The 57,671-nt window shown below is 38.5% G+C and carries 47 protein-coding genes, 2 tRNA genes, 2 other RNA genes and 1 riboswitch (1 of these 52 running past the window's edge); of the genes, 42 read left to right on the forward strand and 9 right to left on the reverse strand.

Translation table 11 applies throughout. From position 1 onward, the window contains the following. Window positions 1-257: 257 nt before the first annotated feature. The 3 genes from ACE198_RS13740 to ACE198_RS13750 all read left to right on the forward strand — a co-directional run bounded on the left by ACE198_RS13740 (window position 258) and on the right by ACE198_RS13750 (window position 4,038). The gene (locus tag ACE198_RS13740) at window positions 258-584 is read left to right on the forward strand and encodes a phosphoribosyl-ATP pyrophosphohydrolase (RefSeq protein WP_375375926.1); all 327 of its coding nucleotides are present in this window, start codon (window positions 258-260) and stop codon (window positions 582-584) included. Beyond that, window positions 577-2,997 carry a DEAD/DEAH box helicase family protein gene (locus tag ACE198_RS13745; RefSeq protein WP_375375927.1) on the forward strand — a complete coding sequence of 807 codons (2,421 nt, stop codon included), beginning with the start codon at window positions 577-579 and terminating at the stop codon, window positions 2,995-2,997. The genes ACE198_RS13740 and ACE198_RS13745 overlap by 8 nt, the downstream gene beginning before the upstream one ends. A gap of 600 nt (window positions 2,998-3,597) precedes the next feature. After that, entirely contained in the window at window positions 3,598-4,038 is a 441-nt protein-coding gene (locus ACE198_RS13750; RefSeq protein ID WP_375375928.1) for a hypothetical protein, read from the forward strand. A 352-nt stretch (window positions 4,039-4,390) separates the two neighbouring features. On the opposite strand, the gene mcrC is transcribed toward ACE198_RS13750, so the two are convergent. Then, complete coding sequence (mcrC, locus tag ACE198_RS13755; RefSeq protein WP_375375929.1) at window positions 4,391-5,419, reverse strand: 5-methylcytosine-specific restriction endonuclease system specificity protein McrC; 1,029 nt, start codon at window positions 5,417-5,419, stop codon at window positions 4,391-4,393. Then, the gene (locus tag ACE198_RS13760; protein WP_375375930.1) at window positions 5,412-7,898 is read right to left on the reverse strand and encodes an AAA family ATPase; all 2,487 of its coding nucleotides are present in this window, start codon (window positions 7,896-7,898) and stop codon (window positions 5,412-5,414) included. The genes mcrC and ACE198_RS13760 overlap by 8 nt, the downstream gene beginning before the upstream one ends. Before the next feature lie 247 nt (window positions 7,899-8,145). Between ACE198_RS13760 and ACE198_RS13765 the strand changes: the two genes are divergently transcribed. The 12 genes from ACE198_RS13765 (at window position 8,146) to ACE198_RS13820 (ending at window position 15,393) form a co-directional block, all read left to right on the forward strand. Further along, window positions 8,146-8,592, forward strand: a complete 447-nt coding sequence (locus tag ACE198_RS13765) for a hypothetical protein (protein WP_375375931.1) — start codon at window positions 8,146-8,148, stop codon at window positions 8,590-8,592. Window positions 8,593-8,654: 62 nt separating this feature from the next. Further along, window positions 8,655-8,951 carry a 3'-5' exonuclease gene (locus ACE198_RS13770; RefSeq protein WP_375375932.1) on the forward strand — a complete coding sequence of 99 codons (297 nt, stop codon included), beginning with the start codon at window positions 8,655-8,657 and terminating at the stop codon, window positions 8,949-8,951. Window positions 8,952-9,303: 352 nt separating this feature from the next. Beyond that, window positions 9,304-10,665 carry an amino acid permease gene (locus ACE198_RS13775; protein ID WP_375375933.1) on the forward strand — a complete coding sequence of 454 codons (1,362 nt, stop codon included), beginning with the start codon at window positions 9,304-9,306 and terminating at the stop codon, window positions 10,663-10,665. A gap of 70 nt (window positions 10,666-10,735) precedes the next feature. After that, window positions 10,736-10,873, forward strand: coding sequence for a hypothetical protein (locus ACE198_RS13780; protein WP_251460066.1), 138 nt, complete (start codon window positions 10,736-10,738; stop codon window positions 10,871-10,873). A gap of 223 nt (window positions 10,874-11,096) precedes the next feature. Next, entirely contained in the window at window positions 11,097-11,975 is an 879-nt protein-coding gene (locus ACE198_RS13785) for an aldose 1-epimerase family protein (RefSeq protein WP_375375934.1), read from the forward strand. Between the two features lie 121 nt (window positions 11,976-12,096). Then, the gene (locus ACE198_RS13790; RefSeq protein ID WP_375375935.1) at window positions 12,097-12,285 is read left to right on the forward strand and encodes a hypothetical protein; all 189 of its coding nucleotides are present in this window, start codon (window positions 12,097-12,099) and stop codon (window positions 12,283-12,285) included. Window positions 12,286-12,335: 50 nt separating this feature from the next. Then, a tRNA-Ser gene (locus ACE198_RS13795) sits at window positions 12,336-12,426 on the forward strand. Between the two features lie 9 nt (window positions 12,427-12,435). Then, window positions 12,436-12,797, forward strand: a transfer-messenger RNA (tmRNA) gene (gene ssrA, locus ACE198_RS13800). Between the two features lie 17 nt (window positions 12,798-12,814). Beyond that, window positions 12,815-12,886: transfer RNA gene (locus ACE198_RS13805), tRNA-Asn, on the forward strand. After that, window positions 12,886-12,969: signal recognition particle sRNA small type (ffs, locus tag ACE198_RS13810), an RNA gene on the forward strand. Before ACE198_RS13805 ends, ffs begins: the two co-directional genes overlap by 1 nt. A gap of 388 nt (window positions 12,970-13,357) precedes the next feature. Then, window positions 13,358-14,119 carry an SDR family oxidoreductase gene (locus ACE198_RS13815; RefSeq protein ID WP_375375936.1) on the forward strand — a complete coding sequence of 254 codons (762 nt, stop codon included), beginning with the start codon at window positions 13,358-13,360 and terminating at the stop codon, window positions 14,117-14,119. Window positions 14,120-14,532: 413 nt separating this feature from the next. Beyond that, a complete protein-coding gene (locus ACE198_RS13820) occupies window positions 14,533-15,393 on the forward strand; it encodes an EamA family transporter (RefSeq protein WP_375375937.1) in 861 nt (286 codons plus the stop codon). Window positions 15,394-15,522: 129 nt separating this feature from the next. Here the strand turns inward: ACE198_RS13820 and ACE198_RS13825 are convergent, their stop codons facing one another. Further along, a complete protein-coding gene (locus ACE198_RS13825; RefSeq protein ID WP_375375938.1) occupies window positions 15,523-15,951 on the reverse strand; it encodes a hypothetical protein in 429 nt (142 codons plus the stop codon). 538 nt (window positions 15,952-16,489) lie between these two features. On the opposite strand from ACE198_RS13825, the gene ACE198_RS13830 reads away from it, so the two are divergent. From ACE198_RS13830 to ppsA, 12 genes are all read left to right on the forward strand, one after another. Continuing rightward, entirely contained in the window at window positions 16,490-17,695 is a 1,206-nt protein-coding gene (locus ACE198_RS13830; protein ID WP_375375939.1) for an ROK family transcriptional regulator, read from the forward strand. Between the two features lie 172 nt (window positions 17,696-17,867). Then, window positions 17,868-19,133 (forward strand): ABC transporter substrate-binding protein, encoded by a 1,266-nt coding sequence (locus tag ACE198_RS13835; RefSeq protein ID WP_375375940.1) that lies wholly within the window; start codon window positions 17,868-17,870, stop codon window positions 19,131-19,133. Between the two features lie 71 nt (window positions 19,134-19,204). Continuing rightward, the gene (locus ACE198_RS13840; RefSeq protein ID WP_375375941.1) at window positions 19,205-20,152 is read left to right on the forward strand and encodes a carbohydrate ABC transporter permease; all 948 of its coding nucleotides are present in this window, start codon (window positions 19,205-19,207) and stop codon (window positions 20,150-20,152) included. Window positions 20,153-20,223: 71 nt separating this feature from the next. Next, complete coding sequence (locus ACE198_RS13845) at window positions 20,224-20,985, forward strand: carbohydrate ABC transporter permease (protein WP_375376029.1); 762 nt, start codon at window positions 20,224-20,226, stop codon at window positions 20,983-20,985. Window positions 20,986-21,017: 32 nt separating this feature from the next. Next, a complete protein-coding gene (locus tag ACE198_RS13850) occupies window positions 21,018-21,995 on the forward strand; it encodes an ROK family protein (RefSeq protein WP_375375942.1) in 978 nt (325 codons plus the stop codon). A gap of 38 nt (window positions 21,996-22,033) precedes the next feature. Then, window positions 22,034-23,059, forward strand: coding sequence for a Gfo/Idh/MocA family protein (locus ACE198_RS13855; RefSeq protein WP_375375943.1), 1,026 nt, complete (start codon window positions 22,034-22,036; stop codon window positions 23,057-23,059). After that, the gene (locus ACE198_RS13860) at window positions 23,056-24,027 is read left to right on the forward strand and encodes a Gfo/Idh/MocA family protein (protein ID WP_375375944.1); all 972 of its coding nucleotides are present in this window, start codon (window positions 23,056-23,058) and stop codon (window positions 24,025-24,027) included. Before ACE198_RS13855 ends, ACE198_RS13860 begins: the two co-directional genes overlap by 4 nt. Before the next feature lie 34 nt (window positions 24,028-24,061). Then, window positions 24,062-24,904, forward strand: a complete 843-nt coding sequence (locus tag ACE198_RS13865) for a sugar phosphate isomerase/epimerase family protein (protein ID WP_375375945.1) — start codon at window positions 24,062-24,064, stop codon at window positions 24,902-24,904. Between the two features lie 8 nt (window positions 24,905-24,912). Beyond that, entirely contained in the window at window positions 24,913-25,902 is a 990-nt protein-coding gene (locus tag ACE198_RS13870) for a Gfo/Idh/MocA family protein (protein WP_375376030.1), read from the forward strand. Between the two features lie 898 nt (window positions 25,903-26,800). Beyond that, window positions 26,801-28,021: an aminopeptidase gene (locus tag ACE198_RS13875; RefSeq protein ID WP_375375946.1), complete on the forward strand. Its 1,221-nt coding sequence runs from the start codon at window positions 26,801-26,803 to the stop codon at window positions 28,019-28,021. Window positions 28,022-28,326: 305 nt separating this feature from the next. After that, window positions 28,327-29,262: a DNA/RNA non-specific endonuclease gene (locus ACE198_RS13880; RefSeq protein ID WP_375375947.1), complete on the forward strand. Its 936-nt coding sequence runs from the start codon at window positions 28,327-28,329 to the stop codon at window positions 29,260-29,262. A gap of 676 nt (window positions 29,263-29,938) precedes the next feature. Further along, window positions 29,939-32,539, forward strand: coding sequence for a phosphoenolpyruvate synthase (ppsA, locus tag ACE198_RS13885; protein ID WP_375375948.1), 2,601 nt, complete (start codon window positions 29,939-29,941; stop codon window positions 32,537-32,539). Window positions 32,540-32,718: 179 nt separating this feature from the next. Here the strand turns inward: ppsA and hpaB are convergent, their stop codons facing one another. After that, on the reverse strand, window positions 32,719-34,164 hold the full coding sequence (gene hpaB / locus ACE198_RS13890; RefSeq protein WP_375375949.1) for a 4-hydroxyphenylacetate 3-monooxygenase, oxygenase component: 1,446 nt from the start codon (window positions 34,162-34,164) through the stop codon (window positions 32,719-32,721). A gap of 254 nt (window positions 34,165-34,418) precedes the next feature. Further along, on the reverse strand, window positions 34,419-34,964 hold the full coding sequence (locus tag ACE198_RS13895; RefSeq protein WP_375375950.1) for a hypothetical protein: 546 nt from the start codon (window positions 34,962-34,964) through the stop codon (window positions 34,419-34,421). Window positions 34,965-35,382: 418 nt separating this feature from the next. Here ACE198_RS13895 and ACE198_RS13900 point away from each other — a divergent pair, with 418 nt between their 5' ends. The 4 genes from ACE198_RS13900 (at window position 35,383) to ACE198_RS13915 (ending at window position 38,887) form a co-directional block, all read left to right on the forward strand. Beyond that, window positions 35,383-35,757, forward strand: a complete 375-nt coding sequence (locus ACE198_RS13900; RefSeq protein ID WP_375375951.1) for a FixH family protein — start codon at window positions 35,383-35,385, stop codon at window positions 35,755-35,757. Window positions 35,758-36,008: 251 nt separating this feature from the next. Next, the gene (locus ACE198_RS13905) at window positions 36,009-36,278 is read left to right on the forward strand and encodes a CD3324 family protein (protein WP_375375952.1); all 270 of its coding nucleotides are present in this window, start codon (window positions 36,009-36,011) and stop codon (window positions 36,276-36,278) included. A gap of 99 nt (window positions 36,279-36,377) precedes the next feature. Further along, window positions 36,378-37,040, forward strand: a complete 663-nt coding sequence (locus ACE198_RS13910; RefSeq protein WP_375375953.1) for a FusB/FusC family EF-G-binding protein — start codon at window positions 36,378-36,380, stop codon at window positions 37,038-37,040. Window positions 37,041-37,645: 605 nt separating this feature from the next. Beyond that, on the forward strand, window positions 37,646-38,887 hold the full coding sequence (locus tag ACE198_RS13915; RefSeq protein WP_375375954.1) for a Bcr/CflA family multidrug efflux MFS transporter: 1,242 nt from the start codon (window positions 37,646-37,648) through the stop codon (window positions 38,885-38,887). Window positions 38,888-39,007: 120 nt separating this feature from the next. Here the strand turns inward: ACE198_RS13915 and ACE198_RS13920 are convergent, their stop codons facing one another. After that, window positions 39,008-39,181 carry a hypothetical protein gene (locus ACE198_RS13920; protein ID WP_251460032.1) on the reverse strand — a complete coding sequence of 58 codons (174 nt, stop codon included), beginning with the start codon at window positions 39,179-39,181 and terminating at the stop codon, window positions 39,008-39,010. A 216-nt stretch (window positions 39,182-39,397) separates the two neighbouring features. Then, window positions 39,398-39,542: riboswitch (cyclic di-AMP (ydaO/yuaA leader) on the forward strand. A gap of 160 nt (window positions 39,543-39,702) precedes the next feature. Here ACE198_RS13920 and ACE198_RS13925 point away from each other — a divergent pair. Then, window positions 39,703-41,529 (forward strand): APC family permease, encoded by a 1,827-nt coding sequence (locus ACE198_RS13925; RefSeq protein ID WP_375375955.1) that lies wholly within the window; start codon window positions 39,703-39,705, stop codon window positions 41,527-41,529. 550 nt (window positions 41,530-42,079) lie between these two features. After that, entirely contained in the window at window positions 42,080-43,138 is a 1,059-nt protein-coding gene (locus ACE198_RS13930) for a DUF3231 family protein (protein WP_375375956.1), read from the forward strand. Between the two features lie 120 nt (window positions 43,139-43,258). On the opposite strand, the gene ACE198_RS13935 is transcribed toward ACE198_RS13930, so the two are convergent. Continuing rightward, window positions 43,259-44,128, reverse strand: a complete 870-nt coding sequence (locus ACE198_RS13935; protein ID WP_375375957.1) for a nuclease-related domain-containing protein — start codon at window positions 44,126-44,128, stop codon at window positions 43,259-43,261. A 35-nt stretch (window positions 44,129-44,163) separates the two neighbouring features. Next, entirely contained in the window at window positions 44,164-44,607 is a 444-nt protein-coding gene (locus tag ACE198_RS13940; protein ID WP_375375958.1) for a hypothetical protein, read from the reverse strand. A gap of 361 nt (window positions 44,608-44,968) precedes the next feature. Here ACE198_RS13940 and ACE198_RS13945 point away from each other — a divergent pair, with 361 nt between their 5' ends. The 7 genes from ACE198_RS13945 (at window position 44,969) to ACE198_RS13975 (ending at window position 54,241) form a co-directional block, all read left to right on the forward strand. Next, window positions 44,969-45,883, forward strand: a complete 915-nt coding sequence (locus ACE198_RS13945; protein ID WP_375375959.1) for a proline dehydrogenase family protein — start codon at window positions 44,969-44,971, stop codon at window positions 45,881-45,883. Window positions 45,884-45,913: 30 nt separating this feature from the next. Then, window positions 45,914-47,482 carry an L-glutamate gamma-semialdehyde dehydrogenase gene (gene pruA, locus ACE198_RS13950; RefSeq protein ID WP_375375960.1) on the forward strand — a complete coding sequence of 523 codons (1,569 nt, stop codon included), beginning with the start codon at window positions 45,914-45,916 and terminating at the stop codon, window positions 47,480-47,482. 105 nt (window positions 47,483-47,587) lie between these two features. Continuing rightward, the gene (gene putP / locus ACE198_RS13955) at window positions 47,588-49,066 is read left to right on the forward strand and encodes a sodium/proline symporter PutP (RefSeq protein WP_375375961.1); all 1,479 of its coding nucleotides are present in this window, start codon (window positions 47,588-47,590) and stop codon (window positions 49,064-49,066) included. A 228-nt stretch (window positions 49,067-49,294) separates the two neighbouring features. After that, window positions 49,295-50,986: a sigma-54 interaction domain-containing protein gene (locus ACE198_RS13960; protein WP_375375962.1), complete on the forward strand. Its 1,692-nt coding sequence runs from the start codon at window positions 49,295-49,297 to the stop codon at window positions 50,984-50,986. Between the two features lie 23 nt (window positions 50,987-51,009). Next, complete coding sequence (locus ACE198_RS13965) at window positions 51,010-52,038, forward strand: hypothetical protein (protein WP_375375963.1); 1,029 nt, start codon at window positions 51,010-51,012, stop codon at window positions 52,036-52,038. A 200-nt stretch (window positions 52,039-52,238) separates the two neighbouring features. Beyond that, window positions 52,239-52,964: a YwaF family protein gene (locus tag ACE198_RS13970; protein WP_375375964.1), complete on the forward strand. Its 726-nt coding sequence runs from the start codon at window positions 52,239-52,241 to the stop codon at window positions 52,962-52,964. A 158-nt stretch (window positions 52,965-53,122) separates the two neighbouring features. Then, window positions 53,123-54,241, forward strand: a complete 1,119-nt coding sequence (locus ACE198_RS13975) for a mechanosensitive ion channel family protein (RefSeq protein ID WP_375375965.1) — start codon at window positions 53,123-53,125, stop codon at window positions 54,239-54,241. Between the two features lie 109 nt (window positions 54,242-54,350). On the opposite strand, the gene ACE198_RS13980 is transcribed toward ACE198_RS13975, so the two are convergent. Continuing rightward, window positions 54,351-55,559, reverse strand: a complete 1,209-nt coding sequence (locus ACE198_RS13980; RefSeq protein WP_375375966.1) for a hypothetical protein — start codon at window positions 55,557-55,559, stop codon at window positions 54,351-54,353. Window positions 55,560-55,804: 245 nt separating this feature from the next. On the opposite strand from ACE198_RS13980, the gene ACE198_RS13985 reads away from it, so the two are divergent. Together ACE198_RS13985 and ACE198_RS13990 are read left to right on the forward strand one after the other, a co-directional pair. Continuing rightward, on the forward strand, window positions 55,805-57,466 hold the full coding sequence (locus ACE198_RS13985) for a LytS/YhcK type 5TM receptor domain-containing protein (RefSeq protein ID WP_375375967.1): 1,662 nt from the start codon (window positions 55,805-55,807) through the stop codon (window positions 57,464-57,466). Beyond that, window positions 57,463-57,671 carry the 5' portion of a LytR/AlgR family response regulator transcription factor gene (locus tag ACE198_RS13990; RefSeq protein WP_375375968.1) on the forward strand. Its footprint extends 571 nt past the window's final position, so 209 of the gene's 780 nt are visible here — the first part of the coding sequence; it begins with the start codon at window positions 57,463-57,465; its stop codon lies off the right edge, out of view. Before ACE198_RS13985 ends, ACE198_RS13990 begins: the two co-directional genes overlap by 4 nt.

Here is a 57,671-nt window from a genome sequence, read left to right on the forward strand (position 1 = left end):
ATGCGTTTGACAATTGCCTCTTTTTGTTCCTGCGAATATCTTACTCTATTTTTCCCTGTCATATCGATCAACCTCCGTGTTATTTACTTAACTATAACACTAAAGTATCTTACGACAACTATCCTAATAGAGAGGGCTATAGAAATAGGTTCTTTTTGTTATGATTAAACGAAACGTGAACATAAAAAGGTCAGGGTAGTACACTCTGCTCTTAAATCAGTTATAATTTTATTATATAAATGAAGGAGGTAATTAATATGCCTATCTATAACAAATTAGTCCGAGACCGCATCCCGGAGGTAATCGAAAGTACTGGGAAGCAATTTTCGACAAGAATCCTAAATAATGACGAATACATAAAAGAATTGAAAAAGAAGAGCTTTGAAGAACTAAATGAATACATAAATACAGTGAATGATAATGATGCCATCGAGGAGCTTGCCGACCTGCTAGAAATCATTCATGCTTTGGCAGAATGCCACGGAACATCTATTGAAGAAGTTGAGAGAGTACGTCAAAATAAAGCACAAAAAAGAGGGGGCTTTAAGGAGAAAATATTCCTAATTGAGGTTGAAGATGAGTAAGATACAATTATTTACGAAGGAACTCGGAGTACAGCTGATAAATAATATCGAAGATGCAATAACTATATGTGTACTATCTTCCTTTGTGATGAAATCCGGGGTTTATTTTTTGAAAAATGCCTTAAAGAAAGCCGCTCAGAATGGTGCAGATATAAAAATTTTTACCGGTGATTATCTATACATAACGCAGCCGGAAGCACTAGAAGAACTTCTTTCGATAGATGAACGAATTAAGGTACGAATTTGGAAGAGTAATGGGGGATCTTTTCATCCCAAGGCCTATTTATTCCAAACGAATGAACATGACGTTTTGTATATCGGCTCATCTAATCTATCACGATCGGCCTTATATCAGGGTATTGAATGGAATGTTGGAGTTAGTGATGCAAAAGATATCTTTGATGAAGCTCAAGCGGAGTTTTTAAAATTATATTATGCAGAACAAACTGTTCCCCTAAATAAAGAAACGCTTGTGGAATATAGATCAAGATATGATGAGTATCATCGGAAAAATCCTAATCTGGCTAAAAAGTGGAGTGAACTGGAAGAACTGGAACTGATGCTTCCCAATAAAAAGGAGGAGCCAGAACCAACTGCGACAATCATGGAACCTGCTGCTGATTATGGAGAAATTCAACCCAGGTTTGCTCAAATCGAGGCATTGGAAGAATTAAAAAAGACATTAGAAGAAGAGTACAATAAGGCTTTGGTAGTTATGGCGACAGGATTGGGAAAGACTTATCTGGCTGGATTTTTTTCAAAAAATTTTAATAAAGTACTCTTTATAGCCCATAGAGAAGAAATACTTAATCAGGCTAGAGATTCTTTTAAAAAAATCATGCCTGAAAAACGATATGGAATGTATAATGGCAAACTGAAAGAGAGTAATGCAGATGCTATTTTTGCCTCGATATATACATTAAGTATGAAGTCTCATCTTGAACAGTTTAGCCCAGGTGAATTTGATCTTATTATAATAGATGAATTTCATCATGCTGCAGCGGATTCTTATCAAAGGGCGTTAGATTATTTTCAGCCAAAGTTTTTATTAGGGATTACCGCAACTCCTGATCGCAATGACAATAAAGATGTTTATGCCATCTGTGACGGAAACGTTGCATTTAGACTTGATTTCCTAGAAGCAATTGAACGGAAGTGGCTGGCCCCATTTAAATATTTTGGCGTTTATGATGATACCGATTACACCCAAATCACCTGGCTAGGTAATCGTTATGATGAAGAAGAGTTGCTACAAGTCCAATTAAAAGAAGAAATGGCACTTAAAATTCTCCGTGCCTGGGAGGACAAAAAGCAGACTCGAACATTGGCTTTCTGTTCATCGATTCGACAAGCTAACTTCCTATCGAATTATTTTAATCAACATGGCTACCACACCGTTAGTCTTCATTCACAACAAGTTCAAATTGGTAGAAGCCAGGCAATCTCCCAGCTTGATAGAGGGGAAATCGATGTCATTTTTACCGTTGACCTGTTTAATGAAGGTGTCGATATTCCATCTGTGGATACATTACTGTTTGTTCGACCCACAGAATCGTTAACCGTCTTTACACAGCAAATTGGAAGGGGACTTCGGTTACATTCCAGTAAAGAAGCATGTGTCATTGTGGACCTAATCGGTAATTATCGGAACGCGGATATAAAGTTAAGTTTATTTGATACAACTCCTAGTGATGGGAAGTCTCGAAAGATCCAACCGATGATCCCACAATTCTGTGAACTCGATCTAGATTTAGATGTCATTAACCTTCTACAAGAAATGTCACGAAAGCGGCAGCCAAGAAAAGAGAAACTTTTTAATGATTATTTGACACTAAAAAAAGAAATTGGTAAAAGGCCAACTTATCTGGAATTGCATTTAAGTGGGGCTTCAGAATCTAAACAATATCGAATAGAATTTGATTCCTATTGTGGTTTTTTAAACTGGGCTGATGAGCTGTCTGTTCGAGAAAAGCAAGTGTTTACCCGTTATGAAAATTGGTTGATGGATGTTGAAAGAACGGATATGAGAAAAAGTTATAAAATGATTGTTCTTCTTGCCATGCTGCAACGAGGACCCTCCAATTGGAATAAATCGATCACGCCAGAGGAAGTTGCTCCTTTCTTCCACCATTATCTTATGGAAAAAGAGTATCGAAAGAAACTGGACTTTTCTGATAAATCTTCTAAAAGGCTTTGGGAGTATAATGAACAAAGAGTATGTCGGTTAATTGCCACCATGCCAATGACCATGTGGAAAAGTGAATTAACTTCATTCGAGAATAATATCTTTAAGTTTACGTTCGACATTGCCAAAGAAGATGAAGAAATTCTCTTTAAATGGACAAAAGAGATATGCGAATACCGACTACATTATCATTTTGAAAGAAAGGCAAACAGCCCTCTAGTTCATTAGGTCCTAGGGGGATTTTTTGCTCAATTTGGTTAAGTTTTGATATATATCAATTTGTTTTTTTATATCATCTTGGATCTTCCTTGTATAAAGGTACACTTCAAACAGTAACTCTATGTCCTCTATCAGTAGTTTGCTTAGAGTAACTAAGATTCAGTATTTTGTCACCTTTCCCCGTACTTTGTTCATTGGTTTAATGATAGATTAATAGTGTTTCATAATTAACTAAAAGTAAAAGTCAAAATAAATGGAAAGGAAGTAAAAAAATGAGATAGAAAATACATATTTGTGTTATTCACTTTGGATTTATAGAATGGACAGTAGATTTTGTCTATTTAATTTTTTCAATTTGAACGACTTCCCACTTAGTTCAAAAATCATCTTAAATATCTTCAAATTTCTACCATATTTTATCTCACAAGATTTCCCTTCTTCATACTTCTTTATATAAATACTTTATTTTTACTTTAAATTCCATACTTTTTTAGAAATCCATATATCAATACAAGGAAGGCCTGCTAATGGTTTCAAAATTGTGCAGCTATTTGACCCCATTGCTAGCATTGATACGGGGTTAATCCAATATAATATGGAGGTTTTGTCATGGAGGAAACACTGAATAACATTCTTTTAGAATTACAGGATTTAAAAAATGGGCAGCAAGAATTAATAGAAGTCCAGAAGGAACTAATAAGTCGTACAGAAAGTTTAGAAAAGGGGCAAAAAAAATTAATTACCTGTTCAAAAAATTTAAAGAAAAGTCACGAAGAATCAATTACAGGGCAGCACCAGTTAAAGATTCAAATAGAAAATTTTGAACAAGTTAAAGATTTATTATCTTTGGGGCAAAATGAAATAAAAGAATTAATTAAACAAACTACTGTTTATATGGCTGGTAAGATGTCATTTTCGGAAAAGATTATCATGGAGATTGAATTATTAAATGAAAGAGAACGGCAAGAGGTTCTAAATAAAATCAACGGAAAAACTTTTATAAGAACGAACCAGACATGGGCGGAAAATTGGGATGATGATGATTATTAAAGAACTAGAAAGGTAGAGGAATTGAATAAAGCTATCGAAGATTTAAACGATTTCTTCTTTTTGGGACAAATTGCGAAACTGCAATAAATTAAAAAGAGAGGTAGTTAATCAAAGCTTGGTGAAAGAAAAACAATGGCAATGAACCCCTAAATCCAATCGCGGTGATTCAGGGATAAGTTGTATTAATTCCTCTTATTTTACTTTAAAAAATATAATCTTGAGATTACTGCTCGGCTAGATTTTTGCACCAGATTAGCCACCACCATTAGAATAACTGTTATTAAAGGACCGGACATGTTGTTGCATGCCCGGTTTTTATATTATTCAAAACCCTAAATTTATTATGTGTATCTTATAATAGCGCTGCAACCGCACGTAGTTGTCCCACAATTCCCCCCCAATCTGCACCTAAGTCAAGCGTTTTCACACTAAATCGGTTTCCACCAATTGAATAATCATGATCCGGCGTGAGCTCCTCATCGGTTTTTGCATATAAAAGGACTCCACTTACATGTCCGCTCCCTGTTCTATCCTTGTTTTTTACATAAGTAAAAATTTGATACAAGTTAGCTGAAATAATCGATTTGCTATTAAACAAAGTGTTGGTTTGCATGGTCCGGCCATAATATTTGGCATCAATGATCAGTGTTTTGGTTCCATAGGAAAGTGTGATATCTGTTTTCATATTCGGTAGAAATTCGGTGATATCACCGTCCACATTCCATTTAATGTAGGAAGACCCGACAGTAAAATGAGGGTACTCTTTTTTGAAATAACCAAGTAAAAATTTCTCATATAAGCGGTGCATGAATTGGTCATCCAGGAATTCTTTCATCTTATATTCACCTGTCTCCGTCGTCATTAAAAGCCCTTTGATGATTAATTGGCAGATATTGATGAGAAGTTTGTAGGTAGCATTATTTCGGTGATAGATCAATGCATTCCAGTTGATGGCGAACGGATTAAGAGTTTCTATGTTCCTAAAATACAAGCTCAGCTTTTTCAATTCCTTACTGTTGGCTACTGTAACATCACCTGATTTAATAAGTAGTACCATGGTGGTTTTTACTATTTGATTCAAAGGTGTATTTTCTGAGAATTGATCGAAATGGCAAACCATTCGCCGCGTCATTAACGTGTTTTGACGAACAGAGTTTGATATATCTATTTTGCCTTTTAAGTTACCCGTTGCTTCTGTGTAGACGAGATAATCCTTTTGTAAACCACGTTTCAATTGATTTGAAACACCGCGTACTAGAATGGCCGCCATCAAATCATGAAGGTTTTCAAATTCTTCTGTTTGGATATTTTTGAAGCTGGCTTCGTTAAGTGACTGATAGGCATAAGACAGCATATAGTATATATTTTTTACCTTAATCATAAATGGCTCCACGCAGCCTGCTGCTCCAGTGTTCGATCTTTGTCGGTTCGTCAAACCAGTATTCTTTAATCAAAGGGATCAGTTCATATTCGATCACATCGGATAACCATCCATCATCAATGATTTCATTCGTTGGTGATAGATAACTATGACCAATTTGAAAGCCACTTCCAAGGGAAGTATCCTCTGCGATATCTTCATTTAATTTCACTACCGTATCAATTAAGCGATCAAACTTTTCACTTGCTATGTTTGCTTGATATTCTTGGAAACCATCGCTTCTAAATGCAGGTTCAACTTCATAAAAGGCAAACCGGCGGCGAAGGGCATAATCAATCATTGCTAAACTGCGGTCAGCTGTGTTCATCATTCCAATAATATGAACATTGTCTGGTACGGAAAATTGTTCATCTGAATAAAGCAAGCGGACTTCCTTACCTCGTTTATCTGATTCAATTAGCATTAATAATTCGCCAAATATCTTACTTAAGTTGCCTCGGTTAATCTCATCGATGATGAAAAAATAGGGCCGATCATCTGGCTCAGCTTCTTTACAAAACTCATAAAACGGGCCTTTAGAAATGGAAAAGCCTTTTTCGGTAGGGCGGTAACCCATGATAAAATCTTCATAACTGTAACTTTGATGAAATTGGATCATCATAACTCGACTGATATCTTTTTCACCCATAATGGAGTAGGCCAAGCGCTCTGCAGCAAAGGTCTTTCCAACACCTGGGGCACCTAACATAATAAGATTCTTCTTTTTAAGAAGAAGATTTTTTAAGGTCAGATACTTATCATCGCTCATATACACATCAGACAAGAAGTTCTCTGCCGTATAGCTCTCATAGTATACTGTGTCAGTTTCTGGATCTTCCGAATCAGAATCTGAAATGAACATATCTTCTAGTTTCTTGTAATAATCCGTATAGGGTGTAATATCTGTGAGAGTTTTTAAAACAATTTGTCCTTCGTGCTCCCATTCTCCTTTATGTGTCCAGTGTACAGTCCGTATATGTTTATATTCATTTCTTGAATCATCAAACATATAGTCTGACGTGACAACCCCTCGGCCAATGATTTTCTTCAGCCCTTTTTTCACAATAATTACGTCATCTTCTTTTAGTTCATTCGCAAATTGCCATGTAGCATGTCCAGCATTTTTATAGGAATATTCTTCACCATAAATCTCTTTCATTTTGCTCTTCATTGATTCTTTTGTAGGGTATTGTTTTAAGTCACCGAGATTGTCCCAGCCAATTCCCATGATTCCTTTATCGTAGAATTCTTCCCACAGGCGGGAACCTTCGCCTGGGGCATAGATCCAATACCGCTTTTTATCTTTTGGTCCTGCTGGAGTTGGGGCAGGGGTGGCCGGAACCTTTTGATAATCTCCTGTTATCATAATCTCAATCACTTCATCTTCTTCTTTGCTGACTCGAAAATTAGTTGCACCAGGATACGTTAATATCTCCATTCGTTTTGTCCGTTCATCAGCAAGTAACGTAGTTCTTTCTACAATCGTGTCGGTGAGCTTTCTTAGGATTTCAATATCAACACCTAAATAGGGTTCTTTGTTTAGGTCATCAGAACAATTATACGGATCGTTTGGTTCAGGCTGTTTCATCTCAGGATCACAAAGAATGGTACCGGAAGCTACAATGCCGCCTTCAGGTCCGGAAAGCCAAATGTAGACTTTGTCTCCTTTTTTAATTTGTTTATAATTTTGATTGACAGCCCAAGTAATTGTATTAAGGTCATGAACAGCACCAATCACATCATAATATTTGGGGTTTCCCTGAAAAACCCAACAGGATGGCTCAGCTAATTCCTTTAGAAATCTAGAATACAGTGACAATGCATTCGAATACGCTTTATTGCCAGCAGCTAGGTCTACTTCATGAAAATTGGGTGCGGAAGTAATCCTTTTGTATGCCTCTTCAAATGCAGCTACTGATGTAATATGGAATAAATCAGTTTCGGTTAAAGGGTTGATGTTTAATTTTGCCGTAGCATTTTTAAGAGAATTCGTATAAGCGGTAATGGTATTGGATTTATACAGTTCTCCATTGGATTTTTTCTGGCGGCGCATCCAATTTTGGAAAGCAGCTTTTAAATAGGTATTTCTAGCCGTTTTGCCACTCCATTCTTTTGCAAGTGTTGGATGCCTTTCATCTAAAAAGGCCTTGAAATGCTTCATTGACTGCAAATATCCACTAGCGCGTTCTTGGGCACGTTCCGATTTGTTTTGTGATTTAAGATAATCCCTTATGATTTCTTTTGCTTTGTTTAGAGATTTCTCATCCAAAAAGATAGACCAGAAATCGATCCCTATATTATTATTATTATAGGCAAAGAATGCATCAGAAAAGTGAACAGCAATGGTGTTATCATTCCAATTTGGATGATTCCCTGCTAAATAGGTATGGAACTCCTTCCGTAGTTTTTCTACTTCTTGTTTTGAAATGGCCTTTACCAATTTATCCACCTGCAATTATTTTATATTTTACAAAAACGCTGGCATTTCCCAGTCTAACGATATAGAGGTTATTCCAATTTTACCAAATAATCTCATGTAAAAGGAAATCAGCGGGCGGGGACTGGAGACAAAACTACTTACATTTTATTTGATGTAAAAGAATATATCTACCAAGGATGCCTTTATTTTTGTATAAAGTAAGTAGAATATAATAATATTATGTTAACAATTGAAAAGAGGCAGTAGTGTGGCAAAAAAGAAGCATAATGCAAACCATACACCTAGAAGGAAGCGTTATAGTCGAAGAGACCGCCTTCAGAATGCGAAAAAATGGATGGACCAATATAATGGAAAATATCTTGCAAAAGGATATAGCAATTGGTTTGGAGTAGATCTGTTATGTGCGATAACGGAGCTTGAAATGTTGGGGCACAAATTTAAACAGTCTTATAAAGACCAGGTTAAAAATTCTCTCGAGGAGAGACAAAAGCAAAAGGTAAAAAGGAAGCAAGTAAAAGAACAGGATGAGGATTTTGGCGACGATATGTTTTATTTTGTCGCTGGATATACCGAAAACGGAGTACAGTATGGTTTAACTAGAGAAGAAATAAATGAAGTTGCACAAATTCCTATTATACTTAATTCCTCAAAATGTAGAATTCCAATTAGAATAGATGATGATTTACCATTTTAATACTGCACTCTAATTCACTAGGTGAATTAGAACTCCCTAACTACTGGATTACCGAGAATGATGTGTCAAAGAGATCGTTTCAAAAAGAAGATGGCAAAGTTAAAATTAGTACCATTGATAGCAGTAAGGGGCTCGACTTCCAAGCCGTGTTTATTGTCAATGTGGATTCCATGCCATTTCCTTTAGAAGAGGATAAGGAACGAGAGGTTTCTTTATTCTATATTGGAATGACAAGGGCGAAGCAATATCTTTGTTTGTCGTATTCAGATGAATCCGAATTTACACACTATCTTGATCGGATTTTGCAAGAGAGAAACCAGAGGAAAAGCGATTTAGTGGAGATTAAATTAGGTATCTAAGTTAAATAGAATTATTATGATCCTTTAATAGGAAAGATAAAAGCGAGTTGGTTATAAAATCCCAACTCGCTTTTTTAAATTGCCCCTGCCAAGGAACTTTATTTTACCATAAATAATAGTTAAGTGTTTAGTTTATTTAATAAGGTACCTATCCCTTATATAAAGCATCTTATTGCCACGACCTTTCAAAATCTCCTCCTTTTTTATTTTTTAGGAAAGAAGGTGTTAGCAGATAATTTATTCATCTTTTCAGATTTTTTCTAGCATTATCTTCGTTTTTAATGTACATTTTATAAATGTACTTTTTCTTATCTTTTATACGAACAAATAGTTTTCATTGGAGGAATTTAGGTTGGGTAATAATCATCAAAGTGAGAATCTGCAACGGGGTTTAGATAACAGGCATATCCAGTTAATTGCACTTGGAGGTGCCATTGGAGTCGGGCTGTTCTATGGCTCAAGTGCAGCCATTCAAATGGCTGGACCTGCCATCATGGTCTCCTATTTAATAGGAGGCTTGGTTATTTTTATCATTATGAGAGCTCTAGGTGAAATGGCAGTTGATCTACCAGTTTCGGGTTCTTTTAGTTCCTACGCCAATCGATATATAGGGCCGTTTGCAGGTTACCTTAGCGGCTGGACGTATTGGTTTATGTGGCTTGTCGCTGGAATGGCGGAAATAACCGTAGTTGGTGTTTATGTGAATTACTGGTTTCCAGATATTCCACAATGGCTTACAGCACTCGCTGTGCTTGTCGTGATTACCATGGTAAACCTTGCGAATGTAAAGGCATTTGGTGAGTTTGAATTCTGGTTTGCACTGATTAAAGTTGTAGCCATTATCGGAATGATTCTCGTTGGAGTAGGAATCATCTTTTTTGGAATTGGCAACGGAGGTCAGCCCGTTGGTTTGGCCCATCTTTGGACTCATGGTGGATTCATGCCAAATGGAGTTAAAGGAATATTAATGTCCTTGGTTTTTGTGACGTTTTCATTTGGTGGAGTGGAATTGGTTGGAATTACAGCAGGAGAGGCAAAAAATCCTCAAAAATCAATCCCGTCAGCCATTAACAGTGTTGTCTGGCGGATCTTAATTTTTTATGTGGGTGCATTGGGAATTATGATGACTCTCTATCCTTGGAATGAAGTAGGCATGAAGGGCAGTCCATTTGTATTAATTTTTGATAAAGTTGGAATTCCTGGAGCCGCCCATATTATTAACTTTGTGGTCTTAACAGCCGCATTATCTGCTTTTAATAGTGGGTTATTCAGTTCCGGAAGAATGCTGCACAATTTATCCCTGCAAAATAACGGTCCGAAATATTTTGGAAAACTTAATAAGAATGGCAGCCCGGTCCGTGGAATACTATTCACGTCATCACTGTTATTATTGGCCGTACTACTGAATTACATTGTTCCCGAAAAAGTGTTTATGTACATATCTGCGGTTGCCACAGTAGCGGTTATTACCAGCTGGGCGGTTATCCTGATTACACAATTGAAGTTTAGGCAATCCAAAACAAAAAAAGAAATTGAAAAATTAGCATTTAAACTTCCCTTATATCCGATTTCATCCTATTTAGCACTGACGTTTTTAGCACTTGTCATTGTCTTAATGGCTTTTATTGAGGAAATGCGCATTGCTTTAGTTGTAGCACCTATCTGGTTTACGATTCTTTATTTCGGATATAAAATGATTAAAAAATTCGACTGACCTATTCTTTTGAAAAAGAATAGATTGGATAAACCAGAGTGGGGCAAACTAGATTTGAAAGGGTGAAGTTATGGAAAAGAATAAAAAAGGATCGGAGAAATTAAGTTATGAGTCCGATGGAAAAATGGGTAAAAACAATAATAAGGTAAAAGGTAACCAAAAAGATCAGGCTGATGATTTCTTTAATACCACACAAAACAGTGAATGAAAAATAAAACCTACTTACAATCTGCGTAAGTAGGTTTTTAATAGGATTTTCCAACAGATGAAAAGGGAATTATAAATTTCATTCCATACTTGCTACATAAACAAAAATCGTTATATTATTTTATAAAATTGGATTAGGCCATTATTTGAGCATTGTCCAACGTATTAAGAAGAGTAACTTTACAACAAGATACATCTTAAGGATGAGAATTGAGGGAAATATAATGCTTGTCATTGAAAATGATTGGTTAAAGGTAAGTATAGTAAGAAATGGTGCAGAAGTACGAGAAGTGAAGCATAAGAAAAACGGGCTAGACTATATGTGGACAGGGGATAATGCCTACTGGGGTCGAGTCTCTCCGGTCCTATTTCCGATTGTAGGACGGTTAAAAGGGGATCAGTATCAACTGGATGGTCATACCTATAAGATGTCACAGCATGGCTTTTTGCGTGACGTTGAATTTGATGTAGAAGAGCAGACAGATACAACCATTTCTTTTGTATTTGAGTCTGCAGGACGCTTCAGTCATGCTTATCCTTATGAATTTAAAGCGATTATTCGTTATGTGCTAAAAGAGGACTCCCTCATGGTTCAGTGGGAAATCGTGAATGAAAACAAGGAAGATATGTATTTTTCCATTGGTGCTCATCCTGCATTTAGGATTCCGCTTGTAGAAAATGAGACCATTGAGGATTACCGTTTAAATTTTACTCCTGCAGCAAATAACAATGTTATGGAATACGAGCTAAAGGATTCTCTGATCCACGAGAGAGGAGATGCAAGTGATATTTCAACGATGCAGCTCACGCCCTCCTTATTTGCCCATGATGCTCTCGTCTACAGCAATATTGATCAAATTACATTGGAGTCTAAAAAATCAGGTCATGGAATCGAAGTATGGTTCGAAAAATTCCCGTTTGTTGGAATTTGGTCGAAATATATGGATACTACCGGTACGATCGCGCCATTTGTTTGCATAGAGCCTTGGTACGGAATTGCTGATACGTATCATGCTTCTGGGAACATGAAGGAAAAGCTGGGTGTGAATAAGCTTGAAGCAGGAGCAACATTCCTGGATGAATATAAAATGAAGTTTAAATAACAGTCGATAGGAGATTGTCTATTGGTTGCTAAGTATTAAATGATAAAGTTAGGCTTCCATCCAATCCTATTTAGGTGAACGCTCATAGACTACTTTGACTATAAGTGAAAGGAGGATATTAATGTACTACATTATTTTGCATCACTACCATCCTTGGTATCAATCCATAGTAGTTCCATTCATTCCTCCACCACCTGTCCCGCCAGTAGCTGTTACCTACCGAAAGATGTTAAATGGGTTTTTGCATTCGAAAAATACAGGACTTTTGAACTACCAAAATTTACAGCTATCTTCCAAATGGAATCGATGATATATTTGTCTTGTAAGTTCTTAACGGAACTGACGCGAAACTTTTATTACAGAGAAGTACTCAAGCGGCTGAAGAGGCGCCCCTGCTAAGGGTGTAGGTCGGGTAACCGGCGCGAGGGTTCAAATCCCTTCTTCTCTGCCATTATATTATGGGGATGTCTTGGTATCGACAGGGATTGTTTGAGCTTATATGGCGAGTCGAGGGATTCGGCCTCGTAAAAACGATAAAGCCTATAACTGGCAAACAAAACAACAACTTCGCTTTCGCTGCCTAATAACAGTCGATCGCGGTTCCTCCCTCCATCGTCCATGTGGTAGGGTAAGGGACTCATTCTAAGTGGACTACGCCGGATTCCACCGTCTGAGGATGAAGGAAGAGACGAACCAGACTAGCTGCTTCCATGCCTGTCAGTAGGCTAACGAAGTAAGTGAAATCAATTCTACTGACTACACTCGTAGAAGTATAAGTGCCAAGATCTTTGCACACGGGTTCAACTCCCGTCATTTCCACTAAAAAACAACCTTTTTATACCGCAGTAGGTAAGTGGCAGTCCTTTCGGCAATTAACCGATCGGTCGTAGGTTCAAGTCCTACCTGCGGAGTTTAGTCCAACAAAGACACTAGGAAACTGGTCAGGGCGGGAACGCAGCAGCCATAACTAGTGAAATTGTGTGGGCTATTACATAATCCTAAAGTGCTTAAAACGCTAAACTCCATTTTAATATGGTGTTTAGCGTTTTTTTTCTAACAATTTGTTATAAGAAAGTTGTTAAACCTCTATCCGACTATATAAATATTTGTACCCGGGTGGAGGAGCAGGTTGGTCAGCTGCTGCTGGTATAGAGTTTAGAGAGAAAGAATTTACAGAGAATTTCTTGATTGCAAGAGTATCTCACAAATAAGAGACATGCTTATTTTTGTTTAGGACAAAATATATTTATCACATGCGTAAGTGGAAAATAATGTAGCAGTAGTAAAAAAGCGTTGGTTGAAAAACCTAATTTTGAGAGACGTTTTGAATAAAGGTATAAATTGATAAGGAATTGCTAAATGTTATACGAAAGAGGGATAGGATGAAACTTTTGGGAAATACAGTACTGATTACTGGCGGGGCAGCAGGAATAGGGTTGGCTTTTGCAGAGAGATTCATAAAAGCAGGCAATAAGGTCATTGTTTGCGGCAGACGTGAAACAAAGCTCCAGGAAGCAAAGGATAAATATCCTGAACTGATCACACGCGTTTGTGATGTCACCAAAGAATCTGATCGGATTGCTTTGTTCAACTGGGTAACGAGCGAGCACTCCGATGTGAATGTGCTTGTTAACAATGCGGGCATTCAGCAGCGTTACCATGTTCTTAAAACGAACGTAATAGAAGATTGGAGTTATTACAGTCAAGAAATAGCCTCCAACATCGAGGCGCCATTTCATTTTTGCATGCTATTTGCCCCGTATTTCGCTAAAAAAGACTATGGAGCTATCTTGAATATATCATCTGGATTAGCCTTTACCCCAATGGCGATCGCCCCGATTTATTCAGCTACGAAAGCGGCGGTTCTTTCATTTACAATGAGTTTACGGCATCAGCTGGAAGATACGGCCATTGAGGTGGTCGAAGTTGCGCCGCCGGCAGTGAATACCGATTTAGGCGGGGTTGGCCTGCATACCTTTGGCACCCCTGTCGATGAATTTGCCGATGCAATATTTAAAGGCCTCGAAGCAGGAAAATCAGAAATTGGTTACGCCCGTTCAGAAAAAGCGATGAGGATGTCCCGAGATGAAATTGATGAGACAGTAAAAGGGATGTACACCATTATGAAAGACACAATTCTATAATAACTAAAGGAGCTATCTATATGGGTAGCTCTTTATTGTTTAATTAAACTCTGAATACATCTGATTGATAAGAACGACGGTGCAGTCACTATTGGTTATTGCCTATATGTTAGATTTATTTTAATTATAATAATATATATCGAAAAAAATAATCGATATATCAATTGCTTTGTATCTCTATATCGCGGAAAGAGGTTTGATCTCCATTGATGAACAGCCAGATCTTAATTGGCCGTGTAAAGTAATAGAACAAAATGAATAAGAAATTAGTTACCAATAATTATAATGGTATCATTTTCCTCATTTGTTTCTATACAATTTGAACCGAAAGTTATATCTGCTATGATCAACCTTATAATGCAGCTTTTGCTTAAAAAATCGTAAATAAAACCGAGCGAAAAGAAGGGGAGAATATGAGTGTAATTCTAGCACTGTTAGCAGCTTTATTTGCTTCATTAACTAGCATTTTAGCTAAAATGGGAATGGGAAATGTAAATTCCAACCTAGCAACAGCAATAAGAACCGTCATTGTATTAATAATGGCTTATATCGTTGTTCTAATTACGGGGCAGCTTCACACACTCTCGCTGATTTCTAATAAAGCACTGACATTTATTTTACTATCAGGAGTTTCGACTGGTTTATCATGGTTGTTTTTCTTTAAAGCACTTGCATTAGGGGACGTTTCCAAGGTTGTTCCTATCGATAAATCAAGTGTGGTATTAACCATCCTATTATCTATTATAGTCTTAGGAGAGGAAGCTGTCCCCAATATTATTGCAGGGGGAGCCCTTATTGCTATTGGTACTTTTGCTTTAATTGGAAAAAATGAAGAGAAGAACCGATTTACTGGTTCAAATACTTACATAATCTATGCTATTTTTGGTGCAATATTTGCAGCATTAACAACCATTTTAGCGAAAATAGGGATAGAAGATGTCGATTCCAATGTTGCTACCTTTTTGAGAACAATCGTTATTTTCATATTTGCTTGGGTGATTGTGTTTTTTCAAGGAAAACATAAGGACATGAAACAAATTTCAAAGAAAAGTTATCTCTTTTTAATTTTATCAGGTGTAGCGACAGGATTATCCTGGTTATGTTATTTCGCTGCTCTATCCATTGGTAAAGTGTCTGTAGTTGCACCAATTGATAAATTTAGTGTTGTAATTACCATGATCTTGGGTTTTGTTATATTAAAAGAAAAAGCAACGAAGAATACAATTATAGGTGGACTTATCATTACAATAGGAACTGTTTTTCTGATTTTATAAATCTCCATCATGATCGATTGCAAACTCCTTCGCTTTATGAAGGGTGGAAGCTATTTTTGCGAAGAGAGTATGAATAAAAAAAGTAATGGAGCTCTGACCCCCATTACTTTTTTCATGTTTTACACTTGTTTAATAACTTTTTAATAGCTCTTTATCTAATTCACGAACTTTATCATAGGAAGGTACCAATTTTTCTGGTACCAACGTTCTTCCGAAATCCCAGGCATTGCTTTCGATTTTCGCAAGAAATTCTGCTTTTTCATCATCCTTAAAATACTTTAACACCCGTAAATCATGTTTGTTGTTCTTGAGTGCTAGGTGATAACCAAGCTGAAGATAGAGAATCAGTTTAACACAGTCTTCATCGGTCTCTTTAATTTTGAAGTTAATATTTGCTATGTATCCATTAATTTTTAAGTAGTTAAATTTAAGCATATTCGTAGATATATTAAAACTCATTGGTGCGGGCAGGGTATTGTTAAATTCATAATCAATTGTTATGTTGTGCTCTTGTAATGTATCCTCAATTATTTTCTCAATATCCCTTATATAAAGCATCTTATCGACACGACCTTTCAAAATCTTCTATATTTTATTTTTATGAAATGAAGGTGGAAAGTAAATCCTTCTTTTTTCCTTTGGACTTTAATCCTAGTGCATTTGAGCTGAGTACGAAAAAATTAAAATTAGACTTCGCTATAATATAGCCCTTCCCAACAATTTAAAAATGGGGATCCATGATGATAATTTTAAATGGAAGGGGACTACTTTTATTTTAACAAAATAACATTATAGAAAGGGTGGGTAGTAAGGAAAAAATTTTCCTTATTTGCTTTTAATGGTCATTAAGTAGCTAAATATAGGAAATAGTTGATTAGGAGTTTTTCCCTATTTTTATAATATTTTATATTTTCAGAAATGTAAGTGTTTACAATTGGGTAAGTAGCCTTTATTATACTTAATAAAGACACTGGAAAAAGTATCCTCACCATATTTTCTATAAATTTACCAATTATCAGTGTAATTTCTGCAAAAATTTTTACAAACTTTATAAAGACACTGGAAAAAGAAAGTTAGAGAGTCAGAGGTGTAGGGAATGCGGAGAACAGGCGATTTAAAACTAATGCAAGAATTGAATAGGTCAATCATTTTGGACACGATCCGAAAACATGGACCTATTTCGAGAAGTGACATTGCCAAATTAATTAACATAAGTCCAACCACCGTAACTTCCGCAGTAAACGAACTTATAAATGAAGGGGTTGTGCGGGAAGATGGGATTGGTACTTCCAATGGAGGAAGGAAGCCAGTATTGCTTCGGTTCGATCCTAATACCAAGTACATCATTGGCGTGTCGATTTCAAATTCGTTTATTAAAATTTCAGAGATGAATTTGGAAGGGAACATTTTACGCAAGGAAATCCATTCGACCAATTATCAACAAGGGGAAGAAATCATTAACCTGACCTTAACAATTATCCAACAGTTTCTCCACTCAATGGAAAATCTCGAGGACTGTGAGGGGATCTCTATTATCACACCGGGGATTGTGGATGCAAGAAGGGGAATTATCTCCTACAATACTAAACTAAAACTCTATGATATTCCTTTAAAGGAAATGGTGGAACAACGATTTGGTCTGCCGACTTATTTAGACAATGATACCAATGCCTTTGTTTTGGCAGAAAATTACTTCGGTTCCTTCGGTCAGTATAAAGATTTAGTTTATATCACCATTGGTGATGGCGTAGGATCAGGAATCATGCTGAATGGAAAAATTATCAGAGGATATAAAGGCAGTTCAGGTGAGCTTGGTCATACCAGCATTGTGAAGGGTGGCCAAAAATGTGAATGCGGCAATGAAGGCTGCTTAGAGAATTATGTGAATTGGCCGGCTATTTACTCCAAAATTGTGACAGCCCTGATGAGCCGAGGGAAGGAAACCATGATCAAGGATCTGGTAGGAGAGGATCTAAATCGGATTACGCCAGCAGTATTTGTACAAGCATTAAAAGAGGGAGATCCTTTATGTCTGCAAATTTTGGACGAAATCGTGTCACATCTTGGCTCAGGTATTATTAATACCATTCATCTCCTCAACCCAGAAGTCATCATTCTTAGCGGTGAAATCGTCCAGGAAAGTGATTTATTTGTAGACTTGCTCAAAAGCTGTATAAGTAAGAAGGTGATCCCGATTCTGAAAGAAGAGGTCAATATTCAGCCAACCTCCCTTGGAGCCGAGTTCGAAATGCTCGGTGCCGCAGCGATCATCTTACAAGAAAAATATCAATTTACCATTTAGACGCGGATAGAGGCGCATTTTAGGGGGTGATGGAGAAAAGTAAAAAACTTTCTACATCTGTGATATGTAGTCGCTAAACGACAACATGAAACCGCTGATAATTGTGATAAACTTCTGGTTTTATCATCTTTAATAGTTTCATAAGGACCAAATGATACGAGGGGGATAAAAAATGAAAAAGTTGAGGTTTCTAGTTCACCTATTGTTAATCATTGCCGTTGTTGCTATGTCTGCCTGCTCAAACACACAGAGCAGCGGGAAAGAAAAGAAGACACTTGAAGTAGCTTTATGGGATAAAAATGTCAGTCCTGCGGTAGATAAATCAATCGAAGCATTTAAGAAGCAGCATCCAGATATGAAGGTCAATGTTACCTACACACCTTGGGAGGATTATTGGACCAAGCTGAAAACTAGTATCGGAGGCGGAAAAGGTCCGGATGTTTTCTGGATGAATGGACCGAACTTCTATCAATATACTTCCTCAGGATTTATCAAAGATCTAGAACCTTTTATTAAAAAAGATAGTGAGTATAAAAAGGAAAATTATTTCCCTGCAGTTGTAGATTTATATACGTATGAAGGAAAGCTTTTTGCTGCTCCTTATTTCATCGACTCGGTCGGACTGTATTACAATAAAAAGATTTTCGATGACGCAGGGGTTCCATACCCAGATGAAAACTGGACGTGGGATGATATTGAAAAGGTTGGCGCGAAGCTATCGAATAAAGAAAAGGGTATTTATGGGTATTCTGCAGACATCAAGACAAGCCAATCCGTTTATTACGATCTGATGCACCAAGCAGGTGGATACGTGATCAGCGAGGATAAAAAGAAGTCTGGATTTGATTCTCCACAATCAAAAGAAGCCTTTCATTTTATCGAGAAGTTAATTGACAAGGGAATCTCGCCTTCAGCGAAAACGGTTATGGAGACAGAAGGAAAGCAGTTGTTCCTATCCGGAAAAGTCGCCATGATTCCTGCGATTTCCGTTAGTGCAGGCGAATTCAAAGGAGTACTCGGGGATCAATTAGGAATTGCTCCACTTCCACAAGGCAAACAAAAAGCTTCCATTGTTCATGGAATTGGCTGGGCAATGAATGCCAAAACTCAAAATGATGAAGCGGCTTGGGATTTAATCAAGGCCTTATCTGGTAAAGAAGGGGAAAAAGTGATTGCTGAATCAGGATTCTCGATTCCTGCTGATAAAAGCATTAGTGATCTTTGGCTAAAGTCCATTCCTTCATTAAATCTACAGGTATTCCTTGACGCACAGGAATACGGAGTTGCCTATCCAATCTCCAAAAGTACGGCGGAGTGGCAGGATGTAGAGATGAAAGAAATTCAAGGCGCCTTTTTAGGACAGAAGCCGATTGATGAAGCTTTGGATACGATTGCGAAAAAGATGAATGACATTCTTGCGAAAGAAAATTCAAAGTAAACTAGATTTGCAAATTGGTAGTCAAACAGACTGTCTAACAGTTTGTTTGACTATTGAAAGGAGAGATGATGGTGACCAACTTTTCTTCAATTATTGAAAAGAACAAAACCCAAATGGTTGCTGTTAAACAGAAAAAGAAACGGTTGAATAAGGAAGCTATTTACGCACTGCTGTTCATAGCGCCTACTTTTTTAGGACTTCTAATTTTCTATACGCTGCCAGCCGTTGCATCCTTTGGCTTATCTTTTGCAAGCTGGGATGGCATGACAGCACCGGTATTTGTTGGACTTGAAAATATTCGGACATTATTTGTCGACCCAACCTTTCAGCGGTCCATCATCAATACCATCGTCTTTACCGTTGTGTCGGTCCCATTATCTGTCGTGATCGCCACCCTTGTATCCTTGATGTTGAACCAAAAAATCAAGGGTATGGTGATTTACAGGACCTTGTACTTCTTACCGGTTGTTACCATGCCAGTCGCAGTGGGGATGGTGTGGAAATGGCTCTATAACACGGATTACGGTTTAATTAATTATCTTTTAGGCATATTCCATCTTCCTCAGCCCTCATGGCTATTCGACCCAAATATTGCCTTATTTTCAGTTATCCTTGTCTATGTATGGATGACAATTGGTAATAATGTCATTCTCTTGCTGGCAGGACTTCAGGGAGTTTCCAACAGTTATTATGAAGCAGCCCAGATTGATGGGGCTTCGAAGTTCAGGCAATTCCTAAACATTACCTTGCCTTTGATTACACCTACTCTGTTTTTTGTATTTATCACTTCTATGATTAGTTCCCTGCAGATGTTTGATTTGATCTTTGTGATGATTGGAGACAACAATGCGTTATTGGATCCACTCCGGACCATTGTATTTGGAGTCTATGAATCTGGATTCAAATACTCACAAATGGGAATTGCCTCAGCTCAGGCCTTTCTTTTATTCTTAGCCATATTAGCGATTACGATCGTCCAATTCATCTACCAAAAGAAATGGGTACATTATGATTCCTAGTGAGGGGGTGCAAGGAATTGAAAGAAAAAAAGATTTTTAGTCATATTTTACTCATCATTGGTGCAGCGATTATGATCATGCCATTTTTGTGGATGATTTCGACATCCTTGAAATCCTACGGTGAGTCCATGCAGGTACCGCCATCGATTATCCCGAAGGAATGGCATTTTGATAATTTCGTAAAAGTTTTCGAAGAAGTTGATTTCCTAAACTACTATATTAACACTATTATCGTCACCGTTGGCCGGACTCTTGCCCAATTATTTCTTTGTTCCATGGCGGCATTCGCTTTTGCACGGATGAAATTTCCGTTTAAAAATGTCATTTTCATTGTGATTCTGTCTGTTTTGATGGTTCCTCCACAAGTCATTTTAATTCCGAACTACGCGATTATGACAAATTTGGGGTGGATTGATACCTTTTATGCCTTAATTATTCCGGGCATCTTCAGTGCATTTGGAGTCTTCTTGCTTCGGCAGTTCTTTATGGGGATCCCCAAAGAATTGGATGAGGCAGCCATTATCGATGGATGTTCCTGGTGGGGGATTTATTGGAGGGTGCTGCTGCCGAATGCCACACCTGCCCTCATTGCTCTCGGTATTTTCACGGCTCTTGCATCATGGAATGATTTCCTGTGGCCGTTAATTATGACAAACTCTGAAAGTGTAAGAGTACTGTCGATTGGAATTGCTTCATTCCAAGGCCAGTATTCGACAAATTATCCATTGCTTATGGCAGGCGCCCTGTTATCTACGATTCCGATGATTGTTATGTTTATCTTTTTACAGAAACATCTGATTGCCGGTATTTCGTTAAGCGGTGTCCGTAAGTAGATGATTGTTCAAAAAAGCAAGGGGGGACATAAGTGAAAGCAACAGAAGAATTTGCCATCGGTTTAGATATTGGAGGGACGAAAATCCTTTCCGCACTCGTTTCAGAGAACGGAGAAGTTGTTTCGAAAATCCAGTGTGACACAAAGGGGGGAGCGGAAGATTTCAGTCAACAAATCATCTTTGCGATTGAATCCCTCCTGGAAAAAGAAGCCATCGAGATGAATCGGATAAAAGGCATTGGTATCGCAACAGCTGGGGTAATCGATTCAAAAAAGAAGGAAATTCTTTATGCAAGCAATTTAGGATTGAAAAATTTTCAAATCGGCAGCGTTCTAGAACGGAGGTTTGGTCTTCCTGTTGAGCTTTATAACGATGCCAATGCTGCCGCCGTAGGTGAATGGCTGTGGGGCAGTGGAAAAGGAAAACACAATCTCATCTACATAACGGTTAGTACTGGGATTGGGGCAGGAATCATCAGCAATGACAGCCTTTTAACAGGCAGTCATGATAGCGCCGGAGAATTTGGGCACATCTCGATTGATCTTCATGGTCCTGTATGTCCTTGTGGAAATAAAGGTTGTTTAGAGAACTACGCGTCAGGAACTGCGATTGCCGATATCGCCCGGCAACGGCTTGCCAATGGAGAAGTCAGTCTTTACTTTTCCGATGAATTGGATCAGCTAACCGCCGTTGATATTTGTGCGGCAGCCAAAATGGGCGATTCTTTTTCAATCGGATTGCTTGAGGAAGTTGGAGAATCCCTTGGGCTTGGAATAATTAATCTAATCCATCTCTTTAATACAGAAGCGGTGATTTTGGGCGGTGGTGTGATGAGCGAATCAGAATTGATTCTTCCATCGATTCGAAGCACGGTTCAAAAGCATGGCATTCAAAGTATGGTGGAGCAGGTGAAAATCGAGAAATCAACCCTTGGCAGCTACGCAAGTGTCGTGGGGGCAACTGGCTTGTTCTTTTGCAAGGCCGATGAACTAGCGGCCCTGCCTCATTAGATTTGGGGATGTTTCCATTTTATAAAACAAAGGGAGAGATGACAGTGTTACATGTTCTATTAATTGGGGCTGGCACGATGGGAAATGTGCATGGTGAGGCCTTCGCAACGATGGAAAATGCCGTTCTTGCGGGAATCGTCGATAAAAATTTGGATAAGGCCAAGAATCTGGCCGGCAAATTACAAACAAAGGCGTTCCAAACATTTGAAGAAGCCATCAAAACTTTGAATAAAGTCGATGTCGTTTCGATTTGTTTACCGACTCCATTCCATAAACCATTTTTGAAGAAAGCTGCCGATCAAGGGCTGGATGTCATATGTGAAAAGCCGCTCGCCAGGAACCTGGATGATGCCAGAGAAATGATTGAGTATTGCAAGAAAAAAGACGTCAAGCTATTTGTTGGTCATGTCGTGCGCTTCTTTCCTGAGTATGTCCGTGCCAAAAAAATTATCGAAGAAGGGACAATCGGTAATACAGCTGTTGTCCGTACGTTTAGAGGGGGAGGCTTCCCGTTCGGTTCAGATGACTGGTATGCGGACTATGAAAAGAGCGGTGGATTGGTGTTAGATATGATTATCCACGACTTTGACTTCCTAAGATGGTGTTTTGGGGAAGTGGAACGGGTTTATGCAAAAAGCATCAAGGATGGGAATCTGAAGCGGATTGATTATTCGTTGGTGACGCTTCGCTTTAGAAACGGTGTGATCGCCCATGTCGAAGGATCCTGGGCCCATCAAACCTTCACAACTCGATTTGAATTTGCGGGTCAAAGCGGAATTATTGAACATGACAGCTCTAAGTCTGTTCCCGTTGTATTTGAAGGCAGAAAGAAAAGTGCATCTGGCGGCGGCGTAGCCGTTCCGGAAAGTCCGTTAAAGAACAACCCTTATTTCGTAGAATTAGACCATTTTATTCACTGTATTGAAACTGGCAACGACCCGGTTGTCACGGCAGAAGATGCCTATAAAGCCATGGAAATTGCCCTTTCTGCACTTCAATCCATTGAAACCGGCAGAGAGGTAGTCATTAATGAAAACCAAAAAGAGGAGGCACAAATCCGATGAAGGTAGGGATTATCAGTTTTGCTCATGGTCATGCCAATAGTTACGCTGATGCATTAACCAAGATCGATGGAGTTCAATTGGTAGGAATCACAGATGATGATGTCTATCGTGGGACAAAGGCAGCAGAGACCTATCATACTCAATATTTTAGCCGTTATCAAGAGTTGTTAGAGCAGGATATCGATGCGGTGATCATCGCATCAGAGAATAGCAAACACCGCGAACATGTGGTGGCTGCAGCAAAGGCTGGTAAACATATTTTGTGTGAGAAACCCATTGCTTCTAAGGTGGAAGATGCACAAGAGATGATCGAAGTTTGTAAGGAAAATCAAGTCATTTTGCAAACGGCCTTCCCGGTCCGCTTTAACTCAGCTATTCTTCGCGCCAAAAAGATGATCGAAAATGGGGATCTTGGGCAAATCCTCGCCATTAAAGGAACCAACCGCGGCACTAATCCCGGCGGATGGTTTGTCAATCCAAACCTTTCAGGGGGAGGAGCGGTCATTGACCATACCGTCCATGTTGTCGACATCATGAGATGGTTTATGGGTTCTGAGCCAAGGGAAGTATATGCAGAAATTGACCATTCCATCTCACCTTATGATATCGACGATTGTGGGATCCTCACCATTGAGTTCGACAATGATGTATTTTCAACTCTGGATTGCAGCTGGTCACGGAACGAAACCTATCCAACCTGGGGGGATGTGACGTTAGAAATTATCGGCAGCGAAGGAACCCTTAAGGTCGATGCGTTCGCCCAAAAGTTAGATGTCTATGACAAGAGTGGTGCGAATTGGAATTATTGGGGAGACAACATGGATTTTGGATTGGTAAGTGACTTCTTGAATAGTGCGGCAACTGGGAAAGAACCATCCATTACAGGGACAGATGGTTTAAGGGCACTTGAGGTTGCCTTAGCGGCCTATGAATCTGCCGAGAAAAGGCAGCCTATCAAGTTGAAGTAATGATCGTGGGAAATCTAAAAAAGGTGGGGACCACATGTTAAAAGGAATCAACCAATGGTGTTATCCAGAGGATACATCTCTGGAGGACGTTTTTAGATATAGTAAGGAAGCTGGGTTTGATGCCGTTGAATTAAATTTATATCAGTCTGGCGGAATTGGCCTAACATTAAATACCTCCGCCAAGGAGGCAGAAACGATTGTAAAGTTGGCCGACCGTTATGGCATCCAGTTGCGAAGCCTGTCAACCGGACTTTTGTGGGAAGCCCCCCTTTCTTCGAATGATGAAAGCACCAGGGAGCGGGGAAGAGCGATTGTCAAAAAGCAGCTGGAATTAGCAAATGTAATGGGAATGGATACTGTCTTGGTTGTTCCGGGAATCGTGGATGAGAAGACTTCCTATCAGGATTGCTATCAAAATAGCCAGGCCGAGCTTCGATTACTATTGGAAGTTGCCGAACAGCTTGGCGTTCATATTGGAGTTGAAAACGTCTGGAACAAATTTTTGTTATCACCACTAGAAATGAAGCGGTATATTGAAGAGCTCCATTCTGAGTATGCCGGGGTCTATTTCGATGCAGGAAATGTGCTTCAGTTTGGCTATCCTGAGCAATGGATCCAGATTTTAGGGAAGCATATCAGGAAAGTTCATGTGAAGGATTTTAAACGAAGTGTTGGAAACATCACAGGTTTTGTTCCATTGCTGGCTGGGGACGTGAATTGGAAAGCGGTCCTAACCGCTCTTCATGAGATTGGATATTATGATACGGTCACCGCTGAAATCCCGGCTTATTCGATTTCTCCTTATCATTTAGCACATGATACTTCACGTCATCTGGATGTGATCTTTAACTCCCTTATAACAACAGAAAGGGCGTGAACGTATTGATGGAAAAAATAAATGTTGGTTTCATTGGAGTGGGAGGTATTGCCGCCAAGCATCTGGAGAACATTCATAATAATGAGCATGCCTCGATTGTTGCTGTATGTGATATCGATCCTGACAGAGTCCGTCAGATGGGGGAACAATACGGGGTAAATACCTATGTCAATGTTGATGATATGCTGCAAAATGAGTCACTGCACGCATTGTTCGTTTGTGTTCCTCCATTTGCCCACGGCGTAATCGAGGAAAAAGCGGCCAGCCGCGGCATCCACCTCATGGTTGAAAAACCAGTGGGACTCAATCTGCCGAATGTTAAGGTAAAGGAAAAAGTGATTGCCGACTCAGGCATTATATGTGCAACGGGATATTGCTTAAGGTACCTGGATACGGTAGCCAAAGCCAAAGAATACCTGGCAGGAAAACAAATTGCCATGATACGTGCCCATTATGTAACGAAGTTTGTCCCGACACCATGGTACAGGAAAATGGCTTTGTCTGGTGGTCAATTGGTTGAACAATCCACACATACCGTTGACTTAATTCGCTATTTGGCAGGGGATTTCCGATCCGTGTATACCAATTCAGCATTAAATGTCATGAGTGACATTCCTGATATCGATATACCGGATGTGACGTCTGTTAACTTTAGGATGGAGTCTGGGGCTGTTGGCAATCTTTCAAGCACTTTTATCCAAGCTGACCATCAAACGGGAATTGAATTCATGGGCCGTGATTTCAGAGTGATTATTGATGGAACATCCTTGCATATCATTGAGAAAGATCATAAAGTCACGTTCGAAAGTGAAATGGATTTCTACGAGGAACAGGACAAGGCATTTATAGAAGCAATCCGATCCAATAAGAAGGAACGAATCCTATCTACCTACTCCGATGCGGTGAAAACATTAGCTGTCACATTGGCGGCTAATCATTCAGCGGAAACAGGCCAGCCTAGGCAACTGGAAGACTATATCCTGGCTGCTCAGGGATAAGGGGAAGGATTACTCATAAAATACATTTGGAATATGGCTATTTCATTTTAGGATCTCGGTATTGAACCGGGATTTTTTATCGGGAAGGCTCTGTTTATTGTTCATTGTTGATTTTCGTTTAGGTATGAGGATCCATAGGCGGAGAATTTCCGGCTAATGTTTATAGTGGACTCTAAACAGGCAGATATAACAGGAGATATTCCGCTTAATTGCTCTAAATAAAACAAAATCCAAAGATTTGGATCATATAAGCGGAAAAACTTCCTTTATTTTTAAGAAAAAATGGGTATTTTTCAGTTTAGACGGAAATTTTCCGTTTATTTTCCAAACACAGTGAAATCAACATTCAATTATAACACAGCCATTGGGAAAAATAAAACAGTGGTATCAACAAATAGGGCAGGTTCTAAAATAAATGAACAAAAGTTATCGCCATCATTTTGAGGGCATTTGTTTTAATAGGGTGAAGAAGGGGGGGCTTAACGTTGGAGAATCCTTCGAGATTGTCTGGTACTTCTGCCACTCATGCAAAGCCTACTATGGAAAAGGCGATACTTTGTCTGACCTCAGATTGTAATCAGTAAAGAAAGGTATATTTTATACATGTATAGAATAAGTAGTTATATCTGGTAAAGGTGGGTGTTTGGATCCTTCAGCAAGAATATGGAGGGTTCGACAGACAAGAGGAACTCTGTTAGAATTTTGTGGGAAATTAGATCCTAATCATTTTACACAACAAATGGATTTGGTTGGGAAAGTGTAAGAGACACATTGGTTCATATAGCTGATTGCTATGTTGCATGGCTTGGCTCATTTGTTTTATTGAAGACGAAAAAGCCACTTACTCCCAGGGAAGAATTACAAAATATCAGTTTAGAGTAAAAATGGAGGGATATTTTTGAAAACGTTTGCCGAAAAATTAAAAAGCTATGCAGAATTGGTTGTAAGGGTGGGATTAAACATTCAACCGAACCAAATCCTTTATGTAAGAGCTAGTGTGGATACGATTCCATTTGCTAGAGCTGTTGCTCACGAAGCTTACAATGCAGGCGCAAAAAATGTGTATGTGGACTATATTGATCCTGAAATTACTCTCTCACGCTATATGAGAGCATCAGATGATGTGTTCACAGAGTTTCCTGAATGGGAGCGAACTCAACGAGAAGTGTTGATTGATAAGGATGCGGCATTTTTATTTATCGTTTCCGACGATCCGGATTTATTGTCCAAAGTTGATCCAAATCGTATTGCGAATTACCAAAAAGTAAGTGGAAAAGCCATGATAAAATGGCGAGAGCAGCAAGATGATGTAAGTTGGGTCATCTGCGCTGCTCCAAGTCAAGCCTGGGCAGATAAGGTTTTTACAGGCGAAACGAATAGCCTGGACAAACTTTGGGATGCCATCTTCAGTTCAGTACGTATAGGGGAAGTTGAACCTGTAAAGGCATGGAAAGATCATATTGGAAACCTGCTCCAAAAGGCAACTTATTTGAATGAAAAGAAATATAAGAAGTTACATTATAAAGCTGAAGGCACAGATATAACGATTGAGCTTCATCCCCTACATATATGGAGAAGTGGTGGAACCAAAAATCGGCATGGTGTTCCATTTGTTGCGAATATGCCAACCGAGGAAGTCTTCACTTCGCCATTACGATCAGGTGTTAATGGTTTCGTTTCTAGTAAAAAACCACTTAGCTATGCGGGTAATTTAATTGATGAGTTCAAATTAACTTTTGAGAATGGTAGAATTGTTGAAATTACAGCTAACAAGGGAGAAGAAGTATTAAAGAATCTGGTAGAAACAGATGAAGGCTCCCATTATCTTGGTGAAATAGCCCTGGTTCCACATGACTCACCTATTTCTAACACAAACATACTTTTCCTAAATACATTGTTTGATGAAAATGCTGCAAACCATTTAGCAATAGGATTCGGTTTCCCTACCTGTATCGAAGCTGGAGAGAAAATGACGAAGGAGCAACGTGAGGAAGTAGAAATTAATTCGAGTATAACTCATGTTGATTTCATGATTGGTTGTGCGGATATGGATATTGATGGGGAATTACCTGATGGTACACGTGAGCCAATCTTTCGTAAAGGTAATTGGGCTTTCTAATTTATTTTGTAGAAGGAATCTTTTGTTAAATGTATGAAGATATTCCTCCTAAAGGAAAAAGAAGGAATAAGATGACAATTTCTAGGTGTTTCTGTTTAAATGGGCTTTTCCGGTATAACGGGAAAGTCCATTTTGTTTTTCAATGGACTTTTCTAATCTTTATGGGAAATTAACACTACATACACTGAACTAGGTATCTACTGTAATAAAATTAATATTGTTATATACTATTATAAATAGCTTTATAATGTTAATTTATGTTTTATTCAAAGATCTCTGTAAAAAATACTATAAGGAGTCCTAAAATGAAAAAGAAAATAAACTATTTAATCTTACTTTTAACTGCCATCTTAATTGTTGGTTGTACTAACGTAGAAGATGTATCGAATACTGATGGGAAGGCTGATTCACACGAAGTAACTACAACTAAAAGTGAAAAAGAAAAAACTACGACTGAAAAACAAGTAGGAGAGGAAACATCAACTGAGTCAAAAGATCAACTGTTTAAAGGTTATACACTAATTGAAGTTGATGGTGGAGATTTATCTGGACTTCGCGAACCTAACGTCGTCGTAGACATTGGTTTTGGGGGCCGAGAGTATTGGTCCTTTACGAATGAACACGGGCAATTAGTCCGTGTCATTGCTGACGAAATCGTTCTACAAGATGATCGTACCGAACCTGTAACATCGTCTGGCAGATACTACCAGGATGAAGCAAAAGTTCCTGGTGTAGAAAAAGCAGATTTAGATGAAGGACATATCATTGCAGATTCTCTCGGAGGGGTTTCCAATGCTTATAATATTACTCCACAAGAAAGTACGCTTAACCGACATGGTGATCAAGCATATATGGAAGATGCCATTCGTAAAGCTGGTGGGGCTATTAATTTTGAAGCAATTATCACCTATCCTAATACAGAAACGCAGATTCCTTCTCATTATAAGTACACTTACACTTTAAAAGGGAATAAGATTGTAGATGAGTTTGATAACGCCAACCCTGATGAGATAAATAAATCTCTTGGCTTAACTGAAAGTAAACCAACTAACTCAAATAAGTCAACTAGTTCTAATAAGTCGAATGGCACTGAAGATATTTCTAGTGTTGATACGAACGGTAATGGACAGGTAACGATTAAAGAAGCAAAAGCAGCAGGTTATAGTATGCCAATAACGAATGATCACTGGTTATATCCATATATGGATGATCGAGATGGTGATGGCTTAGTAGGTGAATAAATGGGGTTATGCGGCGATCTTTTTGCTTGTGGAGCTAATGAAACAGGATGGTTGAGATGGGCTATCATCTAAATCCTTTTTCATAATAGGGAAAATATGTAGATCGAAGATTTTTTCAACAACACTTATTCTGAATGATAAAATAAGTTACAAGCAAACTCTTATTTTATTTAAAGGTGCAAGAGTTGTAGTTTCTAGATGCCATACGGTCGCTTTTTTTTAAGGAAACAGGCTGGTTACTTTAAGAAGGGTTATCTATATTTAGAACATAATGAGGGTGAGGGTAAATTAACCAAAATAAATGTATGAGGTGCAATATGAAACGATTTATTTTAGGCATATTTATCATCTTCACTTTTTCTGTTTATCCTTTACAATCAATGGCAGCAACTTTCCCTTGCAGTAATTGGGACCACCTGTATTAAGAAGCAATATCAATAACTGTAAGTAACAATAGGTTCATGTGCATTACTTCTAGATTGAGGTAGTGCATTTTTATTATTATTCAAAAACACTTTCAAGTATTTTAGTATTAGATGATAATTGATTGGTAAGTTTTTATACTCCTCCTACATTAATTATACCATATTAAAAAAGGTCAATATAGACTGTTTATTCCCATTTACAACTGCTAAAATGCAATAGAAACTTTAATGATATTTGTTGGAGGGATTGAATGAGTTCATTGGTTCTCGGTTTTCAGGAAATGGAAAAAACGCAATTAATGCTTGTTGGTGGAAAAGGGTTGAATTTAGGGGAATTATCCAAAATTCAAGGAATCCAAGTGCCGGAAGGATTTTGCGTTACCACCGTGGGTTATCAAAAAGCCATCGAAGATAATGATTCATTTCAAGGATTGTTGGATCAACTAACGTTGCTAAAAACGGAGGATCGGGAACAAATTGATGAAATCAGTCAGAAGATTCGTCAGATCATTATGGAAGTAGAAATTCCTTCCGATGTTGTGTCCGCAGTTGCTGACTATCTCTCCCGCTTTGGAGAAGGACATGCGTATGCTGTGCGTTCGAGTGCGACCGCGGAAGATTTACCGCATGCTTCATTTGCTGGGCAACAAGACACCTATTTAAATATCATCGGAAAAGAAGCCATCTTGCAGCATATCAGAAAATGTTGGGCTTCACTGTTTACCGATCGTGCGGTAATTTACCGAATTCAAAATGGATTTGATCACAGACAAGTTTATTTATCCGTGATTGTTCAAAGGATGGTTTTCCCACAGGCTTCAGGGATTTTATTTACCGCCGATCCGATTACTGGAAACCGCAAGCTGTTATCCATCGATGCCAGTTTTGGGCTTGGGGAAGCACTGGTTTCTGGTTTGGTCTCTGCCGATTGTTACAAAGTCGAGGAAGATCAAATCACAGATAGGATGATCGCAGCCAAAAAATTGGCTATCTATGCACGAGAAGAAGGCGGAACTGAGACCGTGTCAATCGATGCTGATCAGCAAAAGACGCAAACACTGACTGACCAACAAATTTTACAATTAGCACGGATTGGAAGACAGATTGAAACACATTTTGGCAAGCCGCAGGATATCGAATGGGGTTTTGCAGATGATACATTCTATATCGTCCAGAGCCGTCCAATCACCACGCTTTTCCCGATCCCTGAAGCGGATGATCAGGAAAATCACGTCTATATCTCTGTCGGCCATCAACAAATGATGACCGACCCCATAAAACCATTGGGATTGTCTTTTTTTCTATTAACAACGAATGCACCGATGCGTAAGGCAGGTGGAAGGTTGTTTGTTGATATCGCACAACAATTGGCTTCACCTGCTAGTAGAAACATGTTATTAAATATGATGGAACAACACGATCCACTCATGAAAGACGCCATTATGAACATTATTGAGCGTGGAGATTTTATTAAATTATTACCAAATGAAAAGGAAGCACCGAGGCCCGTCAGAGGCAATACGGCTATGCCGGAACCATTCGAAAACAACCCCTCCATCGTTTCCGAATTGATTAAGAAAAATCAAACATCGATAGAAGAGTTAAAGCAAAACATCCAAACGAAATCAGGCTCAGATTTATTTGATTTTATTCTAGAAGATATACAGGAATTAAAGAAGATTTTATTTGACCCACAAAGTACAGCAACATTTATGGCCGCAATGAATGCTTCCACATGGATGAATGAAAAAATGAATGAATGGTTAGATGAAAAAAACGTAGCAGACACGCTTTCTCAATCTGTACCAAATAATATTACTTCGGAAATGGGTCTGGCGCTATTGGATGTTGCCGATGTGATTCGACCATATCCAGCGGTCATTAATTTTTTACAGAATGTAAAAGATGACAACTTTTTGGATGAATTGGTTCAGTTTGATGGAGGAAGGGAAACCCGAGACGCTTTCCATGCTTTTCTCACCAAATATGGAATGCGATGTGCCGGTGAAATTGATATAACGAGAACACGTTGGAGCGAAAATCCAACGATTCTTGTCCCTTTGATACTTGGGAACATCAAAAACTTTGAGCCCCATGCTGGCAAGCGGAAATTCGAACAAGGGCTGCGTGTTGCTTTGGAAAAGGAAAAAGAGTTATTAGACCGATTGAAACAATTACCGGATGGTGAACAAAAGGCCATAGAAACAAAACGAATGATTGATCTAATCCGGAATTTCATCGGGTATCGTGAATATCCAAAATACGGCATGATTAATCGCTACTTCATTTATAAGCAGGCTTTACTGAAGGAAGCCGAACAACTCGTGAAAGCGGGCGTGATTCATGAAAAAGAAGATATCTACTATCTCACATTTGAAGAATTCTGCGAGACCGTCCGCACTAAAAAACTGGATTACCAGTTGATTAACAAACAGAAAGATGAGTACAAATTATATGAAAAACTGACTACCCCGCGGGTAATCACATCGGATGGTGAAACACTATCAGGTGCGTACAAACGAGAAAATCTCCCAGCCGGAGCGATTGCGGGTTTGCCTGTTTCTGCTGGCGTGATCGAGGGACGGGCGCGTGTCCTCTTAAATATGGAAGATGGGGATCTAGAAGAGGGAGATATATTGGTCACTTCCTTTACGGACCCTAGCTGGACTCCATTGTTTGTATCCATAAAAGGTCTAGTCACCGAAGTCGGTGGACTAATGACCCATGGAGCCGTGATCGCACGTGAATATGGATTACCAGCCGTTGTCGGGGTTGAAAATGCTACCAAACTGATACAAGACGGGCAACGAATTCGCGTGAATGGGACAGAGGGGTATATCGAAATATTGTAATTACTGATAACATCCAACGATTAATGTTTGCGCCGTTCTAGTTGTCTTTAGAGCGGTAAGATTTTTGTTTAACAAACGGTTCACTACAAGAACCACAGATTTGAAGATCAAGCTGTCATAATGGCAGCTTTTTATACATACGCCACTTTATTGAAATAAAAATAGGATACTGGCATCCCTTAATTTTTTTGATTTAAAAATTTGATAATATCTTCAACATGTTGTTCCTTTAGATAGTTTCTGTATAGGTTACTGGATAATCGAACAGGATCACCAAAAAAGTATCTTTCATACTGAGTTTGCCTTGTACCGAAGGAACTCATTGTAAGATCCCATGCCAAACGAAATAGTTTCACACGGTCCAAAGCATTCATACCATCTGCTTGAAGATATTGGTCGAGCTCTGTTCTAATTTCAGAATAAAAGGCCTTTTCTGTTGGCAATAAAATCATTCCGCTTGCACCAATGATTTGAATCATTTCGCTAAAACGGGGATAAATCTTAGGGAAAATGTTACTGGCGACTTGAAGTGGTATCAAACTTGGAGCCATAGTTCCCCATTGATCTACTTCGGCATCATTTTCTGCCTTTTCTAAGAGTGCTTTCATGGTTTCAAGACCAATGATGATTTCGGACAGTTTTTCATGAATATGTTGATATTCCCCAACATTAATTGTGTCGACAAGTAGTTTAGCCACGCCAAGCATAAATTCCGTTTTTACAATTTGTCTGGTTACCACTTGATGATAGGCGAATTGGTAAAATGAGCTGTCTGCCAAAAAATCGGTTGCTGCCTCTACGTTGTCGTAATAAAATACCCGATTCCATGGAACTAATACATTGTCAAAAACAACAATAGAATCCATTTCCTCATATCTTGAACTTAAGGGATAATTAAAAGAAGATTCCCCCCCGACAAAAGATTCCCTGCAGAAAAATTTTAATCCTTCCGTATTAGATGGAATGGAAAAAGCGAATGCCTCGCTAGGATCAAAAAACACTCTTGGAGCAGAAAAAACTAACACTTCATCTGTCAAACCACCTTGAGTGGCAAGCAAGCGGGCACCTTTGATCACTAGGCCTTTTTCCGTTCGATCGATTACCTTCGCAGAAATAGGCTCATCGGTGAATCCCAAATAGACTTGAGATCGATTGACCTGTGGCGTGATAAAGGTATGGGTAAACGAGAGGTCGTGTTCCATTGCTCGTTCATAAAGGCATTGAATATTTTCAGGAAAACAATTTTCTCTACCTCTTAATAGTTTTGCTGAGGAGGCAAAGCTCATCAGCACCGTATTCATATAATCAGGACTCCTTCCCATCATTCCATGTGTGTTTCTTGCCCAGTATTCCATCATTTTTCTTCTTCTCTTTAAATCTTCTTGTGTTTTTGGCTGCAGATAGGAAAGCCCAATAGGCTCTTCTTTACCAGGTAAACAGAAAGTCATCTCCTCTTTTAGAACGGGGTCATTTTGTAAATCATAAAGGGAAGCCTTTGCTTTAAGAATTCCTTTAAAAGCAGGATGCTCTGAAATTTTCCCCTTAATTTTTTCACCATCAAACCAAATTTCATTTTCTAACTTGTTTAACCGATCAATAAAATCTTTTCCACTAATAGTTCCCATTTTTTATCCGCTCCCTTTGTTGAGACAATCCACAAAAAACGAACTGCAAGCTAGTATCATTTTATTGGATAACTTGGATGCTTGTTCCAATGGGAAAAGCCTTGTTTTAATTTGTGTGTTCGCTTACTTTTGTCCATAACACACTAGGGAGATTCACTTTAGGGGCTGTTGACAAACAAAAAAACAAGATCTAGAAAATAAAAAAGAAGGCGAATCCATAAATAGTTGGAATTCGTCTTCTAGTATTAAGGGGGTTAATAAAGTGTTGCTTGTGGTGGATGCGGCTGAGCAGGAAGCTGCACTCCTTGTGGTGGATGCGGCTGAGCAGGAAGCTGCACTCCTTGTGGTGGGTGCGGCTGAGCAGGAAGCTGCACACCCTGAGGTGGGTGCGGATAAGCAGGAAGCTGCACCCCTTGTGGTGGGTGCGGATAAGCAGGAAGCTGCACACCCTGAGGTGGATGCGGATGAGCAGGAAGATGTACTCCCTGTGGTGGGTGCGGATGAGCAGGAAGCTGCACTCCCTGTGGTGGGTGCGGATGAGCAGGAAGATGTACTCCCTGTGGTGGGTATGGATGTGGAATGCCAGGTGCCCCAAAACCGAGACCAGAAAAATAACCAAATCCTGAACCTGGTCCACCTAATCCATAGCCTGGATAAAACCATAAACCTAGTCCAGGTTCACCAAATCCCAAACCAGGATAAAAACCATAACCTGAGCCTGGTCCACCAAGTCCATAGCCTGGATAAATCCTTTCATCTGTTGGATAAGCAATATAATATTCATTATTATATGGAATCACAATTTTCTCTCCTCATAGTATTTGTTTCCCGTACCTGTAGCTTAGAGACGGAAACAAATTTTTGTTTTTTCTTAACGATTGTCGGGGAATCAATAGTTTATGGCTGTAGGTTTTTCGACAGAAGATAGAATCTTTATTCGATAGTAATCTAGACGTATAACCAGATTATGCTCAATGTCAAAACTTGGGTTGGGTGTATGACCTAGATCGTTTAAGAAAAGGGGATCGCAGCCGCCAATGTATCGGCAAGCTGCAATCATTTTTTTATTTCAGGTTGTAGTCATATCCACTTGAAGAAATAATAGAGGTAAAAATTATAAAAAAATAGTAAACTTTTGTGTTATATAATGGTATGTTTTTGTCAGTAAAGATGGTATGTATATCTTTATATGATGAAATAAAGAAGGGATAGAACGTTTTGAAAAAGTTTACCAGTTTACTTATTAGTCTCATTTTCATATTGTTAACAGGCTGCAGTGCAAATGATTTTGAAATCAAGCTATCAACGCCCAAATCCTTTACACCTGATCAAGCTACTCCCATTCAAATGAAGATTTTAGATCGGGAAGGGAAACCGGTTGAAGGCGCGAAAGTCAGCGCAGATTTGGATATGCAAGGGATGAGTCATGGAGATATTTCCATGAAAATGGAGGAAAAAGGAAAGGGTGTGTATGTTGGACAAGCTGATTTCGAAATGGAAGGGGACTATACGGCTGCCATTACGATCGACTACAAAGGTGAAAAATGGCTGGGTGAAAAAAGATTTTCAATTGTGTACAATAAGGCACAATAGTTTTTGTATAAACTTTTTACAAAATTAATCGCCATCATGCCCAGGGTATTGTTATAATGGTGTCAAGAAGGGGGTGCTACACGTTGGAGAATCCTTCAAGATTGTCTGGTACTTCTGCCACTCATGCAAAGCCTATTATGGAAACGGCGATACTTTGCGTGGGGCAAAACTAACTTAAAATTCATATCGCCTATTTCATCACCTGGCTTTGCACCTTATTTAATCCATTCATAAATAAGGAGCTGGCAGTCTTGAAATATGTAAATGCAAACAACATTTTACCTGAGAATCTTATAAAAGAAATTCAAAAATATGTACAAGGGGAAACAATTTATATCCCAAAACCTGAAACGACTTTTCGTCAATGGGGCACGATAAGTGGTGGAAGAAAGCTCCTCGATCAGCGCAATTCTAAAATAAAAAGCGCCTTTATGAGCGGAACAAATATTCAGGATTTAGCGGATGAATATTTCCTTTCCATCGAAACCATCAAAAAAATAGTGTACAAAAAGCACGGATGATTTCTCCGTGCTTTTTTATGTATAAATCATTTCTCAGTGGAATTTTACATTTTCCCATACAGTGATATTCTTTAAAATAAACGGAAGGAGGGTGAAGAAATGAACGAAAAGTTTATTAAAAATGCGGATTTTAATTTTATACAAAATCAGGTAGCCCTGATAAAAGATAGCTACAAAAAGAATGTGGCCCCAAATGTAATCCAGGCCGTAAAGGATTTAGCGAACGCGAAAATCATCGAGCTATTTCCAAATGCAACGAACGAGCAACAGAAAATGTTAGATCCTTCTGCTCTGAAAACGGATCAAGAATATGACAATTACATGAAGCAGCTTCAGGACTATCGGTTACCATTACCTAAGATCTCTGAGGCCCAATTGAAAAAAATGTTTCCCAAAAATAAAAAATTAAAGCTTCCTGATTTAGACAAAATGAATCTAGATCAGATGTCATATTTAAGTTGGGTAGATATCAGCACAAATAAGAAGTTTATTGTGTTCGAGTTAGAGGAGAGGATGGTTGGAATTGAATGCAAATACACCATGCTTCCTAAGGATAATATCTGTTCCTTCTGTAATCGATTTGGCCAGGTAGCCTATATCTCCACTGTTACAAAGGCAAAAAAAGCTAAAAATCCTGATTACTATAAAGCGATCGGCAACTATATGTGCTTTGATAGCGAAGAATGTAACAAGAAAATTACCAATGTCGATTATTTAACCACTTTCATGAAAGAGTCGTTGGGAGAAAAAACTGTCCAGTAAAGGAGAAACTTCCTTTGTATTTAAGGGCCCGCTCGTATCGGTTTGAGGGGGTAGGTGAAGTGAAGCAGGCGAGCTGATAAATAGACGGAGAATTTCCGCTTATTTCGTAAATATTAGTAAAAAAGGCGAAAATAGAAGGAGAAATTCCGCCTATTAACTCGAAAAATTTGAAAATAGGGGATTTTGCTTTACATAAGCGGAAAAGCTCCCCTTATTTTCCCCCGAAACGTGCTCCATTTTGCATATACCGGAAAATATCCGCTTATTATACTTTTGCTAGAGTTATTCGATTAAGGTCAAGCGATCTTATTTCAAAGTAAGGAGTTCTTATTTTGGATTTCGGTTTATAAGGTCTCTGTAAGAAACTCGCCCATTGCTTTAAACGACCAATGGTCTCTAAATTTTATAAATAATTCTCCCCCAAAAAATGGCGCTCTATGTATGAGAGCTTTCCCCACGTTCACCCAAGTCTCGAAAATTGGAATCGCTTCCACTAATTTTATTTGTTTACCCTTTAGCAAGGTTCAGGTTATAATAAGGTTTATTAAATTTAGGATACCGAAATAAATGCCCAAAATACAATTTATATAGAAAGGCGATGGACATTGAATAAATTAAGTGGAAAAAAAAGAATACAGCTTGCCATACTTCTGGGATCACTTGGACTGTTAGGACCATTTACAATCGACACGTATTTACCGTCTTTTCCAACGATTGTAAAAGATTTTGATACGACGGCTTCACTTGTACAAATTAGTTTAACCTCCTGTTTATTAGGTCTCGGATTAGGGCAATTGGTTATTGGTCCGATGAGTGATGTGAAAGGACGCAGGCAACCCTTGCTCATCTTTATCACCTTGTACTTACTTGCTTCTATTACATGCGCGTTGGCGCCTAATATCTATTTCCTGATTCTTGCTCGTCTAGTTCAGGGGTTTGCTGCTGCCGGCGGACTTGTGATTTCAAAAGCGATTGTCAGGGATCTTTTTAGTGGTAAGGAACTGACCAAGTTCTTTACGCTGATGGTGTTAGTAGGGAACCTCGGGCCGATCGCTGCACCAATTGTTGGAGGCGGGATTCTTACGTTTACCAATTGGCATGGGGTTTTTATTGCTTTAGCTTGTATTGGTGCGGTGCTGCTCTTCACGGTTACACTCAAATTAGAAGAAACCTTGCCAGATGAAAACCGTGTTCCAAGCAATCTGCCACAAATCATGAGCAACTTTGGTTCTTTATTCAGAAATCGAACATTCATGGGATACGCACTCACGCAAGCCTTTACTACGGCAGGAATCTTTGCCTATGTATCTGGGATTCCGTTTGTCTATCAAAATATTTATCATGTTACACCGCAGCAATTTAGTTTCTTATTTGGAACCAATGGATTAGCATTAATCATTGGAAGTCAGTTGGTGGGCCGCTTGGCAGACATCATTCCGGAGCGGACCTTCTTAAAAATAGGTTTAGCCATCGCTAATATAGCTGGTGCCGTTTTACTCATTGCATTACTATTAAACGCACCACTTTTCGCCGTTGCCATTCCCATTTTCTTTTTTATCGCTTCCATCAGTATGATTGGCACCACCTCATTTACTTTAGCGATTGAAACGCAGGGCCATATTGCGGGAAGTGCCTCGGCCTTATTAGGTGTTTTGCCATTTGTACTTGGCTCATTAAGTGCTCCGCTTGTAGGAATAGCAGGGGCGTATACAGGCGTTCCGATGGGGGTCATCATCTTGTGCTCTAGCATTCTTGCTTTCCTTTCCTACTTTGTGTTGGTACAAAAAGCATCCCTCCCGATCCCACTATCGGGTGACCAACGCTCAGTTAAGAAACCAAGTATCTAAAGAAATAAAAGGAGAACACATTTCGTTAACGAGCGAATGTGTTCTCCTTTATTTGTCTACTATTAATCTTAATAAGAACATATAGGTTAGGATTTTTCCTCTCAATATATTTTTACAAGGTTAATCGGTATATCTAACACCCTTTAGCATCATATTGACCTTTGATTTCGTCTCATGGACAATATTTTTTTGAAATTCTTTTGCCTTTTTGAAGGCATCCATCATTCCTGATGCTAAAATTTTAATTTCTCTAGTACCAACAGGTTCTTCTAGAAGAAAAATATATTCTTTCATGCTGTGTCACCTCACAAGTTGTAATTTTAATATAATTATATATGATTATGTAAGCGATTACCACAATTATTTGTGAGCGTTTTCACTTATTTTTTTAATGTTTTTCTATTTAGCTTAAATACGGTCCTAACATTTCCGTTTTATGGAGTGTAAAGATCTTGGAAAAAAATTCATTTACATTCGCTGAACATAGGAGTAATATAAACACAGTTTCAAATTTCTAAATCGCTGAAACCAATAGGTACGGGGGAACCATTTTTGTGGGATATGACTTATCCCAAGGGGTGAATCCTTTCAAGGTAGGGCTACTCAAAGGTCCGAATCCGACAGCTAACCTCGTAAGCGTTATATGAGAAGGAAGGTGGAACTTGTGACACGAGAAAAATGATGTGTCTACAGGTCTATTTACTATGACTTGTAGGCACTTTTTTTTATTTATGTAAAGTTAGAACTCATTTTGAGGAAATCACATTGTAAAAGGGCAATATTAATCTTTTAAACTATTAGGTGGCGAAAAATCCATGATTTCTGCATTAAAAAGGTTTTTAATTGGACGTCCGTTGAAGTCCAATGAATTAGGAGAACAGAAACTTAATAAAACCAAAGCCTTGGCGATCCTTTCATCCGATGCACTCTCGTCCGTGGCCTATGGTCCTGAACAAATCCTGATTGTTTTAGTTACTCTAGGGGCAACCGCATTTTGGTATTCTATTCCAATCGCCGTGGGTGTATTAATCCTTTTAACAGCCCTTATTCTGTCATATCGGCAAATCATCTTTGCGTATCCACACGGCGGGGGGGCCTATGTGGTTTCAAAAAACAACTTAGGTATAAATCCCGGTTTAATCGCCGGGGGCTCCCTTTTGGTAGATTACATCTTAACGGTTGCGGTAAGTGTGTCTGCAGGTACGGACGCTATCACTTCTGCGTTTCCTGCCTTGCATCCATTTAATGTTGAGATTGCCATTGTTTTCGTGATTTTGATTACCATTTTAAATTTACGCGGTGTTACGGAGTCTGCATCCATATTAGCCTATCCCGTGTACTTGTTCGTTTTAGCGTTATTCATTTTAATCGGTGTAGGTTTTTATCATATTTTATCAGGAGGAGTTTCGCCTGAATTACATCACCCAATGGGTACACCAGTAGCAGGAATCAGTTTGTTTATTCTCTTGAGGGCGTTTGCTTCGGGAAGTTCCGCCTTAACTGGGGTTGAGGCGATATCCAACGCCATACCTAATTTCAAAAATCCGGCACCAAATAATGCTTCTAAAACGTTAATGATGATGGGTGTGTTGCTTGGCTTATTATTTTCAGGGATTATTTATTTAGCTTACTATTATGGGATTACTCCGAGGGCAGAGGTAACGGTGGTATCACAGATTGCAGAGGAAACTTTCGGTCGGAATGTCATGTACTATTTTATTCAAGGTACGACAGCATTAATCTTAATCCTGGCGGCAAACACTGGTTATTCTGCATTCCCATTGCTGGCAGTTAATCTTGCCAAAGATAAGTTTATACCAAGGATGTTCCTAATTAGAGGAGACCGATTGGGGTACTCAAATGGCATTATCATGCTAGCCATCTCGTCCATCCTATTAATTATTGCTTTTCAAGCTGAAACAGAGCATCTGATCCCGCTTTATGCTGTCGGGGTGTTTATTCCATTTACCTTATCCCAAACGGGCATGATCGTTAAATGGATTCGCGAGAGGCCGCAGGGCTGGCTTCCCAAACTGTTCATTAACACACTAGGGGCAATGATTAGCTTCATTGTCACCATGATGTTCTTTTTAACTAAATTCGCTCAAGTATGGCCAGTACTAGCCTTTTTACCTATGATTCTATTTGTTTTCTACCGCATTAGAAAGCATTATGAAGCAGTTGGGGAACAACTTAGCCTGACTACTTGTGAACCTCTGATGCCAATTGAAGGAAATGTACTAATCGTTCCTGTGGCTGGTATGACCAATGTGGTGGCGAATTCGATAAACTATGCTAAATCACTTTCTCAAGAACATATCATTGCTGTATATGTTTCCTTTGAAAGAGACGATGAAAAGAACTTTGAAGAAAAGTGGAAGAAGTGGCAGCCGGATGTAAGACTCGTGACGCTCCACTCGCATTATAGAAGTATCATTAATCCTCTTACCAAATTTGTGGATACGATCGAACATAAGGCGAGTGAAGCGAACTACCGAGTTACCGTAATCATTCCGCAATTTATCCCGAAGAAAGGCTGGCACAATATTCTTCATAATCAATCAAGTTTACTCATTCGTGCCTACTTGCTGTTTCGGAAAAACGTGATTATCACGACTGTTCCTTTCCATTTAAAAAAATAAGAATAGGCATCGTTTTTTAGGGCTCTTAAAAAGGCTTCGTAATTTCGCTGTTACACGGTGTAATAGCGAAACGGAGCCCAATAGGGAAAAACAGGTACTGCTCCGGGGCTTATATAATATTTGGTATGTCCAATTAGATAGTAATTATGAGGAGGGCTCCCCATAATAGGCAGACCCCATTCCCCAAAAAGGGGAGGAGGAAAGCCTTGATAGATGGTACTATCCATTCCGGTTATAACAACAGGCATTCAATCACTACTTTCTGTTGATTTATAGATATTGTATGTCTATAAAATTTCTCAGGTGATTGTATTTGAATTCTCCTATTGGCCTTTTTGCATGACTGTTTTTTTGAGTCCACTTTCGTGAATCGCGGCTTTCTTAGGCATAAAACATGGCATTATCATGCGGTGAATCAAAAAGGGCCTCCACTTTAATTCAGATTATATCGCGGATCAAATATTTTTATGTACAGAGCGCAATGATTTGTTGGAATTAAATTCTATCCCTATGGAAAAGATAAGCAAAATGCGGGAAAAGGGGATTAGTGATGACCACGGATAAGGAATTAAATCCAATGAATGTAATAAAAGCATTAAATATAAATCCAAAAATTTCAGATGAGACCCAGCCTTTTACGGCATTTGAATTAGGAAAACTTTGGGCTACATATATGGGAAATAGTATGTCCATTCAAATTTTAAGTTATTTTCTGCATCATTGTGAAGAAGAAGATATTCGGGTGCTATTAGAAAATGGCTTAGCATTATCCAAAGATTTCATGCAGAGGATCGAAACGTTTTTTAAAATGGAGAATTTCCCTATCCCGATTGGATTTACAAAAGATGATGTCAATCTAGGTGCCCCTCGTTTATACCAAGATGAATTTTATGTTCACTATTTAAAATATGCTGCTAAGGCAGGGATGAGCCTTTACGCCGTGGCCGTTCCATTAATCATGAGGGAGGACGTACGAGAGTTCTTTATTTATTGTAATGAATGCACGACTGTCCTATTAGGGCAAATTAATAATGTTTTAATGGAAAATAAATTTATTGCCAAACCTCCCACCATCCCGACACCAGATGGAATTGAAAAAATTGATAAACAAAGTTTCTTAAATGGTTTTTTTGGAGATGTCCGGCCATTACAAGCTCTAGAAATCATTCATCTTTGGGATAATATCGAGAATAATGCTACAAGTATGGCCTTATTATTGGGCTTTCATCAAACCGTTCAAGATGACAAGATAAGGGCGTTGTTTAAAAGAGGTCTAGAAATGACGGATAAAGCTGTAAAACAGTATAAGGAAAAACTTCATGTTGAAAGTATCCATTCACCAGACTACCTACTTCATTTAGTTACAACATCTACCTATCCACCTTTTTCAGATAAAATAATGTTGTTTCATAAAGTGGATATGTTCGCTATGAAGGTAAGGGCATTTGGAAACTCATTGGCTGTAACGGCAAGAAGAGATATCGATATGTTGTATATTAGAACACTTATCAACATTGGGGCATTTGTTGATGATGGTATGAATATCTTGATTCAAAAAGAGTGGTTGGAATCACCCCCAAAAGCATTTGAACGGGCTTTGGAGGAATGAAATACATTGATAATGAGCAGGAAGCCTGAAAATACTAAAACGCTATTTCATCGATATTTGATTGGAAAGGAGAACACTTTTCGTTTAGAAGCGAAGGTGTTCTCCTTTTTTACGGGCATCTCAATGGTAATTCGCGTTTTCGATCAGATGCTTGATCGTATTAAGCTGAAAAGCACCATAAATTCTATTTTTGGACGTAAGCTCATTGATAAAAAACTGATGTAACTGCTCTTTGTTGGCCACCCGATGTACTATGCTGTTATCCGACCAATCGTGAAGCTCTTTTACATCGTAATTAAAGAATACAAGAGTGTTAATCCATGAGGTTATATCTTGACTTTCTAAATAATTGGATAAGATGAAGGCCGTCTGTTGAACCTGGCTGATTGGATTTTCACATGTTTTTACCGTTAATTCTCCTGACACCGATTTTCCGAAAATCAGTGTTTCCTCTTTCTCACTATCTATTATATCTGATAAAAAAGAAAATCTCTGGCTGTTATTTCTTGTTAATCCCAGAACAATGTGACCTTTCCAGTATTTGGTTTCTATAACATAGATACCAGTTGATAATAGGACAAGGTGATCAATCTGCCGAGTATTACCGTTTCCATCGGGTATATAAATGTTCGTCATGATAATCATTTCATCTGGTGGAAGGATTTTTTTTCGAATTAAATCGGATTTGAAATTTTCTAGTATCTGATGGGTGACGATTTCTCCTTGGTTATTATAATTTTTCCGGATTTCTTCATTTTCGATCACAAGTTTTTCAATTTCACGTTGGTAAGATTCGCTTAAACTCATAATCTTCTCATCGTACTTCGTTGCTGCCGTTTCCATCGAAGCCTTTTGAATTTCTTTGAGAGCCTCTAGCTCTTGGAAATGGTCGTTTCTCATTTCTTTTTGTTTAGCCTTTTCCTTTTTTACGATATAAGTTAACCATGCGACAGAGGCAGCTAGTAACGTGGAAATAATTAACCAAATCATTGATTTTCTCCTTATTTATCAGATCATATATTTTATTAGTAGCTTTTTATCAGCATTTTGTCTAATTGACGGACTTTATCATAGGAATTTAATAGTCTCTCAGGAACCAAGGTCCTGCCATATTCCCAAGCATTCGTTTCTATTAATGTTAGAAGTTGCGCTTTTTCATCATCCTCGCCATACTTAATGATCCTTAAATCATGTTTGTTTTTCTTAAAATCCAAATAATAACCGAGCTGATGATATAGGATAATTTTAACACAATCTTCGTCTGTTTCTTTAATTTTAAAGTTAATATTTGCTATATATCCATTAATTTTTAAATAGTTAAATTTAATCATATTAGTAGAAACGTTAAAACTCATCGGGGCGGGCAGGGTATTGCTAATTTCATACTCAATCGTTAATTTATGTTCTAGCAATGTATGTTCAATGATTTTCTCAATATCTCGTATATAAAGCATCGTATCAGAACACATCCTTTCCAACTCTTTACTTTTTATTTTTAAGAAATGCAAGTGGAAAGTAAATCCATCAATGTTCCTTTAGACTTTGTTCCTATCGCATTTACCAAAGAAATCCATCACTAAAATTGTAGCAGGAATTCCCTCTCTCAGCGAGTCTTAATTATTCTCATTAGAGAACAGAAAAGACTATGTCTGATTTTCTTACAATATTGTTCAAAAAACATTGAACAAGAAGTATATTTAGGTTAATAATTTAACAAAAGTGTTTAAATTATAAAAATATATGGACACTTATGTATAATGTGTTATAAGATTTGATTAAGAAATTTCACAATAAACATTTTTGTTCATTCTATGAAGGAGGTTTGAAGCAATGGAATTATTAATGAGAAATATGTTTCAATCACTTGGGAAGAATACCTCAGCTAACAAACTAGCAAAAAAATACGGTTTGCGCTTTGGTGCTGGACGATTTGTGGCAGGGGAAACGATCCAAACTGCCATCGATTCCGTGAAAAGGTTAAATCGTGATGGGAAAATGGTTACTTTAGACCATCTTGGGGAATTTGTTTATACAGAAGAAGAGGCGCAGGAATCAACGGCCATGTGCATTCAAACCCTCGATGCGATAGCAGAAGCAGGGGTCAAGTCCAATCTTTCACTTAAAATGACATCGCTTGGCCTTGATATTAGCAGAGAGTTATGTATGAAGAATATGCGTAAAATTCTTAATAGGGCAAAGCTACATCAAAATTTTGTCAGAATCGATATGGAAGATTTTGATCATTGTCAAATTTCCTTGGATATTTATAAAGAGCTTCGGAAGGAATATGACAATGTCGGACTTGTTATTCAAGCCTACCTTTTTAGAACAGAACAGGATATTGCCGACTTAAATCAACTGAACGCAAACTTGCGTCTCGTTAAAGGGGCATATAAAGAGTCTCCAACGGTTGCTTTTCCAGAGAAAAAAGATGTCGATGAGAATTTTAAAAAGATTATTATGCAGCATCTATTAAATGGGAACTATACAGCGGTAGCCACCCATGATGCAGCAATGATTGAATATACAAAAACGTTAGTAAGTGAATACCGAATAGCTAAAGACCAATTTGAGTTCCAAATGCTTTATGGAATTTGCGAGGATATTCAAGCTAAGCTTGTAAAAGAAGGGTTTAATGTCCGAGTTTATGTCCCTTACGGTGTAGACTGGTTTGGTTATTTTATGAGAAGGTTGGCAGAAAGACCCGCCAATGTATGGTTTGTTCTCAAAAATCTATTAAAATAGCAATTTTACATAAAAAGGAGTCGAAAAATTATGACAACTGTAACACAACATGCACCATTTAAAAATGAGCCTTTTACGAATTTTTCTCTAGAGGAAAATAAGCAATTAATGTATGCTGCCCTTGCGAAAGTGAAAACAGAACTAGGCAGGAAGTACCCGCTGGTAATCGGCAATGAAAAGCTAGTTACTGAGGAACAAACCATTTCTACTAATCCGGGAAATGTGGATGAAGTCATTGGGTCGGTAAGCAAAGGGAATAAAGAATTAGCTGAAAAAGCGATGCAGGAAGCGTTGAAAACCTTTGAAACTTGGAAAAAGGTAGCTCCCGCAGAGCGTGCGGAATGTCTATTCAAAGCCGCGGCTTTAATGAGACAACGCAAGCATGAGTTTTCTTCGTACCTTGTCCTTGAATCAGGGAAGAACTGGGCTGAAGCAGATGCTGATACAGCCGAAGCCATCGATTTTATGGAATTCTATGCAAGAGAAATGATCCGCCTAAGCGAGACAAGCATTCAACAACCGCTTGTGAACATCGAAGGAGAAGACAATCAAATTTCGTATATTCCACTTGGTGTTGGGATTGTTATTTCTCCGTTTAACTTCCCATTGGCGATTATGGCGGGAACCACTGTTGCAGCCATTGTCTCAGGAAATACGGTTATTTTGAAACCAGCGGATGCTACTCCTGTGATTGCAGCCAAATTTGTGGAATTAATGGAAGAGGTGGGTCTTCCTTCAGGCGTGCTCAACTATTTGCCAGGTGATGGAATTGATGTAGGGGAGTATTTGGTTGAGCATCCAAGCACGCGGTTTATCTCCTTTACCGGTTCACGAGCGGTAGGCTGCCGTATTTATGAAAGAGCGTCAAAGGTTCAGCCAGGGCAATTGTGGTTAAAGCGTGTCATTGCTGAGATGGGCGGTAAAGACGGAGTAGTTGTTGATGAAACAGCCGACTTAGATGCAGCCGCAGCGGCGATTGTCGCTTCCGCTTTTGGCTTCCAAGGACAAAAATGTTCCGCTGGTTCTCGAGCAATTATTGTGGAATCGGTTTATGATGAAATCGTTGAGAAAGTAACCGAATTAACGAAAAATCTAACCATTGGACTTCCTGAAGAGAACTATGCGGTTGGACCAGTAATCGACCAAAAATCAGTGGATAAAATCATGGGCTATATCGAAATTGGTAAAACAGAAGGCCGATTGCTTACAGGCGGCTCTAGAGCAGAGGGGAACGGCTTCTACATTGAACCAACCGTTATTGCGGATGTTCAGCCAAAAGCCCGGATCATGCAGGAGGAAATCTTTGGTCCTGTCCTTGCCCTTGCGAAAGCAGCCGACTGGCAGGAAGCGATTGAGATCTATAATGATACCGATTATGGATTAACAGGTGCTTATCATTCGCAGAATGAGGGACGAATTCAGTATGCCCTTGAAAATATGCATTGTGGAAATCTTTACATTAATAAAAAGTGTACGGGTGCATTAGTTGGTGCCCATCCATTTGGCGGATTCAACATGTCAGGGACTGATTCAAAAGCTGGTGGATACGATTACCTGTTATTATTTACTCAAGCTAAACTGAAATCTAGAAAACTTTAATAATAGTAGAAACGGGGAACCCTCCTTATCAAGAGGGGGGAACTCTCCCAAAAACAATCGTGTTTAAAATTTTATTGTAAGCGCTTCATAGGGTTCGAAAACAGAATGGGGGATGGGTTTTTGAATATACAGATTCTAATTTCTATTGGTATTTATATGACAGGTATGCTGATTATTGGATATTTTGCGTACAAACGTACGTCTAATCTTGAAGATTATATGTTAGGCGGAAGAGGGCTGGGCCCTGCTGTCACTGCACTAAGTGCAGGGGCATCTGATATGAGCGGCTGGCTGCTTATGGGTCTCCCTGGAGCCATGTTTTCTCAAGGGTTGAGTGCCTCATGGATCGCCATTGGTTTAACCATAGGGGCCTATATAAACTGGCTTTATGTTGCACCGCAGTTAAGAACCTATACAGAGAACGCCAACAATTCGATGACCATTCCTGCGTTCCTGGAGAATCGTTTTGCAGATGGATCAAATCTGCTGCGTTTGACCTCTGGACTTATCATTATTGTCTTTTTTACTTTCTATGTATCATCGGGAATGGTTTCGGGCGGGGTTCTGTTTGAATCAACCTTTAATCTGCACTACCAAGCAGGGCTATGGATTATCGCTGCTGTCGTAATTGCATATACTTTATTTGGCGGCTTTTTGGCTGTAAGCTGGACCGATTTTGTACAAGGTTTAATTATGGTTACTGCACTTATTTTGGTCCCAATTGTAACTATTATGGAAGTCGGCGGCATTGGTCCCGCATTTCAGGAAATAAAGGGAATCGATCCGAAGTTATTTGATATTTTTAAAGGGACTACCGTGTTAGGCATTGTTTCCTTGATGGCGTGGGGGTTGGGTTACTTTGGCCAGCCGCATATTATTGTCCGCTTTATGGCGATTTCGTCCGTGAAAGAAATTAAAAAAGCTAGACAAATTGGTATGGGTTGGATGATTTTTTCGGTTGGTGGTGCGATGTTTACCGGTTTTATTGGTTTGGCCTTTTATACTAAACAGGGACTCACATTAGCAGATCCTGAGACCGTCTTTATTGAACTAAGCCGCATTTTATTTCATCCATTAATTACTGGGTTTTTACTGGCTGCATTATTAGCAGCTGTAATGAGTACGATCTCATCCCAGCTTCTTGTGACCGCAAGTTCGCTGACCGAGGATGTGTATAAGACGTTCTTCCGCCGCTCAGCAACAGATAAAGAACTCATGATGATCAGCAGACTCTCTGTGCTAGTTGTTTCGGTCATTGCTGTAATCATAGCCTTTGATAAAAATGGAACCATTTTATCGCTGGTCGGTTACGCTTGGGCTGGCTTTGGAGCTTCGTTTGGGCCAGTTATTCTGATGAGCCTATACTGGAAACGGATGAACAGATGGGGCGCTCTTGCCGGAATGGTGGGCGGTGCCGTAACGGTCATCATATGGGCCAGTGTTCCCGTATTAAAAAATAATTTATACGAAATTATCCCAGGATTTATTGTCGGTTTGGCAGCCATCTGGATTGTCAGCTTGATGACTCCCGAACCGAGTGAGCAATTACAAAGAGAATTTGACCAATATAAACACTCGGCATAACCTTTTAACACATTGATCAAAAAGCCAAAATTTGATCATAGGATTAAAGTGTATGTTGGCGAAAAAAAAGCTGATACCCGAATTCAGTTACGGGTTCAGCTTTTTTCATTCATGTTCATCCTATCGGGAGAGTCCTAATCTATGGCACTTAAAAGGTCTGGTTTGCTAGAATAGGCGTTCAATTTATGATAATGTTAATGTGATAATAAAGCATGAAAGGATTTTAGTATGTTCAAAAGTGTTCAATTGATACTGGATGATTCCTTTACAATTGTTAATCAACATATACCATTACTAGAAATTAAAAAGAAACTGAACGAGTACCATTTTGTTATTGTGTCAGGTGGAACATACTTGATCATTGCTAATTATGAAAAAAGCTTGATGAATTTAGGTGACGACTCGATACCCATAAATAATTGGCTTGAACAGCTTCACTGGCTCCCGTCATCTGTTATTTCGGATATCCATGGTGACGGGACGGTTGATTGGCGGAGACCGGTTCTTGTTAAAGATGAAAAGGGGATTGTTGGGGTTCTTTCATCTGAAAAGCGGATGGAAATGCTAGAAGATGAAAACCGCCAGATTTCTGCTTATTTTCAGACCTTAGCAGAAACGATTAATGAATCAGTTACAGCGGTCGATCAGGTGGGACGCGTGGTCTATTGGAATACAACAGCGGAGGAAACCTATAAGATTAAAAAAGAGTACATCCTTGGGAAAAAAATAGGGGAGCACTTTCGTGATGAATCGATTGTCCTGCACCGAATTTTAAATGAGGGACGGCCGGTAAGAGGGCAATATCATCGACCTGATAAGGATACACATGTGCTCATTAACGCTTCACCCATCATCATCGAAAATAAGATTATTGGCGGAGTCGCGACTGAACAGAATATCACGAATATTATCCGACTAAACGAAGAATTGGATTCCAATTCATCCGTGCTTGTTCAAAAAAACAGTCCTTTTTCAACCATGGTAAGTGAGAGTCCTAAATTTCAGGAAGCGTTGAAGATTGCGCAAAAGGTTGCCCATGCGGATATTCCGATTCACTTAACAGGGGAACCTGGATCTGGAAAGGAAATGTTAGCACAAGCGATTCATTATGGAGGTACAAAAGCCGAAGGGCCTTTTATTACCCTAAACTGTTCTGTCATTCCTCCTGCTTTGTTGGAAATGGAACTTTTCGGTTTTCAAAAGGAAACCTTTACAGCGGAACAGCAAACCTTACAAATCGGCCGGATCGAGCAAGCTCTAGGCGGTACATTATTTATAGAAAATATTGACAAGATGCCGCTTCAGATTCAAGGAAAACTACTAAATTATATGGTCGATCATCGTTTTTACCGGGTCGGAGGGGTAGAGAAAATTACCTCACCAACCCGAATTATCACATCCACGTCAGAGTCGATTGAAGTACTCGTGAAAGAAGGACATTTCAACGAGCAGCTTTATTTTCATTTATCCGTTATTACCATTGATATCCCGCCCTTAAGAACTAGAAAAAAGGATATCGTTGCCCATATCCAGAACTATATTCTGGAATTTAGCTCTAAGTATAAAAAGCCAGTGCCGGAGATGTCTTCTGAAACCATGAACCTGTTGGTGAACTATGACTGGCCAGGTAATATCCGTGAGCTTAGGAACACAATCGAACGTTTGGTTCTCCTTACTGACAAATCTGTCATTACCGATGAACATTTGCCCGATAATATGAAGAGTAAGTTAACGGTGAAACAAACTACCATTCCAAAAGAAGAAATTGTTCATCTGGAAGATGTTCGAATAAATTCTGAAGTGATCGAGATTGAGGAAGCATTAAGAAAAACCTATGGAAATAAAAGCGCGGCGGCTAACCTTTTAGGTATTTCACGAGGGACTTTGTATAACAAAATAAAAGAATATGGATTAAATTAAATGGAAAATACAAGGCTGTGTTAATGGTTAATGTTGAATTTTGCACTCTGTTGATTGGAGTAGAAGGCACGAAGACTCCTGCGGGAGTACGGGGCAGGGGAGACCCCACAGGAGCAAAGCGACGAGGAAGCTCCCCGGCACGCCCGCGGAAAGCGAAGTGCCTGGAACGGAAATCAACAGACAAGTTTAACACAGCCAAATCCAAAGTGAAAGGTCATCAAGAAGAGCTTAGGGAGGAGATTTATTTGACATTTATGCCAACAAAGCAACGTGATAAAGTAAGTTCTTATAAAAATCTTCGGTCGTTGTATGAGCAAAACATAACAGTGAACAGTATTTCTGAAACCATGGACACGTGTCATCTTACGGATGATGCTCAAATGATAAAAAACATGATGGATATGAAAGACTATGATGTGATGGGTGTGGAAGATCATGGAGTGGTTATCGGTTATGTTATTAGAAATGAATTAAATGTAGGAACCTGTGAAGAGTATTACCGGAGTTTTAGTCCGACCGAGCTTGTCTCGGAATCCACACCATTAATCGATACTTTATTTTTTTTAAAAGAGAAAGAGCGAGTATTTATCCTGGAAGGGAATAGGGTAACAAAAGTAGTAACGCTGGCAGATCTCCAAAAACCTCCGATTCGAATGTTATTATTTGGGCTGATTACCTTGTTGGAGATGCACTTATATCGAATTATTAATGATTTTTTCCCTGATAATACCTGGAAAAAACATTTAAGTGGCCATCGAATTCAATTAGCTGAAGAATTATTTTCACTTAGAAAGTCACGGAACGAAGCGATTCAATTATGTGATTGCCTACAAATTTGTGATAAACGAGACATCGTCCTGAATGAGAATCCGTTACGGGAACTTTTAGGGATTGAATCAAAGAGCAAAGGGAAAACATACTTTAAACAATTAGAAGGTTTACGAAACAACTTAGCACATGCCCAGAACTTGACTACACAAAATTCTTGGGATGAGCTGTTCTTAGTACTTGAACAGACCGAGAAATTATTAGGAGCTTGCGAAAAGGTATGAGGCAGGATCACTACAGAAATTGTAAGAAAAAATAAGAGAAAAAGGGTTGGTGCCTGGTTCTAAAGGTACCAACTTTTTTCTGTATCGAGTTACTTGATCTAATCGGTTCGAACTAAAGAATATCGTGTCAGATTTTTCGGTAAATGAATACAATTTAGAATAGCAGCATTTCAATGTACAGGGAGAGGTGTGATGGCATCATGTTTTCTGCTACAGGAATGCAGGGATTCAAGATGTTTTCAACAGTCCACATTGTTACGTTAGTATTATTCTTCGCTGCATGTGGTGCATTGGTGTATTTCAGAAATCAACAGAAGCGATACCAACAGAGCATCAAATGGACCTTGTTTATACTTTTGCCAACCTGTGAGATTTCTTTGCAATTATGGTTAATACTTACCCATCAATGGGCTGTGAGTGATCTTCCATTACAACTGTGTTCTATTAGTTCATTTTTGGCGATGTTTTTATTCTTCAAAAGGAACAAAAAAGTGTTTTATTTGTTGTATTTTTTTGGTACATTAACCCCCATTTTAGCAATGGTTACACCTGAAATGACCTACAATTTCCCACATTTTCGCTATATTGAATACTTCCTTCATCATTCCGTTATTCCGTTAGCCGCCTTTTACTTTATTCTTTTTGAAGATTATAGGGTACCGATGAAAGCGATGATTTCTAGTTTCTTAACCGTGAACCTGATCGCTGTCCCCATCTTTTTCTTAAATGTGCTGCTTGGCACTAACTTTTTCTACTTAGCTAGTCCAACAGAAGCCAAAACGATCCTCACTTTTTTCGGCAGTGGAATTATGTATTATATAAATCTAGAGATTGCCGCCCTGATTGTATTTTTCATTACGTATCTTCCAATTGGTATTTTACAAAGGATTGAAAATAAAAAAAGCGCTTCGGTAAAACAAAATTAATCAAAAGGCAATAAAAGATGGAGGCACCGTTCTTCATCTTTTTTATTTTCTTCCAATCTAAGACTATAGTTGTATTTAAAAATTTTGTGGAAGCAGTTATTATATGAAAATGTAATTCTGCAAAAAATATATCGTAAAAAGAGAGAAGGTATTTTAGAATGTCTTTTGGTTCATTTGTCATGGCTTTTTCAATGGCGGGATTAGACTATGACATGTTAAAGAATTTAGGAATTTCTATTGGTATTTTGGTATTATTTATCCTTTTTAGAAACCTATTTACAAAGTATGTATTTCAGTTGATTTTAAAATTATCTCGGAAAACACCAACTGATGTTTTTACTAAAATTTGTTTAGGATTTGAACGTCCTTTGGGATGGTTCTTTATCATTGTAGGTTTGTATTTAGCGATGGATTATTTCCCGTTTATCGAACAGCATAATACGTTATTTTTAAAATTCCTCCGTTCTATGGTTATCGTATTAATTACTTGGGGCTTGTTTAACTTGTCATCTCCAACTGAGGGGATTTTAATAAGTGTTAATCAAAAGATCAACAATAAGATTGATTTAATTCTATTACCGTTCATTTCAAGGACGATCCGCGTCATCATCATTGCCATCAGCATTAGTATTATTGGCCAAGAGTTTGATTATGACGTCAACGGATTGGTTGCTGGTCTAGGGCTAGGGGGTCTAGCCTTTGCTTTAGCTGCTAAAGAAGCGGTAGGAAATCTAATTGGTGGAATCGTCATTGTCACTGAAAAACCTTTTTCGATTGGAGATTGGATCTTAACACCTAGTGTCGAAGGGATTGTCGAAGATATTAATTTCAGAAGCACGAAAATTCGTACGTTTAGTCAGGCGCTAGTTACCGTTCCCAATGCAACACTTGCCAATGAAGCCATTACCAACTGGAGTCGAATGGGGAAGAGGAAAATTTCTTTTCACTTAGGACTTAACTATCAAACGACCAAAGAACAAATTCAACGAGTGGTTAAACGGATTGAACATTTATTAACCACACATGAAGAAATCCATCCTGATACGATCATGGTTGCATTTGATCATTATAATGAGAGTAGTCTCGATATTCTTATCTATTTCTTTACGAATTCTACTGTCTGGGCAGAGCACGTTAAAATTAAACATGAAATTAATTTAGCCATTATGGCGATATTAGAGGAAGAGGGAGTAGACATAGCGTTTCCAAGTCGAACCATTTATGTAACTCCAAAATCAAATGAAGAATTATTCCAAACAATGGGTTCATTTGATTGAAAATCGATGGATAGTAACATAGAGAAGAAAGACCAAATGATGGTCTTTCTTTTTTGTTATGTGTAATAGTGATAAATTCCAAAAATTTCAAAACATAAGGAATAAAGGTTTAATTTTGGTTAATGTTTGAATATTTTCTTATAAACTTTTTCATTACGGTAATTAGAGCTGCTAGATCAATTAGAATATCTTCACCAGTTGTTACTTTTGTAGTTTCCATTGTGTATAGAGGAGTTTCTAGATCACTTTCATCCTCTTCAACAGGTGTTTCTTGCGAAGTTTCCCATGTGGATAGTGGAATGGATAAATCACTTTCATCCTCAAATACAGGTATTACTTGCGAAGCTTCCAGTGCCGAGAGTGGAATGGCTAGATTACTTTCATCCTCTACAATAGATATTACTTTAGAAGTTTCTATTGTGGCCAATGGAATGGAAAGACTATCGTCATCCTCATCAATAGGTGCTCCTTCTGAAGTTTCCATTGTGGATAATGGAATGGAAAGACTATCGTCATCCTCATCAATAGGTTCTCCTTCTGAAGTTTCCATTGTGTCCAATGGAATGGAAAGACTACCGTCATCCTCTCCAACAGGCGTTCCTTGCGAATTTTCATTTGTGAATTTAGGCAATGATTGATTCCTTTCAGCCTCTTCAATATCTGTTTCAAACGAAATTCCCGTTATGGATAATGGATATGTTATATTCATGTCCGCATCATTATCCGTTGTTTTTTGCGAAGATCTCTTATTGCGGTTTTTCTTATTTTTATTTTTATTTTTATTTTTATTTTTGTTTTTTTGAGTGTTATTTTTTTTATTTTGACTGCTATTACTTGATTTTCCTTCTCTTTGTTGTGATTGTTGTGTATAAGTGTTTTCACTATTTGTCTTTTGAATTTTTAAACCATAGCTAATACTTTTAATATGGTACATGGAAAGACGAACGAGTTCCTGACCATTGATTAAAAAAATCGAATCATTATCTGCATTTGCGAGTACTCCCTCTATGGTCTCAGGGCCGCCACGATTAATTTTAATCCATTTGTATTTCATTGAGCCAAGCAGTTCTTGGAGATTAGCCCCTTTTATAAATGTTAAATTTTCAGGTAGATCTATATCGAAAGACATACTCTCTTTTATGTTATCTGTAAAACTTTTAATATGGTTCGTATTGTAGTAAACAATCCCATCATCTTCGGTGAGAATGGTGATATGATCGTCGCCGGTATCCATTAACATCCCAATTTTGGATTCAGGTCCTCCTCTATCAATCTTGATTACTTTGCCAATGAAATTTTTCATGATGTCTCTATCCATAAAAATTCTCCCCTTACATTCCACAATTAAATTTATACTGCATGTATATGTATCACGGGAAGACGTTGTCCTAATAAAAAAGCCTGTTTATATTATTAAAGAGAAAAATAGGCAAGCTGTTAAGAATGGATAGAACGGGGTGATTTCATTACATTCCATTTTTTCCTTTTCGAAACCAGCTAGTAGTATAATATTGAAGTTATGGATGAGGTTTTTAGAAAACATACAGAAGAAGGGAACGTTAAATGAACACATCATTAGAAATGCTTATTGATTTATTTGAACGGGCAGCTTTACTCTTGATTTGCCTATTCTTTATGATACGAATCCCACGATTTAAGGAATCGCTTCAAAAAGACCAGCATTCTGCCACTGAGCGTGTTGTCATTACACTTGTGTTTTGCTTATTTGCCATATTTGGTACGTATTCAGGGATCAATGTGGAAGGTTCACTGGTGAATGTCAGGATTATTGCGGTGGTTTCGGGTGGAATATTATTTGGACCATGGGTAGGAATTATTACCGGTATTGTGTCAGGAGTCCATCGATATGTCATTGATATTGGTGGGATCACTTCTATCCCGTGTCTGATTACGAGCATTTTTGCAGGGATTGTTTCGGGATATATTAATCGAAGAGTGAAACGGTCTTTACGCTGGATTTATGGAATAGGAGCCGGAATGTTGTCGGAAATTTTAACAATGGTGTTAATCCTAGTGATGGCAAATCCGTACGAACTAGGTTTGGACATTGTTTCAAAAATCGCCTTCCCGATGATTATTGGAGAGGTCAACATTGGTTTAATTGTTTTGCTTGTGATGAGCGTTGAAGGTGAAAAGGAAATGATTGCGGCGAGACAGGCGAAGTTAGCATTGGATATCGCGAACAAGACACTTCCCTACTTTCGGTCGATTAATTCGGATTCCCTGACAGAGATTTGTCGTATTATTAAAGATGATATCAAGGCCGACGCAGTAGCAATAACAGATACCCATAACGTTCTCACCTATGTGGGCTTTGGAGAAGAACGTTATGTTATTGGGCAGGAGATCATTAGTGATTTGACCAAAGAGGCCATTCACAGTGGGAAATTTATCATTCGGAATCAAGTTCAGGATCACCATACACCGCAAATTCACTCGCTACTCATTGTTCCTTTTGAGGAGCATGGTGAGGTCACAGGCACCCTTAAAATCTATTACCGGAAAGCTTATAAAATGACCTATTCACTGCAGACGATGGCGATCGGATTATCGCAAATCATCTCCACACTAATGGAGGTTTCCCGGATTGAACAAATTAGGGAAGCTGCGAACAAGGCAGAATTAAAGGCACTGCAAACAAAAATTAATCCGCATTTTTTGTTTAATGCCCTCAATGCCATTGCTTCCACTACACGCAAAAATCCGGACAAGGCGCGTGAGCTGATTATTAATCTTTCTGGCTATATGCGTTACAATTTAGAAGTTAGTGATGAATTGATTGATATCCATAAAGAATTGGCGCAAGTCCGAGATTACGTGGAAATAGAAAAGGCGCGTTTTGGGAGCCGATTAACAGTGGAATATGAGGTAGATGATGTGAATGTGTACATACCAAGTCTCCTCATTCAGCCTCTAGTCGAAAATGCCATTATCCATGGAGTCTTAAAGATAAAAGGACCCGGAAAGGTAACTATTTCGGTCAAGAATTTGGAAAACAAAGTAAGAATTAGTGTGAAAGATACCGGGGCCGGAATTAGCGAGGATGTCATCCATCATTTGCTCCATGATAATGTACCGGCCAACAAAATTGGCTTGTATAATGTTCACCAGCGAGTGAAACTCATTTATGGACATGGACTGGTCATTCACCGACTGTCACCTGGAACAGAAGTCTTTTTTGATATAGTAAAGGAGAACTTATGAGAGCGATTATTGTCGAGGATGAAATCCCTGCACGTGAAGAACTGGAGTATTTAGTTGAAGCCTATAGTGAAATTGAAGTGACCCATTCCTTTGACGATGGCTTAGATGTATTAAAATTTTTGCAGGAGAATGAAACAGATGTCATTTTTCTAGATATTAATATTCCTTCCCTTAATGGGATGTTGTTAGCGAGTACTATCAGTAA

This window comes from Neobacillus sp. KR4-4 (assembly GCF_042136325.1).
Taxonomy (GTDB): Bacteria; Bacillota; Bacilli; order Bacillales; family Cytobacillaceae; genus Neobacillus.

What these genes read in the sequence shown, in the direction of transcription:
- ACE198_RS13930 (WP_375375956.1), top strand. Translation starts at nt 42,080, where the DNA reads ATGACCACGGATAAGGAATTAAATCCAATGAATGTAATAAAAGCATTA.
- ppsA (WP_375375948.1), top strand. Translation starts at nt 29,939, where the DNA reads ATGAGTTCATTGGTTCTCGGTTTTCAGGAAATGGAAAAAACGCAATTA.
- ACE198_RS13785 (WP_375375934.1), top strand. Translation starts at nt 11,097, where the DNA reads ATGCTTGTCATTGAAAATGATTGGTTAAAGGTAAGTATAGTAAGAAAT.
- ACE198_RS13935 (WP_375375957.1), bottom strand. Translation starts at nt 44,128, where the DNA reads ATGATTTGGTTAATTATTTCCACGTTACTAGCTGCCTCTGTCGCATGG.
- ACE198_RS13865 (WP_375375945.1), top strand. Translation starts at nt 24,062, where the DNA reads ATGTTAAAAGGAATCAACCAATGGTGTTATCCAGAGGATACATCTCTG.
- ACE198_RS13985 (WP_375375967.1), top strand. Translation starts at nt 55,805, where the DNA reads ATGAACACATCATTAGAAATGCTTATTGATTTATTTGAACGGGCAGCT.
- ACE198_RS13745 (WP_375375927.1), top strand. Translation starts at nt 577, where the DNA reads ATGAGTAAGATACAATTATTTACGAAGGAACTCGGAGTACAGCTGATA.
- ACE198_RS13920 (WP_251460032.1), bottom strand. Translation starts at nt 39,181, where the DNA reads ATGAAAGAATATATTTTTCTTCTAGAAGAACCTGTTGGTACTAGAGAA.
- putP (WP_375375961.1), top strand. Translation starts at nt 47,588, where the DNA reads ATGGGGGATGGGTTTTTGAATATACAGATTCTAATTTCTATTGGTATT.
- ACE198_RS13945 (WP_375375959.1), top strand. Translation starts at nt 44,969, where the DNA reads ATGGAATTATTAATGAGAAATATGTTTCAATCACTTGGGAAGAATACC.
- ACE198_RS13960 (WP_375375962.1), top strand. Translation starts at nt 49,295, where the DNA reads ATGTTCAAAAGTGTTCAATTGATACTGGATGATTCCTTTACAATTGTT.
- ACE198_RS13970 (WP_375375964.1), top strand. Translation starts at nt 52,239, where the DNA reads ATGTTTTCTGCTACAGGAATGCAGGGATTCAAGATGTTTTCAACAGTC.
- ACE198_RS13815 (WP_375375936.1), top strand. Translation starts at nt 13,358, where the DNA reads ATGAAACTTTTGGGAAATACAGTACTGATTACTGGCGGGGCAGCAGGA.
- ACE198_RS13740 (WP_375375926.1), top strand. Translation starts at nt 258, where the DNA reads ATGCCTATCTATAACAAATTAGTCCGAGACCGCATCCCGGAGGTAATC.
- ACE198_RS13750 (WP_375375928.1), top strand. Translation starts at nt 3,598, where the DNA reads ATGGAGGAAACACTGAATAACATTCTTTTAGAATTACAGGATTTAAAA.
- ACE198_RS13780 (WP_251460066.1), top strand. Translation starts at nt 10,736, where the DNA reads ATGGAAAAGAATAAAAAAGGATCGGAGAAATTAAGTTATGAGTCCGAT.
- ACE198_RS13940 (WP_375375958.1), bottom strand. Translation starts at nt 44,607, where the DNA reads ATGTGTTCTGATACGATGCTTTATATACGAGATATTGAGAAAATCATT.
- ACE198_RS13965 (WP_375375963.1), top strand. Translation starts at nt 51,010, where the DNA reads ATGGTTAATGTTGAATTTTGCACTCTGTTGATTGGAGTAGAAGGCACG.
- ACE198_RS13980 (WP_375375966.1), bottom strand. Translation starts at nt 55,559, where the DNA reads ATGGATAGAGACATCATGAAAAATTTCATTGGCAAAGTAATCAAGATT.
- ACE198_RS13860 (WP_375375944.1), top strand. Translation starts at nt 23,056, where the DNA reads ATGAAGGTAGGGATTATCAGTTTTGCTCATGGTCATGCCAATAGTTAC.
- ACE198_RS13820 (WP_375375937.1), top strand. Translation starts at nt 14,533, where the DNA reads ATGAGTGTAATTCTAGCACTGTTAGCAGCTTTATTTGCTTCATTAACT.
- ACE198_RS13790 (WP_375375935.1), top strand. Translation starts at nt 12,097, where the DNA reads ATGTACTACATTATTTTGCATCACTACCATCCTTGGTATCAATCCATA.
- ACE198_RS13975 (WP_375375965.1), top strand. Translation starts at nt 53,123, where the DNA reads ATGTCTTTTGGTTCATTTGTCATGGCTTTTTCAATGGCGGGATTAGAC.
- ACE198_RS13845 (WP_375376029.1), top strand. Translation starts at nt 20,224, where the DNA reads ATGATCATGCCATTTTTGTGGATGATTTCGACATCCTTGAAATCCTAC.
- ACE198_RS13825 (WP_375375938.1), bottom strand. Translation starts at nt 15,951, where the DNA reads ATGCTTTATATAAGGGATATTGAGAAAATAATTGAGGATACATTACAA.
- ACE198_RS13855 (WP_375375943.1), top strand. Translation starts at nt 22,034, where the DNA reads ATGACAGTGTTACATGTTCTATTAATTGGGGCTGGCACGATGGGAAAT.
- hpaB (WP_375375949.1), bottom strand. Translation starts at nt 34,164, where the DNA reads ATGGGAACTATTAGTGGAAAAGATTTTATTGATCGGTTAAACAAGTTA.
- ACE198_RS13880 (WP_375375947.1), top strand. Translation starts at nt 28,327, where the DNA reads ATGAAAAAGAAAATAAACTATTTAATCTTACTTTTAACTGCCATCTTA.
- ACE198_RS13925 (WP_375375955.1), top strand. Translation starts at nt 39,703, where the DNA reads ATGATTTCTGCATTAAAAAGGTTTTTAATTGGACGTCCGTTGAAGTCC.
- pruA (WP_375375960.1), top strand. Translation starts at nt 45,914, where the DNA reads ATGACAACTGTAACACAACATGCACCATTTAAAAATGAGCCTTTTACG.
- ACE198_RS13910 (WP_375375953.1), top strand. Translation starts at nt 36,378, where the DNA reads ATGAACGAAAAGTTTATTAAAAATGCGGATTTTAATTTTATACAAAAT.
- ACE198_RS13870 (WP_375376030.1), top strand. Translation starts at nt 24,913, where the DNA reads ATGGAAAAAATAAATGTTGGTTTCATTGGAGTGGGAGGTATTGCCGCC.
- ACE198_RS13830 (WP_375375939.1), top strand. Translation starts at nt 16,490, where the DNA reads ATGCGGAGAACAGGCGATTTAAAACTAATGCAAGAATTGAATAGGTCA.
- mcrC (WP_375375929.1), bottom strand. Translation starts at nt 5,419, where the DNA reads ATGATTAAGGTAAAAAATATATACTATATGCTGTCTTATGCCTATCAG.
- ACE198_RS13835 (WP_375375940.1), top strand. Translation starts at nt 17,868, where the DNA reads ATGAAAAAGTTGAGGTTTCTAGTTCACCTATTGTTAATCATTGCCGTT.